A 55,654-nucleotide genomic window follows, 5' to 3' on the forward strand; every position below is an offset into this window, starting at 1 on the left:
GTGGACAGCACGGGCTGGACGCTGGAACCGGACATGCCGGTGCCGGACAACGTGGTGCCAATCGGCACAGCCTTGAGCAACACCCGCCTGTACGTGCTCGATGCTTACGGTCAACCGGTACCGCAAGGCGTCAGCGGCGAGTTGCACATCGGCGGCGTCGGCGTGGCGCGGGGTTATCACGGTTTGCCAGAGATGCAGGCCGAGCGTTTTATCGACAGCCCGTTTGTGCCGGGGGATCGGCTGTATCGCACCGGGGATCTGGCGCGCTACAACAATCATGGGGAACTGGAATTCCTTGGTCGCAACGACTTCCAGATCAAGCTGCGTGGTTTGCGTCTGGAGCCGGGAGAAATCGAGGCGCGATTGATCGAACATCCGGCGATTCGCGAGGCGGTGGTGATGGTGCGTGATGAACGTCTGGTGGCCTGGTACACCCTGCGCGCCGGCATCGACGCGCCGTCACTGGAAACCTTGCGCGCGCATGTGCTGGAAAGTTTGCCCGAGTACATGGTGCCCGGTGCGTTCGTAGTGCTCGACGCTTTGCCGCTGACACCGAACGACAAGATCGACCGCAAGGCCTTGCCGGAGCCGGGGGCCGATGCCGTCATCAATCGCCCATACGTGGCACCCCAGGGTGAAGTCGAAACCGCGCTGGCGCGGATCTGGGGCGAGGTGCTTGGCGTCGAACAGGTCGGACGGCACGACAACTTCTTTGANGCCTTGCCGGAGCCGGGGGCCGATGCCGTCATCAATCGCCCATACGTGGCACCCCAGGGTGAAGTCGAAACCGCGCTGGCGCGGATCTGGGGCGAGGTGCTTGGCGTCGAACAGGTCGGACGGCACGACAACTTCTTTGAACTGGGTGGGCATTCGTTGCTGGCGGTGAAGCTGGTCAATCTGCTGCAACGGGCCGGGCTGCCACTGTCGCTGGCCGAGCTGTTCCAGCATCCGAGTATCGAGTCTGCCGCCGCGCTGCTCAGTCAGGGCGAGGCACTCAGTCAGCCTGAAGGGCTGGTCGTGGTGCGCGCCGGGGAACACGGTACGCCGCTGTTCCTGTTGCACGAATTCAGCGGCAGGGACGTGTATTTCCCGACGCTGGCCCAGCACATCGGTGGCGAGTTCCCGATTTACGGCCTGCCCGGCGTGCCGCTGGGGCAAGCGCCATTGCGCACGCTGGAGTGCATGGCGCAGCGCATGGTCGGGATCATCCGTTCGGTGCAGCCACATGGGCCGTATCGTCTGGCGGGTTGGTCGTTCGGCGGGGTGCTGGCGCATGAGGTCGCCCAGCAATTGCTTGGCCTCGATGAACCGGTGGAGTTTATCGGCATGCTCGACAGCTATGCGCCAAATCCGCTCGCCCAGGACAAAACGATGTGGAGCGGCGAGGGCCTGGACAAGCGCCAGTTACTCGGCCATTGCCGTGGCCGTTCGCTGATGCTCGGTGCTGAAAGCGAGGCAGCGCTGGCGGCGGTGCAAACGCTGGAAGCGCAAGTCGAACAACTGGATTTCCCCGAGCTGTTCCAGCGCTGTCAGGCGCAGCAACTGACCGATCCGGAACTGGCGACGGTCAGCGCGGCGGACGCCTGGCATTACTTTGATCGCGAAGCCGCGCATCGCCTGGCGCTGGCACATTACCGGGTCAGCCCGGCGAGCCAGCCGATCCACTTGTTCCGTGCTCAGGAGCGGATGGACGGCCAGTCATTGCCGAGCCCGACGCGCGGCTGGGAAGAGCGCTTCGATATCGGCTTGCTGCGTTGCATCGACATCCCCGGCGATCACCGGACCATGATGAAGCCTCCGCACATTCAGGCACTCGGTCAGGCCATTACCGAAGCGCTGGAAACCCTGGTGACGCCGCAGCCGGCGCCGTATCAACCGCTGTTGACGATCCAGACCGGGTACGCCGGGCATGCGCCGATTTTCTGCGTGCCGGGGGCGGGTGACAGTGTCACCGGGTTCATTCACCTGACCGAGGCGATCGGCCCGGAGTGGCCGATCATCGGCCTGCAACCGCGCGGGCTGGACGGCGTCAGTGTGCCGCACAGCGCGGTCGAAGCCGCTGCCGCGTTCTACCTGCAAGCCATCGAGCAGATCCATCCGCAAGGGCCGCTGCACCTGATCGGTCATTCGTTCGGCGGTTGGGTGGCGCATGCCATGGCGGCGCAGTTGCAGGCGGCCGGGCGCGAGGTGGCGTCGTTGACCTTGATCGACAGCGAGGCGCCGGGCGCTGACGGCACGGCGGGCAAGCCGTACACCGCGACTGCGGTGCTGCAACGGCTGATCGACACCTTGCAGTTGTCCTGTGGCAAGTCGCTGGGCATCGATCCGGCGACCTTCGCCAACGCCGACGACACCACGCAGTTGCGTCTGCTGCACGCCGGCATGGTGCGCGCCGGGGTGCTGTCGGAGCGCGCGGCACCGGACGCGATGCACGGCCCGGTCCGCACGTTCGCCAGCGCCTTGCGCACGGTCTATCAGCCGCGTCTGGCCTACAGCGGGCCGGTGCGGCTGGTGCTGGTCGATGACCCGACGCTGGACGAGTGGGGCAATCAGCGCGAACAGGCGGCGATGCTCGAAGGCTGGCAGCGGCAGGTCAGTGATCTGGCGGTGTGGTACGGGCCGGGCAACCACTTCACGATTCTCAAGGCGCCCAACGTCTTCAGTTTCGCCGCGTGGTGGCATGACGGTCTGGCGCTGGCGGTCGGCGAAGCGCTGTCCTGAGTGTGGTTTTTCTATCAAGACCCGGCCGCTGGCCGGGTCCATCCCTGAACGGACTTGTGGTTATTTATGGAAAAGTCGAAGTTGCGCAAAGTCGGTATGGGGTTGGCGTTGGCGGCGGTGGCCGGGTTGGTGCTGTACACGGTGCAGGCCCCCGCCGAAGCGCCGAAATACCAGACAGCGCCGGTCGAACGCACGGACATCGAAAACACCGTGCTCGCCACCGGTTTGCTGGAAGGCGTCAAGCAAGTAGATGTCGGCGCGCAAGTGTCGGGGCAGTTGAAGTCGCTCAAGGTCAAGGTCGGCGACAAGGTGAAGAAGGGCCAGTGGCTGGCGGAAATCGATCCGTTGGTGCTGCAGAACACCCTGCGTCAGGCGCAGGTCGATGAGGAGAACCTGCAGGCGCAGAAGCGCGCAACGCAGGCGCAGCTCAAGCAGACCAAAGCGATATACCAGCGCTATCAGAACCTGCAGGAAGACGCCTCGATCTCGCGTCAGGATTTCGAAACCGCGCAATCGGACTACGAGGTGCAGCAGGCCAATCTGTTGTCGCTGGACGCGCAGATCAAGAGTGCGCACATCCAGATCGACACCGCCAAGGTCAACCTCGCGTATACGCGGATCGTCGCACCCATCGATGGCGACGTGGTCGGCATCGTCACCCAGGAAGGCCAGACCGTGATCGCTAACCAGTTGGCGCCGATCCTGCTGAAACTGGCGGATCTGGACACCATGACCATCAAGGCGCAGGTCTCGGAAGCGGACGTGATCCATATCGCGCCGGGACAGCAGGTGTACTTCACCATTCTCGGTGAGGACAAACGCTATTACGGCAAGCTGCGCGGTACTGAACCGGCGCCGCAGAACTTCCTCGAAACGCCGCCGGCCGGCACCCCGAAACAAAACACCGCGGTGTTTTACAACGCGCTGTTCGAGGTGCCCAATCCCGACCATCGCTTGCGTATCTCGATGACCGCGCAGGTGCGTATCGTCCTTGATACCGCGCAATCGGTGTTGACGGTGCCGGTGGCCGCGCTCGGCCCACGCAACGCCGATGGCAGCTTTCCGGTGCGGGTGCTGGACGCCAAGGGCCAGGCGCAGTCGCGCAACGTGCAGACCGGGATCAACAACAACGTCAAAGTGCAGATCAATCAGGGCCTGAATGAAGGCGAGCGGGTAGTGATCGGCGATCCACTGCCCGCCGTGGCGGGGGCTTGAGCATGACGCAGCCGTTACTGCAACTGACCGGCATCACCCGCAGTTTCACTGCCGGCGACCGCGAGTTTCTCGCGCTGAAGAACATCAACCTGACGATCAACGCCGGAGAAATGGTGGCGATCATCGGCGCATCCGGGTCCGGCAAATCAACCCTGATGAACATCCTCGGCTGCCTCGATTACGCCACCGCCGGCAGCTACAGGATCAACGGTCAGGAGACCCGCGACCTCGACGATCAGGCGCTGGCTGAGCTGCGCCGCGATTACTTCGGTTTCATCTTCCAGCGCTATCACTTGCTGCCGCACCTGAGCGCGATGCACAACGTCGAGATGCCGGCCATCTACGCCGGCATCCCGGCACCGCAACGCCACGCCCGCGCCCGTGAGTTGCTGGCGCGGCTGGGCCTCGACGGGCACCTGACGCATCGCCCGAGTCAGCTCTCCGGCGGTCAGCAGCAGCGGGTGAGTATCGCCCGGGCCTTGATGAATGGCGGTGAAGTGATCCTTGCCGACGAACCCACCGGCGCGCTCGACACCGCCAGTGGCAAGGAGGTGATGCGCATTCTGCTGGAGCTGCACGCAGCCGGGCACACGGTGATTCTGGTGACCCACGACCCGAAAGTCGCGGCCAATGCCGAGCGCATCATCGAAGTCAGCGACGGCGAAATCCTCAGCGACCGGCGCAACCAGCGCGACACCGGGCAACTGTCGGACGAAGAGCAGGTGCCGGCCAAACCACCGGCGACCCGCCGCCTGGTCGCCAGCCTCGGGCTGTTCAAGGAAGCCTTCAACATGGCCTGGGTGGCGCTGATTTCACACCGCATGCGCACCTTGCTGACCATGCTCGGGATCGTCATCGGCATCACCTCGGTGGTGTCGATTTCGGCGATCGGCGAGGGCGCGAAAAACTACGTGCTCAAGGACATCTCGGCGATTGGCAGCAACACCATCGACATCTATTCCGGCAGCAGTTTCGGTGACAAGCGCGCCGCATCGATCGAGACGCTGGTGCCGGCCGACGTTACCGCGCTGAATCAGCTGTATTACGTCGACAGCGCCACCCCGGTGGTCGGCCGCAGCATGCTCCTGCGTTACCGCAACATCGACCTCGACGCGCAGATCAACGGCGTCAGCGACCAGTACTTCCAGGTGCGCGGGATCAAACTGGAGGCGGGCATTACCTTCAGCGAAAGCGATGCGCGGCGCCAGGCGCAGGTGGTGGTGATCGACTACAACACCCGGCATCGGTTGTTCGGTGAGGGCGTCGATCCGCTGGGGCAGGTGATTCTGATCGGCAACCTGCCGTGCACGGTGATCGGCGTGGCAGCCGAGAACAAAAACCTGTTTGCCTCGGGCAAGACCCTCAACGTCTGGGTGCCCTACGAAACCGCCGCCGGCCGGATCCTGGGCCAACGCTTCCTCGACAGCATCAGCGTACGGATCAAGGACGGCCAATCGAGCAAAGTGGTGGAAAATCATGTCACCCAATTGCTGCTGCAACGCCACGGCATCAAGGATTTTTACACCAACAACCTCGACAGCGTGATGCAGACCGTACAGAAAACCAGCCGCTCGCTGGCCTTGCTGCTGTCGCTGATCGCGGTGATTTCGCTGGTGGTCGGCGGCATCGGGGTGATGAACATCATGCTGGTGTCGGTCACCGAGCGTACCCGCGAGATTGGCATTCGCATGGCGGTCGGCGCACGGCAGTCGGACATTCGTCAGCAGTTTCTGGTGGAGGCGGCGATGGTCTGCCTGCTCGGCGGGGCCATCGGCATTTCCCTGTCGTACGCCATCGGCCACCTGTTTTCGCTGTTCATCAAGGAATGGGAAATGGTGTTCTCCATGGCCTCGGTGTTGACGGCGGTGATTTGCTCGACGCTGATCGGCATCGTCTTCGGCTTCGTCCCCGCGCGTAATGCATCGCGCCTGGACCCGATCGAAGCGTTGGCACGGGACTGATTGCCGAAGCTGATTGGCCGGGCTCGTGCCTGAAGCGCACAAATCGAAAGGGACGGGTCACGAACCCGTCCCTGTTTTTCGCCCTCAATCCAACTGTGGCTGGCTTGCCAGCGATGACGGCCCACAAGCCGACCAACCTCTCAACTGAATGCCCTCAATCCAACTGTGGGAGCTGGCTTGCCAGCGATGACGGCCTACAAGCCGACCAACCTCCCAACTGAATGCACTCATTCCAACTGTGGGAGCGAGCCTGCTCGCGAAAGCGTCCTGCCAGACAAAATCAAAACAACAGAGCAAACGCCGCACATAAACATAACCCCGCAACCACGTTTAAAGTACACGAACCGTAACGCCATACCGGCTACAACGCCTTGCGCCGTTACCTACGCGTACGCCAGAATCCGCCGGCTTACACGGCTATGGGCGGGCTATATCGTTTCCCGGTCACTGAAAATCAGTGATCGGGTTTGGTAGCCCGTCTGTAATAGCTGTATGGCAACACCTATGCAGTCCCTTTGCGGGGCTCGGTTTTATGGTGGTCATGCGTGGGGCTCACTCGTGAGCGCCGGGTTCCTATTGCAGCCGGTCTACCAACCCGCGTATGGCCACCACCCCTCGTTTGGTAGCGAGAGTGATGGCTCCTGAATAACTGCAATAGGAGTACATCCATGTTCAAAGCCACACCCAACCCCCCAGACACCTCAATCCCGTACGACCCAGCCCTCGACCCGCAGAAGATAAAAGCGGCCACCGACCGCGCCATCAACTTCTACCTCAACCCCGGCGCCCTGAAGATCTCGATCCCTTCAACACCCTCAAGCAAATCCAACAGAATCTTCCTCATCGACCCCACCGTGGACGAGGAAACCTTGCTCGTCGAAGCCTGCGAATCGTTAGCCGCCGCCAGCGACATGGCCCGCGATATTGGCGACGTCATCGACCACCCACAGCGCCGGGCCATGCTGATGCTGCATCAGGTGATCATGCTCAGTGAACTGATGGTCAACCGAGTGCTGGACGGCCGCCGCGTGCCGAACTAACTGCCCGGTCCTCTGTAGGAGCTGCCGCAGGCTGCGATCTTTTAATCTTGCTTTTAAAAACAAGATCAAAAGATCGCAGCCTGCGGCAGCTCCTACAGGTCATCATTCATTCAAAATGCCTCGATCGGAGTTCCAGCTGATGTCCGAAACCCCACCCAATCCGCCGATTACAGACCCGGTATCGCCGTACGAATCCCTCAACTCCAGAAAACTCCACGAAGCCGCCGAACGCGCCCTGGACCACTNTCATCATTCATTCAAAATGCCTCGATCGGAGTTCCAGCTGATGTCCGAAACCCCACCCAATCCGCCGATTACAGACCCGGTATCGCCGTACGAATCCCTCAACTCCAGAAAACTCCACGAAGCCGCCGAACGCGCCCTGGACCACTACCTCGCGCCCGCGCACATCATGGCGACGCCGTACAGCCCCAGCAGCATGTTCTTGGTCAATCATGTAAAAAAACCGCCACCCGGGGAGGGCGGCGGTTTTTTTCTTCAGTGGCGGACTCAGGCCGCGCTGGTGGCGGTGGACGTGTCCTCCGGCGAGTACATCCAGCGCATCAACGAATGCCGGCCGCTGATTCCCAGCTTGATCGCGGCGCGCTTGAGATAGCTTTCCACCGTGTTGACCTTCAACTGCAATTGCTCGGCCAGCTCCGGCGCGGTACGCCCGGCGAGCAGGCCAATGCACACCTCGGTTTCGCGATTGGACAGGCTCAGGCCCAGTTGCTGCAAACGTTCGTTGAAGCGCAGTCGCAGGTTGTCCAGGCCCGGTTGCGCGCCGTCAGTGCCGGGCGACGGCTCTTCAGTGCCGGTTTGCAAGGGTTGCAGGGCGTGAATGTGTTTTTCCACCATCGGCAACAGCACCGGAGAGATGTCCTGCAACAAACTCTGTTCCTGGGCCGAGAACCGTTGCGACTGGTCATTGCGATACACCGAAATCACGTAGCGATAGCCGTCCTTGCGTCGGGTCAGGTGCAATTGTGAGGCGTCGGCGTCGGCGTCGGCGTCGGCGCTGGCGGAGGCGGGCGGGTCTATTGGCGCGCTCGAGCGTGCGGCAATGTGTTCGCAGAATACCGTTTCAGCCTGCTGGGCCGGGTCTTTGCCGGTTTCCGGCGGATTGCGATGGGCGGGGCGGCCCACCGGCTCAACGCGCATTTGCCGAATGTGCGTGGCGTCCACCGCCAGTTGCGTCTGGATCAGGTCATGCAGCATTCGCGGAAAGTGCCGGCTACCGGTGCTCGCAATGACTTTGCCGATATGGGGAAACAGGTGTGAGTTCATAAACATCATCCATGAGTTGCAGGTGAAACAGTCCCATTCCTGACCTGCGTCGAGCGTGTTCCCTGGTCGACGCAATGTCAGGATGTGGATCCTATCCTAGTACAACGTTTGAAAGACGGTTTAATGAAGGCGTTATCAGCTTATAACTTCACTCGATTTTTTCCGGCGCCACCACCCACACGCTGCATGGCATCTTGTACAGCAGGTGTTCGACGGTGCTGCCGATCAGACGGCCCACACCCCGGTGGGCGATGCGGCCCATGACGATCATGTCGATGTCATAAGCATCGGCGTAGCTGGCCAGTACCTTGGCCGGGTCGCCCAGGATCATGTGCTGGTTTTCTGCCGGAATATCGTTGCGTTCGGCCAGCTCACGGAACGCTTCGCCCTGGGCATCGAACAGCGCCTTGGCGGCACTGGAGGAAAAGAACGCGGAGGCGTGATCGAAACCGAATTCGGCGGCGCTGAGCGAGGTCAGGTCATGGGCGTAAATCACGTCGAGCTGCGCATTACACAGCGTCGCCAGTTTATCGGCCTCGTACAGAATCCGGTCGTTCAGACCTTGGTACTGACCATCGCGATGGAACGGGTCGACCGCCGCGACAATCCGCCGTGGCAGGGCGTGTTGCACATGGCTGACGAAATGCAGCGGCACCGGGCATTCGCGCAGCAGGTGCACATCCAGCGGGGTGAACATCAGGCGCGACAGCAGTGATTCGTGCTCCAGTGCCTTGATCAGCGCCGTCATCGGTTGTTCGCGCAGGTGAATGAGGATTTCCTGCAGCGGCCTTTCGACCCAGACCACCTCGGTGGTGACGTGCACCCCGAGTTTACGCAATGGCCGGGCCTGGTCCTCGAGCCATTGATGATGGCGTTCGATGTAGCCCAGGCGCATCTGTTCCAGCGCTTGTTCGTTGACCAGTCCGGCGGTCGCCAGGCCTTCCAGATAATCGAACGCAACGATGTGCAACGCCGCGTCGGAGGCCTTGGCCAGCGCGGCGGCGCGCTCGAAAGCCGGGCTGTTTTTCATCAGGGGCGAAACCACCAGCATGAAACGCGATTGTTCAGACATGACAAATCTCCCGTGGTTGATCGCACACACGACGCGAAAGGGCGGCGTTGTGTTCGGGCCGTGAGCCTTGAGTCCATCGTGGCCCGGGCGTGGCGGGCGGGATTGATATTTGTCAACGGGATGATTCACCCACACGGTTCATCGGACGCACGGTAGGGGGAGGCTGTCCGAGGTCCCGGGTGGGAGCGGGCGTGCTCGCGACAGCGGTGGGCTGATCCGCAGTTTGTTTGACCATTATCAACGTTGGCGCTGTGACGACGGCGCAGTCTTGAAGACATCTCAAGCTGCGACCCGCTCAGAGGATTTGATCATGACCATGATGAAAGCAGCGATCTTCGTCGAAAAGAACCGCATCGTGCTCGACGACAAGCCGATTCCGCAAGTTGGGCCGCTGGATGCGCTGGTGCGCGTCACCACCACGACTATTTGCGGCACCGACGTGCATATCCTGCGCGGCGAATACCCGGTGGCCAAAGGGCTGACCATCGGTCATGAGCCGGTGGGCGTCATCGAGCGGCTGGGTTCGCAGGTGCGTGGTTTCGTCGAGGGTCAACGGGTGATCGCCGGAGCTATCACGCCCAGCGGCCAAAGTTACGCCTGCCTGTGCGGTTGCGGCTCGCAGGACGGCCCGGACACCCGCCACGGCTTCAAGGCGATTGGCGGCTGGAAGTTCGGCAACACCATTGACGGCTGCCAGGCCGAATACGTGCTGGTGCCGGACGCCCTGGCCAATCTGTGCCCGATCCCCGACGGCCTCAGCGACGAACAAGTGCTGATGTGCCCGGACATCATGTCCACCGGTTTTTCCGGGGCGGAACGCGGGGAGATCAACATCGGCGACAGCGTCGCGGTCTTTGCCCTCGGGCCGATCGGCCTGTGTGCGGTAGCGGGGGCGCGCCTCAAGGGCGCCACCACGATCATCGGCGTCGATGCCGTGCCCGAACGCATGAGCGTCGCCCGCCGACTGGGCGCGACCCATGTGGTCAACTTCAAGGACGGCGACGTGGTCGAGCAGATCATGGCGTTGACCGATGGCCGTGGCGTCGACGTGTCCATCGAAGCGCTGGGCACCCAAGGTACGTTCGAATCGGCCTTGCGGGTGCTGCGTCCCGGTGGTCGCTTGTCGAGCCTGGGAGTGTACTCCAGCGACCTGCACATTCCGCTCAATGCCTTTGCCGCCGGGCTGGGCGATTACAGCATCGTCTCGACCCTGTGCCCCGGTGGCAAGGAACGCATGCGCCGCTTGATGGCGGTGGTGCAAAGCGGCGCGGTGGATCTGTCGCCGCTGGTGACCCATCGCTTCAAACTCGATGACATCGAGGCGGCGTATGAGCTGTTTGCGCATCAGCGCGACGGGGTCATGAAGGTGGCGATTACCCCTTGAACAAGGGCCTTTTCCGATTCGACGGAGGCTTTTCGATGAACATTGATATCAGTGCAACGGCGGCGCCGCATGGCTGGGTGGTGTCGCTGGATGATTGTCGCGTGTACTTCAATCAGTTGCAGGAGGCGCAGGCTTTTGTCTGCCGGCTCCAGGCCCGTATCGACGCGCCGCATCCCTGGCCACACGCAACTGAGCGTCAAACATTTACCCCACCCGCGCCGGTCAGAACCGTGAAGGCTGTTGCGGGCTGAATTCGATCCGCGCAGGGGTAAGGCAGGGCAAATCGACGATGAATGAATCCCTGGGCTTGACGGGGGCGGCGGCTGCCTTGGGCATCGGCATGCTCATCGGTCTTGAGCGCGAACGGCACAAGGGCACGGGTGAGCGTCGAGGCAGCGCTGGTTTGCGTACTTTCGCGATCAGCGCGTTGCTGGGCTACGCCGCGATGGTGGTGGGGGCGGCGCTGTTGGTGGGGATTGTCGCTATCGGTTTGACCTTGCTGATCACCGTCGCCTATTGGCGCGGGCGCGATGACGACCCCGGCGTGACCAGCGAAGTGGCGCTGCTCATTGTGCTCATATTAGGCGCGTTGTGCACACGCTCTCCCGAACTGGCGGTGGCGATAGGCGTGGTGGTGGCGGGTTTGCTGACGTATCGGGAAAAGCTGCATGACTTCGCGATCACGCAGTTGAGCGAAACCGAAATGCGCGATGGCCTGATCTTGCTGATAACCGCGCTGGTGGTGTTGCCGTTGACGCCGGATCGCTACATCGGGCCGTATGCCGCGCTCAATCTGCGCACTATTTGCACCTTGACGGTGTTGCTGATGCTGGTGGGCGCCGGCGGGCACATTGCCGTTCGTACGCTGGGCATTCGTTACGGCTACGTCCTCAGCGCCATCGCCTCCGGCTTCGCTTCCAGCACCGTGACCATTGCGACAATGGGCCATCGGCTCGCCCGGGAGCCGGCGAATCTGCGGATCCTCGGCGCGGCGGCGCTGCTGTCCAATCTGGCGACCATGGTTCAGACCGGGCTGATTCTCGCCACCGTCGATCCAGCCTTGTTGCGCACCATGTGGCTGCCGTTAGTCTGCGGCAGCGTGGCGGCGCTGATCTACAGTGCTTGTCTGATGTTTCCCCGACCCGCCAGAGGAACTGAAGAGACGCTGCCGGCAGGCGGTGCATTCAACCTGAAACTGGCCTTGATCGTCGCGTTGACCATGACTGCGATCACCCTGGTGTCATCGGCCATGCTCAGTCAATTCGGCCAGGTGGGCGTGATGCTCACCGCCACCTTCAGCGGGTTCGCCGATGCGCACGCGTCAACCGCCTCGATCGCCGGGTTGGCCAAGGCCGGTCTGTTACCGGTGGAGGCGATTGTCGCTCCGGCGCTGATCGCGATCAGCAGCAACTCGTTGAGCAAATGCGTGGTGGCCTGGGTCAGCGGCGGCAGGCGTTTCGCGGCGATTGTCATCCCCGGGCAAGTGTTACTGACACTGGCGATGTGGGCCGGCACTTTGTGGCACTGAAATCCGGCGACGCGGGTTTGAGGCAGAGCTGATCAAGATCAACTCGTCGGCAGCAGGAGCGGGCAATCTGGAGATCTGTTCACTCGATCCCGTTGGCCGCCGTGCCGAGGTGCCCCATGTCGCAGACCCAACGCTTGTTGTTGATTGCTCCCCCTACCATGAGCCACACCCCGGCGTTCGAGCGTGCCGCCGCGTTGGCCGTCGCCATGCAGTTACCGTTGCACATCGTCGCCTTCGATTACCTGCAGGCGCTGGCGGTGGCGGGCCTGTTCGCCCCTGAACAAATCCGTCTGGCCCGGGACGGTTATTTGCGCACGCATCGCCAGTGGCTGGCCGAGCAGGGCAAATTGCTCGAACGGCATGGCATCCAGGTCACCAGTGAGGTGGTCTGGGTGCAACATCCTTACGAAGAAGTCCTGCAGTTCGTCAACGAAATGCCGGTATCGCTGATCATCAAGGACGCGCAGCAGGAGTCAGCGTTGAAGCGGGTGTTTTATACCCCGCTGGATTGGCAGCTGCTGCGCGATTGCCCGGTGCCGGTGCATCTGGTCACCGATGACGTGCATCCAAGGCCACGCAGTGTGCTGGCGATCATTGACGTACTGCGCAGTGAAGATCAGGACTTGCTGTTCAACGATCAGATTGTCGACGCTGCGGTGCGCCTGGCCGAGCAGTGTGATGCCAGGCTTGAGTTGCTGCATGTCTACGACTGGGCGGCGGTGTATGCCACGGACATGGGCTACGGCGCCTTGCCGCTGGCCACCGGCATCTATGAGTCACTGGGCAGTGCGCAACAGGAGGCATTTGCCGCCCTGGCCGAACGCCACGGTGTGCCGCCGACCTGCCGACATTTTGTCGAGGGGCCACCGGTGCCGAGCATTTGCGAGTTTGCCGCCGAACATCACATTGAGGTGATCGTGTTGGGCACGGTGCAGCACCACGGCTTGAACAAGTTGTTGGGCACCACCGCCGAACAGATCCTGCATCGGGCGCCTTGCAGTGTGCTGGCGATCAAACCGGGACATACCTTGCAATCGTGAAGAATCGCCCGGTGCCGAGTCGTTTTGCAGACTCGGCACCGGGCGATTTTTTACAGGTGAAGACGGTGTATGACCTGACGGCTGTCTTCAGGATCGTGGTGAGTTTCGAACTTCAGCGCCCGCGCCAGTTCGCGCATCGGTTCGTTGCTGGCAACGTCGACCGAATACATCTGGCGGAAGCCGTTCTGGCGTGCAGCCTTGATCAGATGCTCCATCAACAGCGTCCCCAGGCCCAGGTGTTGCCATTCATCGGCAACGGTGACGGCACATTCGCATTCATGCTCGCCGGTGGCGGCATACCGGCTGATGCCGATTTCGATCAGTTGGCCGTTTTCATGCACCAGCGCGATGAACGCCGTGCGCTGCCGGTTATCGGTGTCCATCAGTTGGTCGAGCATTGCCGGGCCGGGCTCGCTGATCTGCGCCAGAAAACGCATGTGCCGGGACTCGGGCGACAGGCGCTTGATGAAGGCGTATTCACGCTCGCGATCCTTTTCCGCCAGCGGACGGATCAACACATGACGCCCATCCTTGACGGCCTCGATCCAGTGTTGCCCGGAGACTGCGGCGTAGGCCGCCACGGCTCGATCGTTGTGGTCTTTGACTGTAAGCATGGGGTAATCCTCCATCCGGTTTGAAAGGCTGACACGGGTTGAGCAACGGTTGTTTTTGATGGTTTTACGCCGTCGCCGAGGCCAGCATCTGATCTGGATCAGACACACGCGAACGCGTCACTCAATGGCCGTTGGTTGATGTAAATCAACGTCGGGCAGTGGGCCGCGAGCGCAGGCTGGAACCTTGCCGGTCGTGCAACGCCGGTGCCGAGCGGAGGTGTGTGATGGGGCAATATCAACGTGTGCTGCTGGTCGCCGACCAGACCCTGCATCAGTCACCCGCCATGCTGCGCGCCATGGCGCTGGCCAAGGCGAGCGGGGCGGCGCTGGACGTACGGGCCTTTGTCGAGCCGGTGCCGGTTGCGCATCTGTGGGAAGAAAGAATCGACGAAGTCGACGCTCAGCGCTATTTGCGGCGCTACCGCCGCTGGATCGCCGATGAAGTAGAACGGCTCAACGGCCATGGCCTGAAGGTCACCGTCGATGTGGTGTTCACCACGCACCCGTTGCTGGAGATTCTCAGGACCGTGCAGGCACTCAAGCCCGATCTGCTGATCAAGGATGTGGCGCTGGAGCCAGTGCTGAAACGGGTGTTCATCACGCCGCTCGATTGTCACTTGCTGCGTGAATGCCCGGTGCCGGTGCACCTGGTCAATCAGATTCGCTACGCATTACCGCATCGAGTGGTCGCGGCGGTGGATCCGTTCGATCCGGCCACGCAGATCAACGGTTTGAACGACACCATCATCCAGACGGCCAACGCCCTGGCCTTGCAATGTGACGCGCCGTTGCACTTGTTGTACGCCTATGACTTGTCGGCGGCATTCAACGGTGACGCACCGCTGGTGACCGGTGGCTGGAGCGGCAACTTTGTCGAGGAACTGCGTGAATCGCTGCATCAGGCTTTTGTGACGCTGGCCGATCGTCATGGCGTACCCCCGGAGCGTCGGCACTTCGCCATGGGCTTGCCGGTGCCGGTGATCAGTGAATTTGTCGAGCAGTACCTGGCTGACGTGGTGGTGATGGGCACGGTGCATCGGGTCGGCGTTGACCGGTTGATCGGCAGCAACACCGAGCGGGCACTGTACTCGGTGCCGGGCAGCATTCTGGCGGTCAGGCAACGGGCCCCTAGCGATTGACCGGCCGGGGCCGGCCTCAGTGCGGCGAGCGGTGGCAGCCGGCAACCAATTGCTTGAGGCCGTCCATGTTCTGGATTCGCACGTCGCGGCCGCTGATTTCCACCAGCCCCTGATCCCGCAGGTGAGCGATGCCCCGGCAGATGGTTTCCAGACGCAGCCCGAGAAAGGAGCCGATTTCCTCACGGCGCATTTTCAGCACGAAATCCTTCGCCGAGTAACCGCGCAGGCTCAAGCGTTGTGACAGGTTGAGCAGAAACGCCGCCAGCCGCTCATCCGAGTTCATGTTGCCCATGAGCATCAACATGCTGTGGTCGCGCACGATTTCACGGCTCAGCAACCGATTGAGGTTGTGCTGCAGTGACGGCAGGTTCTGCGCCAGTTTTTCCAGCTGCGCAAAGTGGATCGGACAGACCTCGCTGTCCTCCAGGGCAAAGGCATTGCAGGCATGCTCGTCGGCGCTGATGGCGTCCAGCCCGAGCATCTCGCCGGGGATGTGAAAACCGGTGACCTGTTCACGGCCGTCCACCGACAGCATGCTGGTCTTGAACGAGCCGATTCGCACGGCATACAACGAGCGCAGCGGATCGCCCGTGCGGTACAGCGCGGCCCCCTTTTTGACCTTGACCCGTTGCACGATCAGCGTGTCCAGGCGCTCGACTTCTGCACCGCTCATGCCGATCGGCAGACACAACTCCAGCACACTGCAGTTGGAGCACGCTGTTTTGAGGTGGTGCACAGGCAGAGCAAGTTTTTCGGACATGGGAGGGTTCACGCGGTTGGGGGTGGGTTAAGCATAGGTGCCCCGCATACGGACATCGATTTCATTTAACAACCGCCTGCGCCAGCTGACGAACGGACGAAAGTGCACTGCGGGGGAACGCAGCTGCGCCATTGCTTGATAAAAATCAGAACCCTCGCAAGGCACCGTCGGATACTGGCCGGGCAAGTGGTCACTACTCGATCGACAGGGATGTCAGGCTGGCCCTCAGGCCAGTACCGCACTGCCAGGATGAGGTTCGTATGCTCAGATTCAAGCGAATGCTGTTGATCGCGCCTGCCGAAATGGTTCGCACCCCGGCCTTTGATCGCGCGATGGCTCTGGCCCAGGCAACCGGTGCGGCGCTGCACATCGTGGCGTTCGATTATGTGCAGGCGCTGGCAGTGGCCGGTCTGTTTGATCACGATGCGATGGCCCAGGCACGCGAGGGTTATTTGCAAGTGCACCGGCACTGGCTGGAGCAACAGGCCCGGTTCCACACCCGCTGCGGCGTGCAGGTCAGCAGCGAAGTGGTCTGGGCCAGGGCCACGCCGGCGCATCTGCTGGAGTACATCAACGACTATCGGGCCGATCTGGTGATCAAGGATACCCATCATGTCCCGGCGCTGAATCGGGCATTCCATCGACCGCTGGACTGGCTGTTGCTGCGCGACTGTCCGGCCCCGGTGCATCTGGTGACCGAAGCCCGTCATCCTTTGCCGCGGAAAATGCTCGCCGCCGTCGATCTGTCGCATCTGGAGGCTCTGACCCGAGGCCTCAATGACCGCATCCTCGATCTGGCCGCCACGCTGGCAAGCGCTTGCGACGCCGAGTTGCACCTGCTCAACGTCAGCAACTGGTCGGTGCTGGGCGATGCGGCGATGAGCGTGCCGACCCTGAGTCTGGATCACAGCCTGTGCGAGGCGATCAACGACACCCAGCAAGAGGCATTTGATGCGCTGGCCGAGCGTTACACAATCGAAGCTCGACGCCGACACCAGATGAGCGGGATCCCGCACAAGGTGATCGAACAGTTCGCTCGCCAGAATGCGTTCGACCTGCTGGTGCTCGGAACCGCCTACCAGCAGGGCCTCGACGGCTTCATCGGCGCAACGGTCGAGAGTGTCCTCAACCGGGCGCCGTGCAGTTTGATGATCGCCAAACCTTTACCCGAGGTGAATTGAGACGGAAGCAGACAAGGCCGATCCGGGTCATGGGATTGTCCGTTATGAGTTGACAGTGAAACGCTTTTCAGCCGATTTATCGGTTTCGGTGGTGTCAGTAATCTGTGCCCATGTTCAACGCAACGCCAACCACCACAACCAAGAAAAGGGAATCAAACATGAGCACTGCAACCTACAACCGCCTGAACAAAGACGACGCCGTAGTCCTGCTGGTCGACCACCAGACCGGTCTGATTTCTCTGGTTCAGGATTTCTCGCCAAACGAATTCAAGAACAACGTGCTGGCGCTGGCCGACCTGGCGAAATTCTTCAACCTGCCTACCATCCTCACCACCAGTTTCGAACAAGGCCCCAACGGCCCGCTGGTTCCGGAACTGAAGGAAATGTTCCCGGACGCGCCATACATCGCCCGTCCAGGCCAGATCAACGCCTGGGATAACGAAGACTTCGTCAAGGCGATCAAGGCCACCGGCCGCAAGCAGATCATCATTGCCGGTGTCGTGACCGACGTCTGTGTCGCATTCCCGACCCTGTCGGCACTGGCCGAAGGCTTCGACGTATTCGTCGTCACCGACGCCTCCGGCACGTTCAACACCACCGTTCAGCAAGCCGCCTGGAACCGCATGACCCAGGCCGGCGCACAAATGATGAACTGGTTCTCGGTCGCCTGTGAGCTGCACCGCGACTGGCGCAACGACATCGAAGGACTGGGCAATCTGCTGTCGCAGCGGATTCCGAACTACCGGAACCTGATGAACAGTTACTCGGCGTTGACCGCGCAGCAAAAGTGACTGCAGCGTTGTGAATGTGAAAGCCTGCCCTGAAAAGCAGGCTTTTGTTTTTCGGTTTCAGTCTGCTGCAGGCGTGTCGAATCACTCAAACGTAATGAAAATTCGCAGGGAAAAGGGACGCTTCAAAACAGACACTCACTCAATGGGCTGCGCTCTATAAGTTTTATAGAGCCGCTGAACCTCAGGATCATCCAGGCTTTCATAGGTGATGCCCTCTTTATCCAGACCATCCAGTCCTTTTATGCCGCCAATCATTTCAGGCCACTCTTCACGGCTGGAGATGTCAATGATGAAAGGTGTCAGGTAACGATCCAGATGACCTTGGAAAGGATCTCGAATCTCGTCACTGAGGGCTCGCAGATATTCATCTTTGCTTGTCATTGCCCAGTTGATGGCGAATTTGGTCCGAAAGCACAGCTCCATGTATACGAGCAGGATCGTGCGTCCATTGCCGTCCAGAAAAGGGTGCGCAGAAGCCAACTGACCCATGACTTCCCCGGGCCGAGCACGGAAGCGCTTTTTGTTTGCCGCGAGTTCGAGGGCGTATTCGACGGAGCGTTTGATCAAGTCGGGACGCTCAAATATCGTGTGATGAGGATCATCTTTCGATCCCTTGAAAACTGCCAGATGGGGGACTAGCTCATTCCTGTCTTTCCCCGCCCAAGGGTAAAAACCTGCGAAAAGTATTTCGTGTGTTTTCAGGACTGCCTTGTAGTCAATGGGCTTTTTCTTGGCGAGGTAGGCGAGAGCGTCGTCGATACTGGCTTCAAATGAGAGGTGCTCGGACTCTTTGACTTCAATGGGATCTTTGAGTTTGAGCGAGTTCTGAAGATAACCTTCAGTCTCAAAATCGCCAAAGGGGTCGAAACTCATGCACTGAGTTGCTTTTTGCAACGCCTTTTTTCCTGCAGGTAGCGGCCTTGGAGGGCCATGATTTCTGTTTTGCTCAAAACGCCTTTTCTTTTCAGGTTGACGAGCAATTGCTCAACACCGTCCAGTTCCACGACATCACCGGCCAGGCGCGTGATGGTCACCGCCATGCAACTGAGGTTGTCACGATCGGCGGTAACCTTGTGGGCTTTGGCAAGCAGGCGAACTTCAGTCGCGACGCTCTGAGTGGCTGATCTGGTCATTTGGAACCCCCTCGTTTTCTCTGTCGGAGCATAGCACGGCGTCGTTTCTGTGAGCGTGCCGGCTAACGTTCGGCTATCTGGGAAGGTACGTAAAGAAAGCAGGCTCTATTCGTCTGCGCCGCTGCATTGATGCACGCTACCCTGCGCGATGAACCGAGCGCTGACATCTGCGGTTTTTTGATCAGACTCAGCTGGGTATTCCCAGTCGTTTACGGCTAATCTGCGCACTCGCTGACGACAACAAGACAACAACAGGAGTCACTGATGCAACCGATCCGTCTCGGTCTGGTGGGCTACGGCAAGATTGCCCAGGATCAACATGTTCCGGCGATCAACGCCGATCCCGGATTTCGTCTGGTGGCGGTCGCCACGCAAGGTAAACCCTGTGCCGGGGTGGAGAACTTTCACTCGTTGAGCGAGTTGCTGGAACATGGCCCGGAGGTGGATGCGATCGCGTTTTGTACGCCGCCGCAAGGACGATTCGCACTGGTGCAGCAGGCGCTGGCCGCCGGCAAACATGTGTTGGTGGAAAAACCGCCGTGCGCCACGCTGGGCGAGGCGATGGCTTTGGTCAATCAGGCCCGGCAGCAGGGCGTCAGTGCGTTGTTCGCCTGGCATTCGCGCTACGCCCCCGGTATTGAAGCTGCCCGTGACTGGCTCGCCAGTCGCACCTTGCAAAGCGTGCAGATCGACTGGAAGGAGGACGTGCGCAAGTGGCATCCCGGGCAGACCTGGATCTGGCAACCCGGTGGTCTGGGCGTTTTCGATCCGGGCATCAATGCCCTGTCGATTGTCACCCGTTTGCTCGCGCAGCCACTGTTTGTCGAGTCCGCCGAACTGCGGGTACCGGACAACTGCCAGTCGCCGATTGCCGCGTCGATCAAGATGTCCGATGCCAGCAGACTCGACGTGCAGGCCGAGTTCGATTTCGACCACGGTCACGACGAACTCTGGAGTATCGAGATTCGCTGCGCCGAAGGTGTGCTGCGTCTGGACAACGGCGGAGCGTTGCTGAGCATCGATGGCGTGCGCCAAGTGGTGTCGGAAGAGGGCGAGTACACGCCGGTGTATCGACACTTCCGGCAACTGATTGGTGATCGGGCCAGCGATGTGGATCTGCAGCCACTGCGGCTGGTGGCGGACAGTTTCGTTGTCGGCAGCCGGGTGGCAGTCGAGCCGTTTTATGATCCGGCACGCTGATCAGTTGAAGCGGGATAGCGGTTGTGCGATGACGGCGAACCTCAGCGTCAGGCCTAAGCTAATGCAAAAAGGGTATTTGTTTGTGGTTTTTAAGATCGTTTAGTTTTGTCTCACGACGAATCAAACGCATCAAACCGATAGACCCCCGATTGCCATGACGGCACACGCTGAATCGATCAAAGGCTCTTCAGGTTTGGTTCACACGGGAGTGAATCATGCCGCATACCCTCGATATCACCACGCTGCCGACGCTGGACCTGTCGTTGTTCGAAGGCACCGCGCAACAGCGTTATGAATTTCTTGAAAACCTGCGTCACGCCGCGCGTGACGTCGGCTTTTTCTATCTCACCGGCCATGGCATCGACAGCGACCTGCTCAAGCAGGTGCAGGATCACGCCCGGCAGTTCTTCGCCTTGTCCGAGCACGAAAAAACCGCCGTCGGCATGATCAATTCGCCGCACTTTCGCGGGTACAACCGTGCCGCTTCCGAGATCACCCGTGGTCAACCCGACTGGCGTGAGCAATTCGATCTCGGCGCCGAGCGTGAAGCGTTGCCGCTGGACGCGGACAGCCCGTTGTGGGCGCGCTTGCAGGGACCCAACCAATGGCCGGCGGCGCTGCCAGAACTGAAACCGCTGCTGCTCGAATGGCAACAGGCGATGACGCGCATGGCGTTGCGCCTGCTGCGTGCCTTTGCCCAGGCGCTGTCGCTGCGGGCGGACGCGTTCGATCAGTTGTACGGCGACAAGCCCAACGAACACATCAAGTTGATGCGCTACCCAGGCCAGGCCGCCAGCGCGAGCCAGCAGGGCGTCGGCGCGCACAAGGATTCCGGGTTTCTGAGCTTTCTGCTGCAGGACCAGCAGGCCGGTCTGCAAGTGGAGGTCGAAGAGGGGCGCTGGATCGATGCGTTGCCTCGCGACAACACGCTGGTGGTAAACATCGGCGAACTGCTGGAGCTGGCCACCAACGGTTATCTGCGCGCCACGGTGCATCGGGTGGTGTCGCCGCCCGCAGGCAGCGAGCGTTTGTCCATCGCCTTTTTCCTCGGCGCGCAACTCGATGCCGTGGTGCCGCTGTACCCGTTGCCCACCGCGCTGCTGCGCGAAGCGCGTGGCCCGGCGAGTGATCCGCTCAATCCGCTGTTTCGCGATGTCGGCTGGAACTACCTCAAGGGCCGGCTGCGTTCGCACCCCGACGTCGCCCGGCGCTTCTATGCCGATGCGCTGATGCCCGCCGCACCGGCTCGCAAGACCGTCAACGCCTGATTCATCACTCGCTCAAGGACTCCGCACATGTTGAAAAAAGCAGGTTTGACCCTGGCCGTGCTCGGCGCGCTGGTGACTTCGTTCGGTGCTCAGGCGCTGGAGCCGTTGCGGGTGGCCGCTGATCCGGTGCCCCACGCGCAGATTCTCGCGTATATCCAGACTATCGATCCGCAACTCAACCTCAAGGTCATCGAGATTCCCAACGGGGTGAACTCCAACGAGCTGTTGGTGCACGGCGATGTCGATGCCAATTACTTCCAGCATCTGCCGTACCTGAAATCCCAGGAACAAGCGCTGGGGCAGAAACTCGCGGTGGCTGCCACGGTGCATATCGAGCCGCTGGGCATCTATTCGCGCCGGCACAAAAGCTTCGCCGAGGTGCCGGAAAAAGGCACCGTCGCCGTGCCCAACAACGTCACCAACCTGAGCCGTGCGCTGTACCTGTTGCAGGACAACGGGTTGATCAAACTCAAGCCCGGCTTCAAGGATCCGGCGGCCGATCAGGCCACGCCCAAGGACATTGCCGAGAACCCGAAACAGCTGAAGATCCTGGAAATCGAATCGCCGCAGATCCCACGGGCGCTGGACGACGTCGACCTTGCGGTGATCAACGGCAATTACGCACTGGAAGCCGGACTGGTGCCGGCCCAGGATGCGCTGGGGCTGGAGAAGGCCGAGCACAATCCGTACGCCAACATTCTGGTGACCACGCCGAAACTGCAAAACGATCCGCGCATCGCACAACTGGCCAAAGACCTGACCTCGCCGCAAGTGGCGAAATACATCAGCGATAACTTCAAGGGTTCGGTGATTCCAGTGGAGGATGCCAAGCCATGATCGTCGTCGAGCAGTTGAGCAAGACCTACCCGTCGGCGCCGGCGCCGGCACTGGATCAGGTGTCACTGAGTATTCCCGACGGCGCGATCTACGGCATCCTCGGGCGCAGCGGCGCAGGCAAGTCGACCCTGTTGCGCTGTCTCAATCTGCTCGAACGCCCGGACAGCGGGCAAATTCTCATCGACGGCGTGGACCTGCTGACCTTGACGCCCAGCGACCTGCGTCGCCAGCGGCAGCGCATCGGCATGATTTTCCAGGGCTTCAATCTGCTGCATTCACGCACCGTGTTCGACAACATCGCCGTGCCGCTGGAGATCGCCAACGTCGGCAAACCGTGGCGCCATGTGCGGGTGCGCGAGCTGCTGGAACTGGTCGGTTTGACGGACAAGGCGCAAGCCTTTCCCTCGCAGTTGTCCGGTGGGCAAAAACAGCGGGTGGGGATTGCCCGCGCCCTGGCAGCGGAGCCTGCGTATCTGCTGTCGGACGAAGCCACCAGTGCACTGGACCCGGAAACCACCGCGTCGATTCTTGACCTGCTGCGCGATATCAATCGGCAACTGGGCGTGACCATTGTGCTGATCACCCATGAGCTGGACGTGGTCAAGTCGATCTGCGATCACGCAGCGTTGATGGCCGACGGGCGCCTGGTCGAGTCCGGCCCGGTGCCGCGTTTGCTTGCCGATCCGCAGTCGAGTCTCGGCACTTCGTTGCGTCCGACCTGCGGCCTGCCGCTGGGCCACGACATCCCCGGGCTCAGCTTCCTCAAGCAATACGGCGTGCGAGCGGCTCAGTCATGAACCGCGCGATCAACTGGGCTGAAATCCTGCAACTGCTGTTCAACGCCACCGGCGAAACCCTGTACATGGTCTTGCTTGCCGGGCTGTTCACGCTGCTGATCGGTTTGCCGCTCGGGGTGTTGCTGTTTGTCAGTCGCCGCGACGGACTGTGGCCGCTGCCACGGCTCAATGCCGCGCTGGGTTCGCTGGTCAATCTGGGGCGCTCGCTACCCTTTGTGGTGATGTTGATTGCGCTGATTCCGCTGACGCGTCTGCTGGTCGGCACCACCCTCGGCAGCACCGCGGCGGTGGTGCCGATCACCATCGGCGCGTTTCCGTTTTTCGCGCGGATCGTCGAGAACGCGCTGGACGAAGTCGACAAGGGCCGGATCGAAGCGATCCTCGCCATGGGCGGCGATATCCGCCATGTGATTTGCAAAGTGCTGCTGCCCGAAGCGCTGCCGGCCCTGCTGGCGGGGATCACCCTGACGCTGGTGATGCTGATCGGTTTTTCTTCCATGGCCGGGGTGATTGGCGGTGGCGGCCTCGGTGATCTGGCGATCCGTTACGGCTATCAGCGTTTCAACAACGAAGTGATGGTCGCCACCGTGGTGGTGCTGGTCATTCTGGTGCAGGGCGTGCAGAGCCTGGGCGACCGGCTGGTGCGTTCGCTGGCCCATCGACGTTAAGGAATATTATGAGTGTCGTCGTGGCCCGCGCGCCGCTGATTCAGGTGCGTGAACTGAGCAAGCGCTTCGGCTCGAGCAGCGCCCTGGATCGCGTCAGCCTGCAGATTCATCCCGCCGAAGTGGTGGCGTTGCTCGGTGCCAACGGTGCCGGCAAATCGACGCTGGTGAAGATTCTCGCCGGCAGCCAGCGCGCTGATAGCGGCGAGATTTACATCGACGGCCAGCCCCGGCAATTCAGTTCGCCGCTGTCGGCCCGTCGGGTCGGAATCGTTGCCGTGCATCAGCAGATCAATGAGGGCATTGCGCCCGGTTTGAGCGTGGCGGAAAACCTCCTGCTCGATGAGTTGTGCAGGCCCGACGCGGACTTCTGGCTCAACCGCCAGCGCCTGCTGGAGCGCGCCGCGAGTATCGCCGCCGGGCTGGGCCTGAAATTGCCGCTGGAGCAGCCGATTGAACACCTGGGCCAGGCCGAACGGCAGTTGGTGGTGCTGGCGCGGGCCTTTGCCCTGCAGCCGCGTCTGCTGATTCTTGATGAGCCGACCGCCGCGTTGTCGGATGCCGAGGCGCAGCGGCTGTTCGGGCTGATTGACACCCTGCGCAGCCGTGGCGTGGCGATTCTGTACATCTCCCATCGCTTGTCCGATCTGCAACGGGTGGCGGATCGCGCCATTGTCCTGCGCGATGGTCGACTGGCCGGGGAATTCAGCGCACGGCAGTTGCCGGAAGCGGTGCACGCCATGCTCGGGCAGGCGCTGGACGGGCATGTCTACACGCCCGGCAGCGTGGGCCGAAAAGTCATTGGTGTGCGCGGTTTGCAGATTTTGCCGCGCTCCAGGCGTTTCGATTTCGACCTGTACCAAGGCGAAGTGGTGGTGCTGACCGGGCTGCTCGGCGCCGGCAAAAGCGAGATGGCCGAAGTGCTGTTCGGTTTGCGCAAAGCCGTGGCCGGCAGCCTGCAACTCGATGGCATGGAGTGGCTGCCGGGTTCGCCAAGGGACGCGATCCACAGCGGTGTATTTCTCGCGGCGGAGGATCGCGCCAGTCAGTCGCTGGTGCCGGATTTCTCCCTGCGCCGCACCCTGACGCTGCCGTTTCTGCAGCGCTTCACCCGTGCCGGTTTCATTCGCAACCGCGCCGAAGCCGCAGCAGTCGAGGCGCAAGTCGCGGCGCTGGGGATCAAGACTGCCGGCATCGAGGTGCCGATGAGCGCGCTGTCCGGCGGCAATCAACAGAAAGTTGTGCTGGGTCGCTGGCTGCTCGGGGCAGGGCGGGTGTTGATTCTCGATGAGCCGTTTCAGGGCGTCGACGTGCGCGCCCGTCGCGAGATCGGCCAATTGTTGCGCGACACTGCCGGCGGCCGGGCAACCCTGGTGATTTGCGCCGATGTCGATGAAGCCCTGGAAATCGCCGACCGCATTCTGTTGGTGCGCGATCACGCGGTGGTCGGCGAATACCCACGTGCCGGTCTTGAGCGCGCGACCCTGGTCGCTGCGCTGGCCGGTAGCGACGCTAGCGAAAATCCCTTTCATGCCACGCCAAGGAGCAGAGCGAGTGCCTGATTCGAGTTCATTGTTGTCGTCCGCTACGGCACCCGCCGAGCGCCTGCTGCACGCGCTGATCCGCTACGGCCTGTTGTGGCTGTTGGCGCTGATCGTGGTGTTTTTCAGTGTCGCGGAGCCGGCGTTTTTGCGCGTCGGCAATCTGTTCAGCATCTTGCAGTCGGTGTCGATCGTTGCGCTGTTGGCCCTCGGTGTGACCCTGACCATGGCCGTCGGCGGACTTGATCTGTCGATCGGTGCGGTGGCGGCGATGAGCCTGATGATCGCCAGTTACGTGATGGTGGTGCTCGGCTGGGGCGCGGTGCCGGCGGTGCTGATCAGTCTGGGCGGTGGCGCACTGGTCGGGCTGCTCAATGGCTGGCTGATCGTCAAGCTGCGGGTGCCGGATATTCTCGCGACGCTGGGCAGCATGTTTCTGGTGATCGGCGTGCAACTGATTCCCACGGGTGGGCGCTCGATTGCGGTGGGCATGACCTTGCCCAGTGGTGTGGAAACCGAAGGCAGCTTCAGTGCGGCGTTTCTAGCGCTGGGACGTGGGCGTTTGTGGGAGGTGGTGCCGGTGCCGGTAGTGATCACCGCGCTGCTGGCGCTGGCGGTGTGGCTGTTTCTCGAGCGCACGCGCATTGGCCGATTGTTCTATGCGATTGGCGGTAACGAGCAGGCAGCGCGATTGTCAGGCGCGCCAGTGCAGCGCTTCAAGTTGCTCGCGTACGTGCTCTCGGCGTTGCTCGCCTCGCTCGGCGGGTTGATGTTGGCGGCGCGCCTGGGTCGGGGTGATGTCAGCTCCGGCAACGGTCTGGTGCTCGACGCCCTCGGCGCGGCGCTAATCGGTTTTGCCGTGCTCGGCGCGAAGAAGCCCAATGCGTTCGGCACGTTGGTCGGCGCACTGTTGGTGGCGTCGCTGCTCAATGGCCTGACCATGCTCAACGCGCCGTATTACGCGCAGGATTTCGTCAAGGGACTGGTGCTGGTGCTGGCCCTGATGTTCACCTTCGGCCTCGCGCATCGGGCGCGCTGAGCCGGTTCATTTGTCGCTGCAAGGAAGATGTATGCACGGTTCAATCAAGCAGTTCGCACGCCACTGCCTCGCCGGCGCGGTGCTCTCGGCGTTGGCTTTGAGCGCACAGGCCAAGGCATTGCCGGGTGCTCCGGCGCCGTTCGACAAGGGCCAGGTGCAGATCGCGCTGGTCGGTTATCTGTTTTCCGGGGACTTTCCCGAGGCGTACCTGCGCGGCGTGGAGAAACAGACCGAGGCGCTGGGGGCCAATCTGCGGGTGTTCGATGCGCGGCAGCAGGCGGCGAGTCAGGGCGAGATGATCGATCAGGCGATCGACCTCGGGGTCGACGGGATCATCGTGCAACTGGGCCTGGCGGAAACCCTCAAGGGACCGATTGACCGGGCGATCGCCAAAGGCATCAAGGTGGTAGCGTTCGACGTTGACCTGAACAGCCCGCAAGTGACTCAGGTCGAGCAGGATCACCATGCACTGGCGCGACTGGCGCTGGATCAGGCAGTGAAGGACAACGGCACGCGGTTCGATGCCGGTTACGTGTACATCAGCGGCTTCACGCCGATGGAGCGCCGCGACGAGATCTGGAGTGAGGTGAAAAAGACCAATCCGGGCATCATCGAGAAGGCGCGGTTCGGCACGCTCAATCCGCCGATTGCCAACTCGGTGGCGGATCAGGCCAGCGCAGTGCTGCGGGCCAACCCGGATATCAGCGTGATCTTCGCGCCGTTCGACGAGTTTGCCAAAGGCGCGAAAATCGCCGTCGACGAGGCCGGGTTGGGGCGCAAGGTGAAGATCTACAGCGCTGACATTTCCACCGCCGACATCCAGATCATGAAAGAACCGGACAGCGCCTGGGCGGCGACCGCAGCGGTCAATCCGCAAGTGGCAGGGGCGATCAGCGTGCGCAGTCTGGCAATGTTGATTGCCGGCGAAAATCCGGGGCATCAGGTGCTGGTGCCACCGACCCTGATCACCCGTCAGCAACTGCTCGATCTGGACGTGAAAAACGTTCGCGACCTAGCGCAGAAACTCCCGGCGTTCGGTGATACCGCCAACGTGGCGCGGGCGGAGTGGATTCCTGTGGCGAACTGAAAAATCTGTATTCATCCACCGATCCCTGTGGGAGCTGGCTTGCCAGCGATAAGGTCCGTTCAGCCACCTTATTTATTGACTGATACACCGCTTTCGCTGGCAAGCCAGCTCCCACAGGTTTTGTGGCGTGCACCAATCCGCTGATCGACACAATCCACTGTGGGAGCGGGCTTGCCCGCGAAGGCGCCGGTTCAGTCGAGAACGACGTTGGATGTGCCAACGCCATCGCTGGCAAGCCAGCTCCCACAGGTTTTGTGGCGTGCACCAATCCGCTGATCGACACAATCCTCTGTGGGAGCGGGCTTGCCCGCGAAGGCGCCGGTTCAGTCGATAAAGACGTTGGATGTGCCAACGCCATCGCTGGCAAGCCAGCTCCCACAGGGAAGTTGTCTACATTTTAGTTAGTTGATCTTTAGTTGGTTTAAGTGTTGATGGAACAACACTTGTGTTGCTCTAAATACAACTATTCAGCCGGATCTAACCTAAGTGTTATTGGTTCTTTTACGGCAAGCCTTCAGCCCGTCTAGCATCGGTGTTCAACGGAGAAACTGACTTTGGGGATTCTGCGCTTCAGTCACTAATCAGCCTTCCTGATTTCCAAAACTACAGCAGACATTGCCGTGCATTGATTGCCGACCCTTTATTGTCGGCAACGGCCGGGTATTAGCTGCGATAAAGGAGCTGTCACATGTATCAGCGTTCCCGTTCATTACTGGCCATCGCGGTGGTCGGTGCGATCTGGCAACTTCCGGCGCAAGCCGAAGACACTTCTACCCGCGTTGACGATGACACACGGCTGGGTACCGTGCTGGTCACCGGCACTCGGGGCACGGCACGTACGGTGCTCGACTCTCCAGTGCCGGTGGACGTGTTGACCGCCGCCGATCTCAAGTCCACGGGCGCGGCCGACGGTGAACTGGGCCAGGCGCTGCAGACGTTGCTGCCATCGTTCAGCATGCCGCGTCAGTCCAACTCCGGTGGCGCTGACCATGTGCGCGCCGCACAGCTGCGCGGCATGAGTCCGGACCAGGTGCTGGTGCTGGTCAACGGCAAGCGCCGTCACACCTCGGCGGTGGTCAACGACTCGTCGAAAATCGGTCGCGGCACGGCGCCGGTGGACTTCAACTCGATCCCCATCAGCGCGATCAAACGCATCGAAGTGCTGCGCGACGGCGCCGGGGCGCAGTACGGTTCCGACGCGATTGCCGGGGTGATCAACATCATCCTCGACGACGCCCCCGAGGGCGGTGAAGTGTCCACCAGCTATGGCGCGTTTCACACTCATCAGGACGCCATCGGCAGAACCACCACCGACGGCCAGAACAGCGTGACCACCGCCAAGATCGGCACGCGCTTGGGCGAAGAGGGCGGGTTCATTCGCGGCGGCACCGAGTACAAAAATCGCAACCCGACCAACCGCGCCGGTTTCGATGGCTTTGCCGATACCCCGGACCAGCGCAATTACGTGATGGGCGACGGCCTGGCGCGGGACGTCAACCTGTGGTTCAACAGCGAGCTGCCGCTGGCCGGCGGCAAAGCCTACAGCTTCGGCACTTACAACCAGCGCCACACCACCGGCGCCGAATTCTATCGCTACCCCTACGAGCAGCCGCAGTTTTATCCCAACGGCTACCTGCCGCAGTCGCTGGGCGACAACAAGGACGTCTCTGCCACCGCCGGTTTCAAAGGCATGATCGGCGAAGACTGGGACTTCGACAGCAGCGTTACCCATGGCCGTAACCGCTTCGACGGCTCCACCCGCCGCACCCTTAACGTCAGCCTCGGCGAGGACTCGCCGACGAAATTCGACACCGGCGATTACGAGCTGCGCCAGACCACCACCAACCTCGATTTCAGCCGCGAGCTGCGCCTCGGCGGACGCTCGTTCGTGCTGGCGCTGGGCGGTGAATACCGCTACGAAAACTACCTGACCTACGCCGGTGACGCGGCCTCGTACATCGGCTCCGGCGCTGACGGCGCCAACGGTCTGCGCCCAAGCGAAGAATCGGACCTGGACCGCAACGTGTTTGCCACCTACGCGGAAATTTCGGGCGATCTGACTGACCGCTTTTTCGTCGACGCCGCCACCCGCTGGGAACATTACGATGATGCCGGCAGCAAACTCACCGGCAAGCTCAGTGGTCGCTACAAACTGACCGAGCAGTGGGCGTTGCGCGGTGCGGTGTCGAACAACTTCCGCGCGCCGTCGCTGGCGCAGAGCGGCTTTCAGAACACCACCAGCAACTTCGGCGAAGGCGGCACGCTCACCGATATTCGCGTGCTCTCGGTCAACGACCCGATCGCCCGCGCGCTGGGGGCAGAGAAGCTCGATCCTGAAACCTCGAAGAACTTCAGCCTCGGCCTGACCTTCCAGTTCAACGAGCGCTTCGATGCCTCGCTCGATGTGTTCCGCATCGACGTCAAGGATCGCATCACCCTGTCGCAGCGCATCGGCAGCGATGCCATGGAGCAATACATCAACGATAACTTCGGTGTGGCCGGGGTACATGATGTCAACTTCTTCACCAATGCCGCCGACACCAGCACCCACGGTGCCGAACTGGTGCTCAACTACCACCAGCCGCTGTATGAAGGGCAACTGGGCCTGACCACCGCGTACACCTACAACCACACCAAAGTCACCAGCACCAAAGGCACGCCCGCGCAACTGACGGCGCTGGGTATCGGCAACGATGCGCTGGTCGGCGTTGAAGAAACCAACACCCTGACTGACGCGGCGCCCAAGGATCGTTTCGTGTTTTCCGCCAATTGGGCCAGCGAACACTGGGGCTTGCTCGGGCGTCTGACCCGGCAGGGCGAGACCACCCGCGTCTTCGACTTTGGCGACTCGCAACCGGAGCAGACCTACGGCGCGGTGTGGCAACTGGACGCCGAGGTGACCTACAAATTCACCCCGAAATTCAGCGTGGCCCTGGGCGGCAACAACCTCACCGACAACTACCCGGAACGCTCCGGCTCGGCGATCAACTACGGCGGCAACCTGCCGTATGACGTGCTGTCGCCGATTGGCACCAATGGCGCGTATTACTACGCCAGCGCCACTTACGGCTTCTAAGTCGAACCGCCACGGATGGCGGACTTTTTGCGGAACTCTGCATGAATCACTCCAACGGCCCCAAGCGCCATCTGCCGGTGCTGCAGGCGCTGCTGATCACGCTGGGCATGGTGATCACCACCGACATTCTCAAGACCGCGCCGACCGTGGCGCTGAACGTCGGGCCGGAATATTTCTACTGGGTGTGGGTGCTCGGCGGCCTGGCGTCGATGGCCGGGGCGTTGTGCTTTGCCGAAATGGCCACGGCATTCCCACATCCCGGTGGCGACTATCACTTTCTGCGCACCGCCTATGGCGAGCGCATGGGGTTCCTGTTTGCCTGGTCACGCTTCTCGGTGATGCACACGGGCTGGATCGCCTTGTCGGCGTTCATGTTTGCCGATTACGTCAACGCCGTGGTGCCGTTGGGGCGATACGGTTCGGGGCTGTTTGCCGGCGGGGTGATCGCTGCGCTGGTGCTGCTCAATCTCACGGGCAAGCACATCGGTTTCATCACTCAGACCTTGCTGGTGGGCTTGTTGGCGCTGGGCTTTCTGAGCATCGCCAGCGCCGGTGTGTGGCTGGCGTGGCAGGGGATCGAAGCCGCGCCAGCAAGCGTCTCGGTCACGCCGGAAAACACCGGTATGGCCGGGTTTTCCGCAGCGATGATTTTCGTGTTTCTGGCGTTCGGCGGCTGGAGCGATGCGGCGACCTTGTCGGCGGAAGTGCGCGACGGTCGACGTGGAATATTCATCGCCATGCTCGGTGCGCTGACGGTGTTGATGGCGATCTATCTGGCACTGAACTGGGCGTTTGTGCGAGGCCTGGGATTCGCTGGACTGGCGGCGAGCAATGCACCGGCGGTGGAGCTGTTGAACCGTGCATTTGGCGCGCCTGGCGTGCTGCTGATTCTGCTGATGGTGGGTATCGCGGCCATCGCCAGCATCAACTCGACCCTGCTGGTCGGCGCCCGCACCACCTATGCCGCTGCCCGCGATGTGCCGCAGTTGCGTCGTTTCGGCGAGTGGCACGAACGCGACGGCGTGCCGCGCAAAGCGTTGCTGGCGGAGGGCTCAGTGGCGTTGTTGCTGGTGCTGTTCGGCAGCTTCACCCAGAGCGGCTTCAACACCATGGTCGAGTACCTGACCCCGGTGTATTGGCTGTTTCTGAGCTTCAGCAGCCTGGCGTTGATCATCCTGCGCCGACGCTTTCCCGACGTGCCGAGGCCGGTGAGGGTGCCGTTGTATCCGCTGTTGCCGCTGCTGTTTTTCGGGCTGTGCCTGTACATGCTCTTTTCGAGCGTGACAGTGGTGGGATGGGGCGCTTTTCTGGGGATTGGCGTGTTGCTGGTGGGCGCGCTGCTGTTGGTGGGGTTGAGCCGCCTGGCGTCGACGCCTCGGCAAGCTCTGGGGCCGATCAGCGATTAAAACGAGACTTCGGCCGGTTGCGACAGACGCAGTACCGACAAGTCTCCGGTAATGCGTTTGTACGCCAGCCGAATCGCCTCGATATTGCCAGCGTTCTGTGGATTGTTCTCGTGCAGGATCACGATGACCTTGGTGCTCAGCCGCTCCGGCTCCTTCGCCCCATGATCGCGCCACTGTCCGTACGCATCGAACACGGTGAAACCGTCGGGAAACCGCGACGTCACTTCCTTGTCGAGAAACTCGCGCCAGCGCGCCGGGCTGACCGCGCCGTCCTTGCCATCCACGGTGCCCACCGAGAAGTACAGCTCGGTGCGGATCCATTGCGCCTGCGCCGGACGCGTGGCGTCACCTTGCAGGGTGGAGCTGGCGGGATCTTTGGTATGCACCGAAACAGCAGGAGGACTGGCGCACCCGGCGACAGCGACAAACAGTGCAGCCAGTAACAGGCGTCTTTGCATGGAACATTCCTTTTATGAGTCAAGTGCAGACGCGCAATGATAGAGGCTGAGGTTAATAGCGATAAAAGATTAAAAAATGATTTTCCGGTTGATTAATGGAATAAAAAATCATCGAGTCGTGGGTACCGGACGTGCCAACGCCATCGCTGGCAAGCCAGCTCCCACAGGTTTTGTGGCGTGCACAAAGCCGCTGATCGACACAATCCCCTGTGGGAGCGGGCTTGCCCGCGAAGGCGCCGGTTCAGTCGAGAAAGACGTTGGATGTACCAACGCCGTCGCTGGCACGCCAGCTTTCACAGGTTTTGTGGCGTGCACAAAGCCGCTGATCGACACAATCCCCTGTGGGAGCGGGCTTGCCCGCGAAGGCGCCGGTTCAGTCGATAAAGACGTTGGATGTACCAACGCCGTCGCTGGCACGCCAGCTTTCACAGGTTTTGTGGCGTGCACAAAGCCGTTGATCGACACAATCCCCTGTGGGAGCGGGCTTGCCCGCGAAAGCGGTGTGACATTCAGCGATGAGGTTGGCTGATCTGACGCTTTCGCGAGCAAGCTCAGCGCCCCTCATGCTGCTTGCGATAAGCCCCCGGTTGCACGCCCACCGACTTGGCAAATGCCCGGGTAAACGCGGCGATCGACTGATAGCCCACCGCCGCACACACCTGTTCCACCGTGTGGTTAGTCCGCAGTAACTGGCAGGCATGCCGAATGCGCAACGCCAGCAATACCTGCCCCGGCGATTGTCCGGCCAGTTCGTTGAAACGTTTGAAAAATGCCGAGCGCGACAGGCCGGTACTCGCCGCCATGCTCTCCAGCGACCACGGCAATTGCGGTTGTGCGATCAACTGGTCCAGCAACGGCGCGAACTGCGGATTGCGCGCCAATGCCACAAGGCCGCCGAGGCTCTGGTTGTCGGCCATCTGCTGGCGCAGCACATACAAAAACAGCAGATGACTCAAGCGTTCGAGCAGCGCCGAGGAGGGTGCCGGCAGGCGTTCGCACTCTTGCAGGATCAACTCGAACAAGGCTCGCGCCGCGCTGGAAGACGGATCGCCCGCGCGCAGGATGATCCAGTCTGGCAACCCCTCGATGATCAGCGATGACAATCCCGACTTGAAATGGAAGAACCCGCAAACCAGCCCGACACCGTCCTGCGCCTGGCTGTCGAGCGCGGTCATGGCCCTGCGCGGCAGCGTCTGGGCGAGGGCTGTCTCTTCGGCGCTGGAGAGGCGGTAATTCAGATCCCGCAGCAGAAACACCGCATCCCCGGCGTTCAACGGTATCGACCGTGGCTGCCCATCAATGTGCAGCCAGCAACGCCCCTGCACGATCAAGTGAAAACTGGCGCGCGCCAGCCCGTGCGTACTCGCGTGCCAGCCCCCGCAATAGCGCCCGACGTGGAACAGACTGGCGTCGAGTTCAAGGCTTTCTAATAACCAATCAACCAAAGGGCTGGACGAAATCATCTAATGGAAACACTCAGGAGCAAGTAATCGCTACTTTAGAATATGGATCGAAATTTTTATAACCAACAGACTGACCGGACACTCAACAGCAGGAGTCCACTCCATGTCGCGCGTCACTCTTCACACCGTGCAAAGCGCTCCCGAAGCCGCCAGACCGTTTCTGGAAAATGCGCAGAAAAACTCCGGAATCATTCCGAACCTGCTGGCCGTGCTGGCCAATGCCCCGGCCGCACTGGAAACCTACGTTACGGTATCGGCGCTCAATGGCAAGTCCGAACTCAGCCTCGCCGAGCGCGAAGTGGTGCAACTGATTGCCGCGACCAACCATGGTTGCGATTTCTGTGTCGCAGGTCATACCGCCGTGGCGCTGAATAAGGCCAAACTGCCGCCGGAAGTGGTCAGTGCGCTGCGTGAAAAAGCCACTGTGCCCGTGGCAAAACTGGAAACCCTGGCCGCATTTGCCCGCGAAGTGATTGCCACCCGGGGCAAGGTCAGCGATCAGACCTTCAACCAATTCAAGGCCGCCGGCTACACCGAAGGCAATGCGCTGGAAGTGATCCTCGGCATCAGCCTGGCGACCCTGTGCAACTTCGCCAACGTGTTCGCCGACACGCCGCTCAACCCTGAGCTGGCGGCGTATCGCGCGTAATCCGCCAGCGCTTCGGGCCGCATCGTCTATGGTTGATGCGGCTGCGTACAAGGAGAGAAACGACATGCTCAATCCGGCATTGATGCAATGGCTGGAACACAACGCCCAGGCCCTGGATGCGGGCGACGGCGATCCGCAACAGGTGCTGACACAACTGGCGCAGGCCGGGGTGCTACGGGTCGGCGTCAGCCCGGCGCTGGGCGGCAGCGGTGGTCACGTCAGCGATGCCGTGGAAACCCTGGCCGCCGTCGCCAGCCATTCATTGGCAGCGGCGTTCGTATTCTGGGGCCAAAGGGCCTTTATCGAATACTTGCTGCACAGTCCCAACGCTGCACTAAGGGAAAAGCTGCTGCCTTCACTGCTCAGCGCAGAACTGGCCGGCGCCACCGGTTTGTCCAACGCGATGAAGTACCTGTCAGGCATCGAGGCACTGCAAGTGCGCGCCGCCAGTGCCGCTGACGGCTGGGCCTTGAACGGGCGCCTGCATTGGGTGACCAACCTGCGCAAAAGCGGTTTTGTGGTGGCGGCGGCGATCGAGCATGAGGCGGGCGGTTCACCCTTCGTGCTAGCCATCCCGGATGGCGCGGCCGGCGTAACACGTTCAGCCGATCTGCAACTGATGGGGCTGCAATCGAGCAACACCGCAGCGATCGATTTCGCGCAAGTGGCGGTCGGACGCGAATGGCAGCTGCATGAAGATGCGCGCAAGTTTCTGCCAGCGGTGCGCCCGGCGTTCCTCGGCTTGCAGTGCGGCATGGCGATTGGTCTGGCGCGACGGGCGCTGGCCGAGGTCGAAGGACATTTGCAGGACGGCCGTTCGATTCTGCTGGAGCCGTTGCAGGAACAACGCGAGCAACTGGCGCAGACCGTCGACGCGCTCAAGCAGGGCCTGCACGACGGACGTTTCCTGTCCCAGCCGGGCGCGTTGTTCCAGATCCGCATCGCGCTGGCCGAATCCGCCGCCAACGCCGTGCAACTGGAATTGCAATCCAGCGGCGGCAAGGCCTATCTGACCGAGCACGGCAGTGGTTTCGCCCGGCGCTGGCGCGAGTCGGCGTTCGTGCCGATTGTCACCCCGAGCCTGGTGCAATTGCGCGCTGAATTGCAGCGGCAGAAACGGGAAGCGACGGCATGACCGCGCCGGTGCTGGAGGCGTACGGCATCAGCCTCGGCTACCCGCGAGAGCAGGGCTGGCACACCGTGCTGGAACATTTCGACCTGCAATTGCAGCCCGGCGAAGTGGTGACGATTCTCGGCGCCAGCGGTGTCGGCAAATCGAGTCTGCTGCGTGTCCTGGCGGGGTTGCAGGCACCGCAACAGGGGCGGGTGAGCCTGCTTGGCGAGCCGCTGACCGGCGCACATCCAAGGGTGGCGGTGGCGTTTCAGGACCCGAGCCTGTTGCCGTGGCTGACTTTGGAAAAGAACGTCGCCTTCGGTCTCGACTTCGCCCGCCAGCCGCATCTCACGGCCGAGCAGCGCAAGGCGCGGATCGACCACGCCATCGCTGCGGTCGGCCTCGAACACGCGCGGTTGCAGCACCCGGCGCAGTTGTCCGGCGGCATGGCCCAACGCACCGCGCTGGCGCGGTGTCTGGCGCGGCAGCCGCAGGTGCTGTTGCTCGATGAACCGTTCGGCGCGCTGGATGAAATCACCCGCGCCGACATGCAGCAGTTGCTCCTGCAACTGATTGCCGAGCACCACACCGCAGCCGTATTGATTACCCACGATATTGACGAAGCCCTGCTGCTCTCCGAGCGGATTCTGCTACTGGGTAACAGCCCGGCGCACATCCTCGGCGAGTGGCGCATCGACCTGCCTCAGCCGCGTGCCGAGCTGGTCGAGGAACTGGGCGCGCTGCGCATCGACATCCTCAAAACCCTTCGGCGGGCGAGCCGCAATCCCCTTACTCAACCTGTGCCCGCTACGTCGGAGATTGACCATGTGCCTGGACGACTTTACTCACACACGTCGTGACTTCCTCAAACTCAGCGCGTTGCTGACCGCTGGCGGCGCGTTGCCGCTGCTCAACAGCCTGAATGCCCGTGCCGCTGCCGAGCCGAACGCGCCGGTGCGCATCGGTTATCTGCCGATCACCGACGCCACGCCGTTGCTGGTGGCGCACAACAACGGGCTGTTCGAGGCCGAAGGCATTCAGGCCGAGCGCCCGGTGCTGCTGCGCAGTTGGGCGCAGGTGATCGAGGCGTTCATTTCCGGGCAGGTCAACGTGATTCATCTGCTGTCGCCGATGACCGTGTGGGCGCGTTACGGCAGCAAGGTGCCGGCCAAGGTCGTGGCGTGGAACCACGTCGGCGGCTCGGGCCTGACCGTGGCGCCGGGCATCACCGAGGTCAAGCAATTGGGTGGGCAATCGGTGGCGATTCCGTTCTGGTATTCGATTCATAACGTGGTGGTGCAGCAGCTGTTCCGCGATCATGGGCTGGTGCCGGTGAGCAAATCGGCGAGCGCCGCGTTGGCGCCGAACGAAGTCAATCTGCTGGTGCTGCCGCCGTCCGATATGCCGCCGGCCCTGGCGAGCAAACGCATCGCTGGCTACATCGTCGCCGAGCCGTTCAACGCGCTGGCCGAGGAACTCAAGGTTGGCCGCGTGCAGCGCTTTACCGGCGACGTCTGGCGCAATCACGCCTGCTGCGTGGTGTTCATGCATGAGCAGGATCTGAATCGCCGTCCCGAGTGGTCGCAGAAAGTGGTCAACGCGATCGTCAAGGCGCAGGTCTGGACCCGCGACAACCGCGCCGAGGCCGCAAAACTGCTGTCCAGGGACGGCGAAAATCGCTACACGCCGCACGCGCAACCCGTGCTCGACCGGGTGCTGTCGCCGGCCACCAGCGACCGCGAGCAATATCTGGCCAGCGGCGCGATTCAGCACAGCCATTGGGACGAGCAGCGCATCGATTTTCAGCCGTACCCGTTCCCCAGCTACACCGAAGAACTGGTCAAACGTCTGAAGGACACGTTGATCGAGGGCGACAAGGGGTTCCTTGCCAACCTCGATCCGCAGCAAACCGCCCGGGATCTGGTAGACGATCGCTTCGTGCGTAATGCCATTGCTACAGTCGGCGGGATGAAGGCATTCGGATTACCGGAAAGCTTTGATCGCAGCGAGGAGTTCGGCCTCTGATGCGTCAGCGATCTTCTTCGACCGTGCACGGTTTGCTGGGCGTCGCGGGGCTGTTGTGCCTGTTGCTGCTGTGGTGGCTGGGCGTACACGTGTTCGGCGGCAGCGACAGCCTGGCACTGCGTTTTTCACCCGAGGCAACCCTGGCCAGCCTCGGCGAACTGCTGCTGCGCCCGGAGCTGTACGAGCATGTGCTGGTCAGCCTGAAGCGGATTCTGGTCGGGCTGTTGCTGGCGCTGCTGATCGGTGTGCCGCTGGGCTTGATGATTGGCAGTTACCGGCATCTGGAAGCGGCGACCACGCCGGCGTTTCAGTTTCTGCGGATGATTTCGCCGCTGTCGTGGATGCCGGTGGTGGTGATGCTGATGGGTGTCGGTGATCAGCCGATCTACTTCCTGCTGACCTTCGCCGCCGTGTGGCCGATCCTGCTCAACACCGTGGCCGGCGTACGCCAGCTCGACCCGCGCTGGCTGCAACTCAGCCGCAGCCTCAGCGCCACCCGTTGGGAGACCCTGCGCAAGGTGATCCTGCCCGGCGTGCTCGGCCATGTGCTGACCGGGGTCCGGCTGTCGATCGGCATTCTGTGGATCGTGCTGGTGCCCTGCGAGATGCTCGGGGTCAGCGCCGGGTTGGGCTACTTCATCCTCGATACGCGTGATCGTCTGGCGTATTCGGAACTGATGGCGATGGTGCTGCTGATCGGCGTACTGGGTTTTGCGCTGGATGCGTTCGCGCGCTGGCTACACCGACGCTGGGCGCCGGCCTGAGCCTCTTCACCAGCTGGCTCGCCCCTGCCCGCAATCCTGCAATCACCACAAAGCCCTGTGGGAGCTGGCTTGCCAGCGATGGGGCCGTGTCAGCCACCACCCGTGCAGACTGACGCACCGCCATCGCTGGCAAGCCAGCTCCCACAGTAATCTCGGCCAGTAACCAAGTCCGTGTACACCGCAAAACCTTTTAGGGGTCACGGGCTCGACGCCGGTTTCGCCAGCGCAATCCCCGCATCCCCCAGCCGCTTGAGAATCTCGAACAGCAGATCACTCTTGGTCCCGCCGACGATCCGTGGGCTGCCGACATAGCCCGTCACCGTCAAGGTGATGCCATCGGGCGAGAGTTTGCTGAAGCGCACGTACGACGCCGGTTTGTCGAGGATGTTTTCGTTTTCGCGGTAGGTGTTCAGCAGCAGTTCCTTGACCTGTTCCGGGTCGATGTCCAGCGGGAACATCAGCTCCAGGCTCGCCACCCCCTGGGCGCTGCCGCCGAGGGTGACGTTGCGCAGGTTCTGCGAAATCAATTGTGAGTTGGGCACGATCACGATGGAGCGGTCGCTGAGCTGGATTTCCGTGGCGCGCACGTTGATCCGGCGGATATCGCCTTCGACGCCGCTGATGCTGATCAGGTCGCCAACCTTCACCGGGCGCTCGGTGAGCAGGATCAGCCCGGAGACGAAGTTCTTGACGATTTCCTGCAAGCCGAAACCGATCCCCACCGACAACGCACTGACGATCCACGCCAGATTGGTCCAGCGCACGCCCAGTGACGACAGCGTCAGGAGAATGACCGTGGCATAACCGATGTTGGAAAACAGCGTGCTCAGCGACGCGCACATGCCCGGATCCATGTCGGTCTTGGGCAGGAATTCGTTGTCGAGCCAGCGGCGCAGGGCGCGGATCAGGTAGATACCGATCAGCAGCGCCAGCACGGCATTGATCAGGTGCGCAGGGACGATGTTCAGCTTGCGCAAGCCGGCGCCACCGAGAATGCCCAGGACATTGCTGGTCAGTTGCCCGAACGTGGTGCCGATGCCGCCGACGAACAAGGTGATGACCGCCAGCAGCAACAGCCCGGCGCGGCTGGCACCGGACAGCACAATCGAGATCTGTTCCAGCCGCCGGTCGCCCAGGCCCAAAGTCTGCTTGAGCGTCTTGCCCGCCGAGTAGCGCGGCGAGAACAGGTACTCGCAGGCGTCCTTGACCACTTGCACCAGTAAATAGAACCCGGCCAGCACGATATAGGCCCATACCAGCTCAAAAGTGATGAAGCGGGCCAGCGACACGTAGCCGGTGAGCAAGGCCAGCGCCGACACGCCCATGCACACCGTGGCGATGCTGTAGATCGCTCCGGCAAACGTGCTGGCGGCCTCCGGTTCATTGGCGCTGATCAACGCCTTGCGCACTTTGCCGACGCGCAACAGCAACGGCACCAGAATCACGATCACCACGATGGCGATCACCCCGCGCTGGGCGATCACGATCTGGCTGCTCATGCCGGTGGCGTTGCTGACTTGCACCAGCGTCACCAGCACCAGCAGGGTGGCGGCGAGAATCCTCGGATAGGGGCGCAACGCCAGCGCCACCGAATCGGCCATCGACGGCAGCCGCCATGAAGGATGCTGGGTCGACAGCAGTGCGCGGCTCAACGCGGTGATCAGGACGCAGGCGTAAACGGCTTTTTCGAATTCTTCGGAAAAAGTCTGCAGCACTGGCGTCAGCGCTTCGTGGCGGGTGCAGGCATAGAACAGCAGATGCAGGGCGATGGCTGTGGTGCCCAGGGTCGCCAGCGCCGAGGCGAATGCCAGCGCGCTGCGACGCAGGCGACCTTCCGGCATGCGGTGGATGCACAGCCAGGTCAGGCCACGTTCGGCGAGTCGGCGGCCGACCGTCCAGAAAGCCAGCGCCAACAGCACCAGCACACAGGTGAAAAACCGTTCCCCCGGGGCCCAGACGGTGGCCCAGGTGAGGTTCACCTGATCGATGAAAAACTTCAGGCGCTGATGATCATCCGGTTCCGGCACCACCAGCGGCGACCAGAAGGCCGGGCTCAGAATGCTGTCGGTGCGCAGCGTCAGTTCGCTTTCGAGCAGTGTGCGGCGGATGCCGGCGATTTGTGTAATCAGCTCGGCTGCGCTTTGTTTGAGCGCGGCAAGGCTTTTGAGCGTGGCATCGACCTTGTTTTTCTGCTCGCTGAGCAACGCCCGTTGTGCGGCGATTTCCGCCTGTTCGGCGGCAATCTGCGTATCCGGTGCGGCGCCGAGTACCCCCAGTTGCACCGCCAGTTGCGCCTGCTGCGGCAACAACGATGCGGACAACCGATCGACATCCAGAATGAACGTCTGCACCCGGTCCTGCGGGCCTTCGAGCTGGTTGTAATTGTTGGCGGCGGAAATCTGCTGCTTCAGGCCGTCGAGACGAAGTTGCAAGGCTTGCAGATCACTTTGCGAGACCTCCACCAGCGGCGCCGCAGTGGTCGCCGAGGGCGCCGGCAAATCCGCCGCGCACAGCAGCGAACTGCCCGCAGCGAGCACGGTCAGCGCGACAAAAAACAATGACTTCAATGTGTTGCGCATCGGAGGGGCCGGTTCTCGTTGATCACACAATCTATGAGGTTAGGTGATCGAACCGGGCACGGCGGAAAATTTCCGGTTAGCAGGGCGGGGGTGCCGTAGGGCGTGCGTGTTTTGCTGTAGTTGTCCTCATAATGCCGCAGCCTGGCATCCATGGCTCATCAAAACACCACCCGGCCGGAAATGCAGTGCTGAACGGCACCGCCGACCCAGACGGTGCCGTCCACGTTCTGGATGTGCAATCGGCCGCGGCGGCCGATGGCGGTGCCTTGGCTCACGGTGTAGCGGTCGCCAAGGATGCCTGAGTCGATCAGCCACTGAGCCAGGCTTGCATTGAGGCTGCCGGTGACGGCGTCCTCGGCGCATTCCTCGCCCATGAAGGCTCTGACTTCCACGTCCGTTTCAGCGTCTGGACCCGCCCACGGCGCAATAACCCCGACATTCAGCCCCCGCAGCGCCGGGTAATCAGGCTTGATCGCCAACACGTCTTCGCGACTCGCCAACAACACGCCTGCCCAACCCGGGCCGTTATCGACCCATTGGCTCGCGCGGATCTGCCCGGTGGAGAGGCCGAGTCCTTGTTCGATCAGGTTGAGCGTCGTTGCCTCCAGCGGCCCGCTGCGCACCAATGGTGGCGCGGAGAACGCCAGTTGCGCACCTTGTTTGCGTACCCGAATCAAGCCCGCCGGGCACTCCTGAATAATCTCGACCTGCTCATGGTCGTTGTTCTGCGCGAGCCACACTTTGCAGCTGCCCAGGGTGGGATGCCCAGCGAAGGGCAACTCTCGCAACGGTGTAAAGATGCGGACACGGTAGTGCGCGTCCGGCGCCTCGGGCTTCAACAGAAAAGTGGTCTCACTGAGTTGCGTCCAGCGGGCGAACGCCTGCATCTGCTCGGTCGTCAGCCCATCTGCATCCACCACCACGGCCAGCGCATTACCTTCGTAGGGGCGATCGGCGAATACGTCGACTTGTTCGAACTGCAGCGAGCGTGTCATTGAATGTCCTTGCAGGTTGAGTCAGGGAAGGTCTTTTACGCCGAAGGATTCGGATCACGGCTGCTGACTGTCAGGCGCCGGTCCATGACATTTCGATATGCGTGTCGGTTGTGCCAGTCCGGCGAAAGCCCAGTCGTTCATAGAGCTTCTGCGCCAATGTGTTCGTGCGAAAAGCGCCCAACTGCAAAGGCACCTTGCGGGCAGCAGCTTGCAGCTGGAGGTTCCTCAGAATGCGCGAGCCAATGCCTTTGCCTTGGTACGCCTGCGAAATAGCGATGTTCTGAACATGGATTCGATCTTCCTTGTCCAGAATCTGCACATAGCCAACAATCTGGCCGTTTTGTTCAATAACCGAAGTGGCTGCGCAGGCGAATTCCGCTGTGAAATTTGCCCGTTGCCACTTTTCATCCCAGCCCCATATTTTTTCGATGTGCTCGCGAAAGACTGCTCGATGCAAGTCAAAGAGGGTTGTCTGGTCACCATCGGTGGCGGGGCGTAGCGTCATGCGGGTCTCTGATTTGTGCTTTTGGCTGTTGCCGAGGCTAGCGGCTGCAACAATAAACGGCAATTCGGATTGATCATGGCCGCAGCATCTGACTGCCCCCGGACAATCACAACGCCACCCGCTCCACAAGCCTGCTGAACTCCAGCGGATGACCGGGGAATTTCACCGGTTATAAGCTACAGCCGAGCCCTATTCCCGGCAGGAATGTGGCCTATGGAATGATTCGATTTTTCTTGTCTCGTTTCCCGGCGTAGCGTGCCCCACGACAAGGAGAATCATCGTGGCCTCATCCTCGACCAACCCTGCAGCAAAATTCGACACCTCGCGCGCCAGTGAGTACGCCACACAGAGCCGTATCGCACTGGCCGGTTACGACGCCTGTCACGATCTGGCGGCTTGCATGTTGGCGGCCACGCTCGGCCCGGCGCGGGCGGCAAACGTGCTGGTGGTGGGCGCGGGGGGTACGGCGCAGGAAATCATCGCAATGGCCGCGCTGGAGCCGGACTGGCGTTTCACCGCTGTCGATCCTTCGGCACCCATGCTGGACGCCGCGACGCAGCAATTGCAGGCCCATGAATTACTGCACAGAACGCAGCTGCATCTCGGGTATGTCGATGACTTGCCGGCCGCCCCATCCTTCGATGCGGCAACATTGATCGGTGTGCTTCATCACCTCAAGGGTGATGAACCCAAACACCACATCCTATGCTCGGTCCAGGCGCGGCTGAAACCGGGCGCACCGCTGATTGTGGCGGGCAATCATTACGCCTATGCCAGCCAACCGTTATTGCTGCAGGCGTGGGGGCAGAGATGGCGGCAGCAAGGCGCGAGTGCTGAGGAGGTGGCCGCCAAGCTCGGGAAAATCCTGCAGGGCGCGGATCCGCCGCATTCCGAAGCAGCGGTTCAGGCGTTGTTGCATAAGGCGGGATTCGGCCAGGCGACGCGCTTTTTCAGCAGTCTGTTCTGGGGCGCGTGGCTGGCGTGCCGACTGCCTGTCTCAGCCGACTGAGTGTGTTCGAAACCTGAATTGCAGAATCAGCTCTCGCTGCTCTCAACCGGCTCGGCCGCCGCTTCGGCCGCCATCTTTGCGCGCTCGGCCTTGCTGATGTATTTGGGCTTTTTCGGCGCCAGTTTGGCGCTGGCCTTTTTGGCCTTTTCCTTGAACAACTGCTGCAGTTTCTTTTGGCGGTTCATGTTTCTACTCGGTGAAGTGGAGCCGGGCATGTGCCCATCAAGCGCGCATTAAATCCGGGTCGCAGCCATTTGGCGAGCCTGTTGCAGCAATGCGGGATCAAACTGCTCACGGGTGTCCATTCGCACACCGCGCAAGCCCGCCGTTTCCAGCTGCGTCCTATACAACGCCTGCGCGCAATAGTTGATCAGAATTGAGCGCCGACGTGCGCCATTCACGTTGCGACTGCCCGCGTGGAGCAGATCGACGTCAAACAGCAAAATGTCCCCCGCCGTCCCTGAAAGCTGCACGACAGCAGTCTCGTCGTTGGGGTCGAATGGTGGCTGTTGTGGTGAAGGTCGGTGACTGCCCGGGACGATGCGCGTGGCGCCGTTGTCGGGGCCGTAGTCATCGAAAAAGGCGATGGCGTTGACCATGTCGCCGGGCCGCTGGATCGACAAGTCGCGGTGCAGTTGCTGATGGCCTCCGCCGGCAAGCGGTTCGCGACCCTCGACCTGGGACAGGAAGAAGCGTTCGCCGATCAACTCGCCTGCCACCGTCAGAACCTGCGGCAGGCGACACACCGCTTGCACCGTTGCATCCAGGTCCAGCAGCGAATGGCGCCAGTCCATGCCGCGCGGTACCGGCCAGTGTTCCGATGCTTGCACATTCGCATCGAATATCGCGCGCAGGTCGGCGAGCCAATTCCCCGGGATCGCATCGCGCAGCAGCGCGTAACCTTGCCGGTGAAGCTGCTCGCGCTCGATCATGGCTTCGGTAACGTCAGGAAATCGCTGGTCAGCAGCGCGTCGAGGGCTGTGTTCAAGATTGATCTTTTCCAAGAGTGCATGGGTTGGTTTGAGACAGGGCTGCGCGCAGATTCGTAGACCGGCTGCCATGAGGATAGCCGACGCATGCGCCTCTGCATCGAGGCTACGTCGGAACACCGGCGCGCGCGTCCGGATTTGAAATACCCGCCACCGCCCGCTAGAGTCGCGCCCCTTGTCCGGCCAGCAGCGCCGGCGATGGCTGGGGAAGAGGGCGGCAGTTGAACGAACACACATTGTCCATGCGACTGGAGCGGGTGGCGGCGCATGTACCGGCTGGCGCGCGGTTGGCGGATATCGGCTCGGATCACGGCTATCTGCCGGTGGCCCTGTTGCGCCGTGGCGCCATCGTTGCGGCGGTGGCCGGCGAGGTAGCGCAGACACCGTTCCATGCCGCGGTGCGCACGGTGCGCGACAACGATCTTCAGCCGTTCATCACTGTGCGTCTGGCCAGTGGCCTGGCGGCGATCGAGCCGTCCGACGGGATTACCGCGATCAGCCTGTGCGGCATGGGCGGCGAGACGATTCGTGACATTCTCGACAGCGGCAAGGCGCGTTTGCGCGGCCACGAACGGCTGATCCTGCAACCCAACGGCGGCGAGCAACCCCTGCGCCGGTGGCTGATGGATAACGGTTACCGCATCCTCGATGAGGAAGTGCTGCAGGAAAACCGTTTCTTCTACGAAATCATCGTCGCCGAGCGCGGTGCCCCGGTGAGCTACAGCGCCCGACAGTTGTACTTCGGCCCATTGCAGATGCAGGCGCGCAGTCCGACATTCCTCGCCAAATGGCAGCGTCTCTTACGGCAGAGACAGAAAACGCTGGCCAGTTTCAAACAGGCGCGCCAGGAAGTGCCCGGGGAGAAACTGGAAGAAATTTCGCGACAGATTCAGTGGATCACTGAGTTGCTGGCTTGATCTGCCGTGTTGGCGCTTGCGCTCCTTCAGGTTTAAAGTCAGCTTCAAGGTTAACGTGCTTGCGGAGTCGGACATGAGAATCGGTGAACTGGCAAAAATCAGCGGACTGGCGCCGTCGCGCATCCGCTTCTACGAAGCGAGCGGGTTGATCACTTCGGTCGCGCGCAAAGCCAATGGCTATCGCGATTACGCCCCCGACACACAGTGGGTGTTGCATATCATCACCGGCGCGCAGGCGGCAGGTTTTTCCCTGGAGGAAATCCGTCAGTTGATGCCGATGAATGCCAACGGTTGGCAGCACGACCAATTGCTCAGTGGCTTGAAGCAAAAGGTCGATGAAATCGAGGTGCTGCAGCAACGGCTGGCGCAGAACAAGGAACAACTGCTGCTGGTCATCAAAGGGATCGAGGGCAAACCTGCGGGGATGGCGTGTGCGGACAATGCGCAGAGGCTGATCCAACGGCTGTGCGAAGAAGGCGTGGCTTCTGCGCCCGACAAGCAGCCAGCAGCTGCGGCAAGAAAAACCAACGCCCGTCAGGCATCCAGAGCCTGACGGGCGTTACCGCTTTCAGCGCTTGCCAACCAGCGTGGCAAGCGGTTTTGGCGCATAGAGCGCACTCTGGAACTCAGGGACATATTCGTACTTGAGCATTTTCCCCAGCTTCAAATCGCGCAGATAATTAGAAAGGCTGCCATCGCCCAGCGTCAGCGTGGCGGCATCCGCGTCCCGGCTGGAACCGTGGCTGAGCTGGCGCGACACCGCGTAGCCATAGGCCAGTTGGCCCTGGTGATCGAGGTTGGTGAAACTGCTGGTGACGATATCCTCATCGCGCGACAGTTTGTCGAGCTTCTTCGCGGTGAAGGACACGTCCGGTTTGCCGGTCTGGCTGTCACTGATCTCATAGATCACGGATTGCCCGTTTTCTTTGCGATCAATGCCGGTCAGCCACTTCGGCAGGTTGTAACCGACCACTCCGCGCACCCGTGCCAGCTCGGTATTGACCGGCAACTTGAGCACATAACCCCAGAAATCTTCTGACATCGACTGGCCAATCAACGTGAGCGGTCCCAGGTTGGTTTTGCCGGGTTTGTTGGTGATGATCGACACGGCAACTTCGTTATAGGCGTCGTTATCGCAATGCTCGTAGGTGTAGGCGGTGAATGCGATCAAGCCACGTCCTGGCCAGACTTGCAGTGGCTGCACGGTGGCCAGTATTTCCGGCGGCATCAACGACCGGAGCCGATCGAGGTCGGCCGTGTAGATCGCCGTGACACGACTGTTCTGATAGTAGAAATTGGGCGAAAACGACTCAAAGCCAATGTCGACCTTGTTCTTCGCCAGGCCCTTGAACCAGCTCAAATCAACGCCCGGGACTTCGGCGGCAATCACCGACAACGGCGGATTGGAGCGAAAGCGGTCATACAGGCCACCCTTGACGACGGGTACTGAATGGCCGGCAATGTCGATGGTGGTGGTCTCGGTCAGATCGGGCATTTCAGGTGTCTCCGCCAACGCAGCGTTGGCAAAAGTGGTGATCAGCAATCCTGTTAAAACGGCGCTCGCGACTTTCAATCGGACTTTCTCCGGTGGGTAGGCACTACAAAAAGATTCAGCGCGTTCGTTCGCCGGCGCTGAGCACCGCCATCACGGCTTCAGCCACGGCCTTGGGCGATTGAGGGTTCTGGCCAGTCACCAGCCTTCCATCGGTAATGGCAAACGAAGTGAACGGCAGCCAGCCCTTGCGATAGCGCGCGCCTTGGCTCACCAAGCGGTCCTCAAGAAAGAACGGCACCTGATTTTTCATGCCCGAGAGCAGCTCTTCGCGGTCGGAGAACCCGGTGATGTTTCGACCCTTGATGATCAACTGGCCCTGGCTGTCTTTCAGATCCAGCAGACCCGCCACACCATGGCACACCGCCGATACGATGCCGCCCTGGTTGTAGATGGTTTCGGCGACACGGCGCAGGTCAGGATTGTCGGGAAAGTCCCACATGACGCCATGGCCCCCGGTGAAGTAGATGACGCCGAAGCGGGACGGATCGACCTCGGCGATCGGCAACGTATTGGCCAGGCGCGCGCGGAACGCAGGCGACTGCAAATGCTCCCGCGCAGCCTTGTCCATGTACAACCAGCCCAGACTGCGTTCGTCCAGAGGCACCGCGCCACCCTTGGGGCTGGCAAACACGGTGGTGTAGCCGGCAGCTTCCACCACATCGGTGAAGTGGGTCAGTTCGGTCAGCCACAAGCCGGTGGTATCGGATCGCGAGGGATAGCTGGCGTGATTGGTCATGATCACCAGGATCTGGCGATCCCTGGCAGCCGCCGACTCAGCATTTGCAAACGTCATGAAAGCACCACCTATCAATAACAGGGCAGAGGAAACAAGGGTCTTGAGCATCTTCCGGGGTCCATCGAGCAAGCAGGTCAGCGCATGCTCACCTTAAACCTCGCTTTAAGGTCAACCCCCGCTGCTGCGAATAATGTTTGCTGATGACATCGGACTTTTACTTGACCCTCAACCTCACGTTAACGCTAGCGTCTGAAGCTGATTGGGCAAGGCAATAACGCCGGTCATCAATCCACTCAGGAGCCAGACATGAGTCAGCAAGACCAACCGGATACACCGATGAAATGGATGATTTATGGCGCCAACGGCTATACCGGCGAACTGATCGCTCGCGATGCCGTCAGGCGTGGACTCAGGCCGGTGTTGGCCGGACGTAGCCGCGACAAGGTCGAAGCGTTGGCCCGGGAACTGGGTCTCGAAGCCCGGGTGTTCGGTCTGGACGACCCTGCGCGGTTGCTGGCGCAGATCAAGGGCCACGGTTTGATTCTGCATTGCGCGGGGCCGTTTTCCGCGACCGCCGCGCCGATGATCGAGGCCTGCCTGCGGGCCGGCGCGCACTATCTGGACATCACTGGCGAGATTGCCGTATTCGAACATGCGCAGTCCCTGAATGAGCGGGCGCGGGCAGCAGGGTCAGTCATTTGCCCCGGCGTCGGCTTCGATGTAGTCCCGACCGACTGCGTTGCCGCCGCCCTGAAAGACGCGCTGCCGGATGCGACGCATCTGGCGCTGGGCTTCGATTCACGTTCGAGCTTTTCACCCGGCACTGCCAAGACTTCAATCGAAGGCCTGGCGCAGGGTGGCAAGGTCCGACGTGACGGCAAGATTGTTTCCGTGCCGCTGGCCTATCGGGTACGGCGTATCGATTTCGGTGCCGGGGAGAAGCTGGCGATGACCATCCCGTGGGGCGATGTGTCCACCGCCTGGCACACCACCGGCATCGCCAATATCGAGGTGTTCATACCGGGATCGGCGGGGATGATTCGCGGCGCCAGGCTCGCCAACTGGATTCGTCCGTTGCTGGGACTGTCGTTTGTGCAGCGGCTGCTCAAGGCGCGCATCGGCAAGACAGTGACCGGTCCGGATCAGGCAAAACGTGCTGACCAAGGCACCTATGTGTGGGGCGAGGCCCGCAATGCGCGCGGTGAAAGCAAAGTCGCCCGCGTGCACACCGCGAACGTTTACAGCCTGACGATCGACGCTGCGTTGGCGGTGGTCGGCTATCTGTTGCGGACAACACCACCCGGCGGTGCCTACACACCTGCGCGGTTGTTGGGCGCGGATCTAGTGACGCACTTGCCAGGGTCGAGCGAAATCAACATTGAATGACCTTGAAAAAAGTCATTGACCTTAAAGTTGACTTCAATCTTATGGTGGCCTCATCTCCAGTTGAGGACTGCCCCATGAACGTGTTCGACGCCCTGACCTTACCCAACGGTTCGACCATCAAGAACCGCATCGCCAAAGCCGCCATGGAGGAAAACATGGCGGACGCCGACCAGGCGCCCTCTGCAGAACTGATGCGTCTGTATCAGGCATGGGCCGATGGCGGTGCCGGGCTGATCATCACCGGCAACGTGATGGTCGACGGCCGCGCCATGACCGGGCCGGGCGGCGTGGTGCTGCAAGATGATCAGCAACTCGACAAGTTCAAGCGCTGGGCGCGGATCGGCCGTTCTGCCGGTGCCCAGTTCTGGTTGCAGATCAATCACCCGGGGCGCCAGATGCAGTCCAACCTCGGGCAGAAAACCTGGGCGCCATCAGCGGTACCGCTGGACCTGGGCAAACTGTCCAAGCGTTTCGCCACGCCCCACGCCATGACCGCCAGTGTGATTGAGGACGTCATTCAGCGTTTTGCGCAAACCGCACGCCTCGGTGAACAGGCCGGCTTCACTGGGGTGGAAATCCACGCCGCCCACGGCTATCTGTTGAGCCAGTTTCTCTCGCCACTGACCAATCAAAGGACGGACGAGTGGGGCGGCTCTCTGCAGAACCGCGCGCGGTTGTTGGTCGAGATCGTCAAGGCAGTCAGGGCCGTGGTTTCTGCAGAGTTTGCCGTAGCGGTCAAACTCAATTCCGCCGATTTCCAGCGCGGTGGATTCACCGCTGACGACGCGAAAAAGGTCGTTGAGTTGCTCAACGATCTGGGCGTGGATCTGGTGGAACTGTCCGGTGGCAGCTACGAAGTCCCGGCCATGCAGGGTGAGGCGCGCGATGGTCGCACGTTGGCTCGTGAGGCCTATTTCGTCGAGTTTGCCCGGGATATCCAGACCGTTGCGAAAATGCCGGTAATGGTCACGGGGGGCATTCGTCGTCGCCCGGTAGCCGACAGTGTCGTGCACAGTGGTGTGGACATGGTCGGCATCGGCACCGCGTTGGCCATCGATCCGCACCTGCCGCGCGACTGGCAGCAGGGCAAGGACAACGCCCCGCAATTGCCGCCGATCACTTGGAAAAACAAGGCCGTTGCCGCCCTGGCGAATATGGCGGTGGTGAAGTTTCAGCTGGGCAAACTCAGTCGGGCAAAAAAGCCTGAGCCGAACGTGTCACCGTTGCGCGCGCTGATACTGCAGCAGATCGGTATGGCGTTTCGCACTCGGCAATATCGGCGCTGGGTGGAAAAGCGTTCGGCGTGAGTCGCAAGGCACTTCAATCGTGACGTTGGCGGACGCTCTGACGAGAGCCCGCCCACGTCAACCGGTCAGTTCGGCATCAGCACCGTGTCGACCACATGAATCACGCCATTGGATTGCATGACGTCCGCGATGGTAACGGCGGCCTTACCACCTTTGGCGTCCTGCACCCACAACTTGCCATCATGTAGCATGACAGTCAGCGATTCGTCCTCGACGGTTTTCAGCATCACTTTGCCGCCGTGCATTTTGGCGTCGTCCATCAGCTGTTTGGCAGTGTGAGTGCCGGCCACGACGTGGTAAGTCAGGATCTTCGTCAGGTCCGCCTTGTGTTCAGGCTTGACCAAGGTATCGACCGTGCCGGCGGGCAGTTTTGCGAAGGCTTCGTTGGTGGGGGCGAAGACCGTGAACGGTCCCTTGCTGTTGAGCGTATCCACCAGGCCGGCGGCCTTGACCGCAGCGACCAGGGTCGTGTGATCCTTGGAGTTGACTGCGTTCTCGACGATGGTCTTCGTTGGATACATGGCCGCTCCGCCAACCATCACGGTATCGGCGGCAAAGCTGGATCCAGCGCCGAGGCAGAGCAGAGTGAAGCAAGCGACAGTAAGGCGTTTGATGAGCATGTGCATGGTGCGTCTCCTTGATTCTTCGACCCTTCGAATGAGGGTGTTGAATGTACGGAGCAGGGGGTGAAACGGATGCAGCATGCAGCGAAAAACCTTTTGCGGTGCGCTGAAACGGATTACCGCTAATCACGCAGGGTGGCTTCACCTGTGCGCGGGTTGGTCAGGGTCACATTCTCCAGCGCTCTGATGCGCCAAGCCTCGTTCTGCCTGATCAGCACCGCGAGAATCAGCGTATCGACCACATGCGCTCCGGCCGGATGCGCAGCACCGGCCGACAAACGACTCCAGAAGTGAATGATCGCCACCCCGTCAGCAACAGGGTCGATATCGATCAGTTCATTCTCAAGAGTGGAGTCACGATAGATCGTCTGGTGAATGGGCACGTGCAGCGCAACGATCTGCTCGACGCCCCGAACAAAGTGGCCGAAACGATTGACGAACGTCGCTTGCGGATCGAACAGAGCTCCGAGTGCCGCCATGTCGTGAGCGTTCCAGACTGCCTGGAATGCGGCGGGAGCGTCTTCGGGTTTTTTTATCTGAGTCATGGCCGGGGCCTCGCAGATCGTTAGAATGCGCTTTTAAACATAAGAAGCTCAGTATGGATGTACAAGCGCTCGAAAGTAGCGACGTTTTATCGTTCACGTTGGATCAGGCACATCGCTGTTTCGAAATGGTCGTCAGCCTGAAGGACGGATGCCGATGCAAACTGACGGCGTGGAATATCGATGGCGCAGAGTTGCCCATCAGTCTCGGTGCTCTGCACATTCAAAATTCTCGCGTCCTCGGAGAGCTGGAAGGGATCAGCTTTGTTGAAAACGTTCTATCTCTCGAGGGCGATTTTGGCGATATGTCTATCAAGGCGGACACGGTTTTGGTCGAAAAGCTGATTTAGGCTTTGAGCGCAAAAGGAGGGATTGCCATCTCGATAGACGATTCCATTCAAATCTCTGTCAACGCTTGGCGCAATAAATTCTGTCTGTAACCTGAGGTTCTGCCGGCGCGCTTGTTTCTAAACCTGACGCCAGCGCCTGATCAATCGTTTTTCCAAGGAGGTCCCCATGACAACAGGGCAGTGTCTTTGCGCGGCAGTACGCTTTTCCCTCTCAGTGGAACCGCGCTTTTTCTATCGCTGCCACTGCTCGTTGTGTCGCAAGCAAACCGGTGTCGGGTTCAACCTCGCCACTCTGGTCAACGCTCGGGACTTTCGCTGGGATGCAGGGCAGGACTTGATTAACAGTTGGGTCAAACCCAGCGGCTACAGAAACGACTTCTGCGCACAATGCGGCTCGACCGTGCCCAACCCGCTTCGCGAATCGCCTTACGTGTGGATTCCGCTCGGACTGCTCGAGGAGGATCTGAGCATGGAATGCGTTGGCGATTTCTGTGTGGACGATGCCATGTCATGGGATGCGCAGCGATCAACGCGGAGTTATCACGGGGCGGTGGAGTCACTGGCGTTTCTTCTGCAAAAACTCCGGCTCAATCCTGATTGACCCGAAGCTCTCGCTGCAATTACTTCCTTAAATACGCAAACATGTGCTGCACATAATCCGCCTTGCCCAGCGGCACACCGTTGTGGCGCAGGATGTTGCAGGCAGAACACTTTGCGCAGGAGTCTCCCCACGGCATTTGCCGTAGGTTCAATGATTGGCAGCGTCGCTCAGCTGTTGAAGCTCAAGTTGCCTGGCAGCACTCGCTTCGAGGGCCGCACGCTCTACATCCAGGTACCGATGAATGCTTTGGAGGTTGGCAATTTTCTGTTTGATTTCGGCCATCTTCTTTTCAATCAGCTTCGCGCCGTCAGCACAATCGATTAGCTTGTTGCGCTGCGCATCCAGAATCTCGCCTATTTCTCCCAGGGAAAATCCCATGCTTTGCGCGCGCTGGATAAAGTCCAGATCCTGCAGGGTTTGCTCGGTGTAGACACGATAGTTGTTGGTTTGCCGCAGCGGTGAGATCAGGCCGATCTGCTCGTAGTAACGCAAGGTATGACGGCTGGCGCCGCTGCGAGCCCCGAGTTCGCCGATTTTCATGAAAACACCGCTTGACTGTAGAGTTGGGTCGATACTTTACGCTGGATTTCTCACCTTCAACAAGGAGCAGGGAAATGAGCGTGGAGTGCTTTGTCACGGGGGGTACCGGCTTTATCGGTCAACATTTGCTGGCGAAACTGAGTGCAAAAGGTCACACCCTTCGGGTGCTGATGCGTCGCCCGGAGCGGCTGGCTGCGTTGCGCGAGCAAGTTGATAGTTTAGGCGGGTGCGCGACACGGGTATTTGCCGTGGCTGGCGATCTGGAACAGGACAATCTCGGGCTGAGCCTGGCTGATCAGGAGGTGATGAGGGGCGCCAGCGTCATATTCCATCTGGGCGCCCACTTCGCATGGGGTCTTTCGGTGGAGCGTTCTCGCGCGGTGAATGTGCAGGGGGCAAAGCGTGTGGCGCTGTTGGCGGCTGAGCAAAAAAGCCGTTTAGTGATGATCGGCGGCTACATGCTGAACAATCATGAACATCTGCAACGCATCGGCATTGATCCTCGTCAGCCGGAGTTGACGAACTGGCCCGCCGTCTACCGGCGTGTCGGTGGTTACGAGGCAAGCAAGCTCGAAGCGCATTTTGCGACCCAGCAGGTCATGTCCGCCAAGGGTGGTGAGATGACCGTTGTCCACCCTGCGACGGTCTGTGGCCATAGCCTCACAGGGCATATCCTTGACGGTCAGCCGCTGGTGGCGCTGATACGCAACCTGGTGCAGGGCAAGCTGACTGCAGTGCCCGGTTCAGCCGAGCACTGGCTGCCACTGGTCACCGTGGATTATCTGGTCGAACTGGTGGCCGTTTGTGCTTTTGATCCTGCCATGGTGGGCGAGGAACTGCTGGCGCTGGATGATCAAACGCCAAACTTGCGAGAACTCCTGGCACAGGTGGCTAAACCTTTGGGCTTGAAGTCTCCCAAACATCACATTTCACTTCGACTGCTGAAGTGGCTACTGAGTATTCCTCCGGTCGCGTGGTTTTTGAATACAAAACCCGAAGCCTTGGACTTTATCCAGACCAATCGTTTCAACACAGCGGCGGTCGAGCGGTTTGCCAACAGGCATGGAATAGTTAAACCGGATATACGTCAGGCCTTGCAGCACACGGCAACGTTCGTCAACGCGTATTACATAGCCAAGGGCCAGGCACTCTGACGTCTCCCTTGGGCGGCGCCGTCGATACAGGGCGGCATTCTATCGAACGACCATTCAGCGACAAGGATCGTCACCGCGCAGCCTCGGATGCGCGGCAGGATCTTGTTTCAATATTCAAGGACCATCGCTAGACCGGCGTCGTTTTTACAACGCAAACGTAGTCCCACGTGTATTTACAAACAACGAGTAGATCGAGTGACTGCTGGCCATGAACAGTCGATTGCCTTCGCGTCCGCCGAAGCACAGGTTCGGGCAGCGCTCTGGCAGCGAAATGTGCCCGATGGCCTTGCCCTGCAAATTGAAAACGCGCACACCGTCGAGTTTTTCCAGGTCGGCCTTGGGATCACCATTGCCGCCCCAGCCACACCACAGGTTGCCCGCTTCGTCGCATTTGATGCCGTCAATCGCGGCATAGTCCAAGCCTTCGATGTGCTTGCGGCGTTCGCCCAGGGTGCCGTCGTCTTTCACCGCAATCGCCCAGATCAGGCGATTGGGCTTGGCGCGACCTTCGACGACATACAGGGTCTTTTCATCGGGAGAAAAGCACAGGCCGTTGGGACCGTTGAGGTCGTCGATTACCCGAGTGACTTTTTGGCTCTCACCGTCGATGCGGTACACGGCGTGGGATTGGGTCGGGGTGACTTTGTGGCCTTCGTAGTTATTGCCGGTCTGGAATGGCGGGTCGGTGAACCAGATCGAGCCGTCACTTTTGCAGACGATGTCGTTGGGCGAGTTGAAGGGCTTGCCGTCGAAACTGTCAGCCAGCACGGTGCTCGTGCCATTGTGTTCGGTGCGCGTGATGCGGCGCCCTTCGCTAGTGGTGGTGGAGCCTTCGCAAACGATCAGTCGCCCTTGGCGATCCCGGCACATGCCGTTGGAGAAGTTTGAATGTTCGCGGTACACCGTGAAGGAGTCGGTGATTTCGTCCCAGCGCATGATGCGATTATTGGGGATGTCACTGACCAACAGATACCGGCCATCACCGACCCACACCGGTCCTTCGGCCCAGCGCATGCCGGTGGCGAGTTTTTCAACACTGGCGTTGAAAATACGCAGATCCAGGAAGCTGTCGTCGAGGATGTGAATCAGTGGATCAGGGTAGCGCTGACTCAAAGGTTCGGCGGCATCGGAGAAGCGGGGCAGTGCGGCGCTGCCGACGGTGGCGAGCGTGGCGGAAACAGCGAGCGACTTTTTCAGGAAACTGCGGCGGGTATTGCCTTTCGTTTGATCAAGGCTTTCAGGCTTGGCGGACAGGAATGAGTCCATGTAGCGATCTCCGTGGTTTTATTTTTGTTGAGGAGACGTAGTAATACCCTGTGATAAGACATCGTACAAGTCGATATGGCATCGCCAGTGCTGCATGTTATCCCGGTGACTGGAATCGATCTGGACGATACGGCGCTGACTCTACCGACGCTGTCTTGCCTGGCCCGTGATATCAGGGAAGCTGCGCCGAACCCGGTTACGGGGCAGTTGTTGAATTGTTCAGGGAAGCGTTGATGGCACTCAGGGTGTTGGTGGTTGGCGGGTATGGAAACTTTGGCAGCATCGTTTGTCGGCATCTGGTCGACATGCCGGGCATCGAACTGGCGATCTCGGGGCGCGATCCGC

Annotated in this window: 54 protein-coding genes and 2 pseudogenes (1 of these 56 running past the window's edge); 36 read left to right on the forward strand and 20 right to left on the reverse strand. The window is 61.1% G+C overall.

All coding sequences use genetic code 11. From position 1 onward, the window contains the following. From HXW87_RS15445 to HXW87_RS15460, 4 genes are all read left to right on the forward strand, one after another. Window positions 1–2,721: non-ribosomal peptide synthetase (locus tag HXW87_RS15445; protein ID WP_239776500.1), on the forward strand; the 2,721-nt coding region annotated here is incomplete at its 5' end. A gap of 66 nt (window positions 2,722–2,787) precedes the next feature. Then, window positions 2,788–3,936, forward strand: coding sequence for a macrolide transporter subunit MacA (gene macA, locus HXW87_RS15450; RefSeq protein WP_239776501.1), 1,149 nt, complete (start codon window positions 2,788–2,790; stop codon window positions 3,934–3,936). Between the two features lie 2 nt (window positions 3,937–3,938). After that, complete coding sequence (locus tag HXW87_RS15455; protein ID WP_239776502.1) at window positions 3,939–5,897, forward strand: MacB family efflux pump subunit; 1,959 nt, start codon at window positions 3,939–3,941, stop codon at window positions 5,895–5,897. A 668-nt stretch (window positions 5,898–6,565) separates the two neighbouring features. Continuing rightward, a complete protein-coding gene (locus tag HXW87_RS15460) occupies window positions 6,566–6,937 on the forward strand; it encodes a hypothetical protein (protein WP_086792787.1) in 372 nt (123 codons plus the stop codon). A 510-nt stretch (window positions 6,938–7,447) separates the two neighbouring features. On the opposite strand, the gene HXW87_RS15465 is transcribed toward HXW87_RS15460, so the two are convergent. Together HXW87_RS15465 and HXW87_RS15470 are read right to left on the reverse strand one after the other, a co-directional pair. Continuing rightward, complete coding sequence (locus tag HXW87_RS15465; RefSeq protein WP_239776503.1) at window positions 7,448–8,224, reverse strand: helix-turn-helix transcriptional regulator; 777 nt, start codon at window positions 8,222–8,224, stop codon at window positions 7,448–7,450. 148 nt (window positions 8,225–8,372) lie between these two features. Continuing rightward, window positions 8,373–9,296, reverse strand: coding sequence for a universal stress protein (locus HXW87_RS15470; protein ID WP_047293754.1), 924 nt, complete (start codon window positions 9,294–9,296; stop codon window positions 8,373–8,375). Window positions 9,297–9,606: 310 nt separating this feature from the next. Between HXW87_RS15470 and HXW87_RS15475 the strand changes: the two genes are divergently transcribed. From HXW87_RS15475 to HXW87_RS15490, 4 genes are all read left to right on the forward strand, one after another. Then, a complete protein-coding gene (locus tag HXW87_RS15475; RefSeq protein ID WP_095668999.1) occupies window positions 9,607–10,680 on the forward strand; it encodes an NAD(P)-dependent alcohol dehydrogenase in 1,074 nt (357 codons plus the stop codon). A 35-nt stretch (window positions 10,681–10,715) separates the two neighbouring features. Then, window positions 10,716–10,931, forward strand: a complete 216-nt coding sequence (locus tag HXW87_RS15480) for a hypothetical protein (RefSeq protein WP_239776504.1) — start codon at window positions 10,716–10,718, stop codon at window positions 10,929–10,931. A gap of 38 nt (window positions 10,932–10,969) precedes the next feature. Further along, complete coding sequence (locus HXW87_RS15485) at window positions 10,970–12,208, forward strand: DUF4010 domain-containing protein (RefSeq protein ID WP_239776505.1); 1,239 nt, start codon at window positions 10,970–10,972, stop codon at window positions 12,206–12,208. A gap of 116 nt (window positions 12,209–12,324) precedes the next feature. Further along, the gene (locus tag HXW87_RS15490) at window positions 12,325–13,248 is read left to right on the forward strand and encodes a universal stress protein (protein WP_182404380.1); all 924 of its coding nucleotides are present in this window, start codon (window positions 12,325–12,327) and stop codon (window positions 13,246–13,248) included. 50 nt (window positions 13,249–13,298) lie between these two features. Here HXW87_RS15490 and HXW87_RS15495 read toward each other — a convergent pair whose 3' ends face one another. Further along, the gene (locus HXW87_RS15495) at window positions 13,299–13,862 is read right to left on the reverse strand and encodes a GNAT family N-acetyltransferase (RefSeq protein WP_041074987.1); all 564 of its coding nucleotides are present in this window, start codon (window positions 13,860–13,862) and stop codon (window positions 13,299–13,301) included. 224 nt (window positions 13,863–14,086) lie between these two features. Here HXW87_RS15495 and HXW87_RS15500 point away from each other — a divergent pair, with 224 nt between their 5' ends. After that, entirely contained in the window at window positions 14,087–15,001 is a 915-nt protein-coding gene (locus tag HXW87_RS15500) for a universal stress protein (protein ID WP_239776506.1), read from the forward strand. A 16-nt stretch (window positions 15,002–15,017) separates the two neighbouring features. On the opposite strand, the gene fnr is transcribed toward HXW87_RS15500, so the two are convergent. After that, window positions 15,018–15,761 (reverse strand): fumarate/nitrate reduction transcriptional regulator Fnr, encoded by a 744-nt coding sequence (gene fnr, locus HXW87_RS15505; RefSeq protein WP_182404381.1) that lies wholly within the window; start codon window positions 15,759–15,761, stop codon window positions 15,018–15,020. Between the two features lie 260 nt (window positions 15,762–16,021). Between fnr and HXW87_RS15510 the strand changes: the two genes are divergently transcribed. Together HXW87_RS15510 and ycaC are read left to right on the forward strand one after the other, a co-directional pair. After that, window positions 16,022–16,942: a universal stress protein gene (locus HXW87_RS15510; protein ID WP_239776507.1), complete on the forward strand. Its 921-nt coding sequence runs from the start codon at window positions 16,022–16,024 to the stop codon at window positions 16,940–16,942. 158 nt (window positions 16,943–17,100) lie between these two features. Then, window positions 17,101–17,733, forward strand: a complete 633-nt coding sequence (gene ycaC, locus HXW87_RS15515; protein WP_041074995.1) for an isochorismate family cysteine hydrolase YcaC — start codon at window positions 17,101–17,103, stop codon at window positions 17,731–17,733. Between the two features lie 135 nt (window positions 17,734–17,868). Here the strand turns inward: ycaC and HXW87_RS15520 are convergent, their stop codons facing one another. Further along, window positions 17,869–18,606, reverse strand: coding sequence for a Fic family protein (locus tag HXW87_RS15520; RefSeq protein ID WP_239776508.1), 738 nt, complete (start codon window positions 18,604–18,606; stop codon window positions 17,869–17,871). Further along, window positions 18,603–18,866 carry a hypothetical protein gene (locus tag HXW87_RS15525; protein WP_041074997.1) on the reverse strand — a complete coding sequence of 88 codons (264 nt, stop codon included), beginning with the start codon at window positions 18,864–18,866 and terminating at the stop codon, window positions 18,603–18,605. The genes HXW87_RS15520 and HXW87_RS15525 overlap by 4 nt, the downstream gene beginning before the upstream one ends. Before the next feature lie 264 nt (window positions 18,867–19,130). Between HXW87_RS15525 and HXW87_RS15530 the strand changes: the two genes are divergently transcribed. From HXW87_RS15530 to HXW87_RS15575, 10 genes are all read left to right on the forward strand, one after another. Continuing rightward, complete coding sequence (locus HXW87_RS15530) at window positions 19,131–20,066, forward strand: Gfo/Idh/MocA family oxidoreductase (RefSeq protein ID WP_239776509.1); 936 nt, start codon at window positions 19,131–19,133, stop codon at window positions 20,064–20,066. Window positions 20,067–20,281: 215 nt separating this feature from the next. Further along, window positions 20,282–21,334 carry an isopenicillin N synthase family oxygenase gene (locus HXW87_RS15535; protein WP_182404383.1) on the forward strand — a complete coding sequence of 351 codons (1,053 nt, stop codon included), beginning with the start codon at window positions 20,282–20,284 and terminating at the stop codon, window positions 21,332–21,334. A gap of 27 nt (window positions 21,335–21,361) precedes the next feature. Then, window positions 21,362–22,171 (forward strand): MetQ/NlpA family ABC transporter substrate-binding protein, encoded by an 810-nt coding sequence (locus HXW87_RS15540; protein WP_182404384.1) that lies wholly within the window; start codon window positions 21,362–21,364, stop codon window positions 22,169–22,171. Further along, window positions 22,168–22,968, forward strand: a complete 801-nt coding sequence (locus HXW87_RS15545; protein WP_182404385.1) for a methionine ABC transporter ATP-binding protein — start codon at window positions 22,168–22,170, stop codon at window positions 22,966–22,968. The genes HXW87_RS15540 and HXW87_RS15545 overlap by 4 nt, the downstream gene beginning before the upstream one ends. Continuing rightward, complete coding sequence (locus tag HXW87_RS15550) at window positions 22,965–23,636, forward strand: methionine ABC transporter permease (RefSeq protein WP_145595627.1); 672 nt, start codon at window positions 22,965–22,967, stop codon at window positions 23,634–23,636. Before HXW87_RS15545 ends, HXW87_RS15550 begins: the two co-directional genes overlap by 4 nt. Window positions 23,637–23,644: 8 nt before the next feature. Beyond that, a complete protein-coding gene (locus HXW87_RS15555) occupies window positions 23,645–25,195 on the forward strand; it encodes a sugar ABC transporter ATP-binding protein (protein WP_239776510.1) in 1,551 nt (516 codons plus the stop codon). After that, complete coding sequence (locus HXW87_RS15560) at window positions 25,188–26,213, forward strand: ABC transporter permease (protein WP_182404386.1); 1,026 nt, start codon at window positions 25,188–25,190, stop codon at window positions 26,211–26,213. Before HXW87_RS15555 ends, HXW87_RS15560 begins: the two co-directional genes overlap by 8 nt. Before the next feature lie 31 nt (window positions 26,214–26,244). Beyond that, window positions 26,245–27,300 (forward strand): substrate-binding domain-containing protein, encoded by a 1,056-nt coding sequence (locus tag HXW87_RS15565; protein WP_182404387.1) that lies wholly within the window; start codon window positions 26,245–26,247, stop codon window positions 27,298–27,300. Window positions 27,301–27,988: 688 nt separating this feature from the next. Beyond that, complete coding sequence (locus HXW87_RS15570) at window positions 27,989–30,376, forward strand: TonB-dependent receptor (protein ID WP_182404388.1); 2,388 nt, start codon at window positions 27,989–27,991, stop codon at window positions 30,374–30,376. 41 nt (window positions 30,377–30,417) lie between these two features. Further along, a complete protein-coding gene (locus HXW87_RS15575; RefSeq protein WP_239776511.1) occupies window positions 30,418–31,782 on the forward strand; it encodes an APC family permease in 1,365 nt (454 codons plus the stop codon). On the opposite strand, the gene HXW87_RS15580 is transcribed toward HXW87_RS15575, so the two are convergent. Continuing rightward, window positions 31,779–32,240, reverse strand: a complete 462-nt coding sequence (locus HXW87_RS15580; protein WP_182404390.1) for a DUF3574 domain-containing protein — start codon at window positions 32,238–32,240, stop codon at window positions 31,779–31,781. The two genes, HXW87_RS15575 and HXW87_RS15580, sit on opposite strands and share 4 nt — an antisense overlap. Window positions 32,241–32,316: 76 nt before the next feature. Between HXW87_RS15580 and HXW87_RS15585 the strand changes: the two genes are divergently transcribed. Next, the gene (locus HXW87_RS15585; RefSeq protein WP_239776512.1) at window positions 32,317–32,769 is read left to right on the forward strand and encodes a hypothetical protein; all 453 of its coding nucleotides are present in this window, start codon (window positions 32,317–32,319) and stop codon (window positions 32,767–32,769) included. A 22-nt stretch (window positions 32,770–32,791) separates the two neighbouring features. Here the strand turns inward: HXW87_RS15585 and HXW87_RS15590 are convergent, their stop codons facing one another. Further along, window positions 32,792–33,703 (reverse strand): AraC family transcriptional regulator, encoded by a 912-nt coding sequence (locus tag HXW87_RS15590; protein ID WP_182404391.1) that lies wholly within the window; start codon window positions 33,701–33,703, stop codon window positions 32,792–32,794. 103 nt (window positions 33,704–33,806) lie between these two features. Here HXW87_RS15590 and HXW87_RS15595 point away from each other — a divergent pair, with 103 nt between their 5' ends. The 5 genes from HXW87_RS15595 to HXW87_RS15615 all read left to right on the forward strand — a co-directional run bounded on the left by HXW87_RS15595 (window position 33,807) and on the right by HXW87_RS15615 (window position 38,255). After that, a complete protein-coding gene (locus HXW87_RS15595) occupies window positions 33,807–34,352 on the forward strand; it encodes a carboxymuconolactone decarboxylase family protein (protein WP_182404392.1) in 546 nt (181 codons plus the stop codon). Between the two features lie 64 nt (window positions 34,353–34,416). After that, a complete protein-coding gene (locus HXW87_RS15600; protein ID WP_182404393.1) occupies window positions 34,417–35,487 on the forward strand; it encodes an acyl-CoA dehydrogenase family protein in 1,071 nt (356 codons plus the stop codon). Then, window positions 35,484–36,326 (forward strand): ABC transporter ATP-binding protein, encoded by an 843-nt coding sequence (locus HXW87_RS15605; protein ID WP_239776513.1) that lies wholly within the window; start codon window positions 35,484–35,486, stop codon window positions 36,324–36,326. The genes HXW87_RS15600 and HXW87_RS15605 overlap by 4 nt, the downstream gene beginning before the upstream one ends. Next, complete coding sequence (locus HXW87_RS15610; protein ID WP_182404394.1) at window positions 36,292–37,491, forward strand: ABC transporter substrate-binding protein; 1,200 nt, start codon at window positions 36,292–36,294, stop codon at window positions 37,489–37,491. The genes HXW87_RS15605 and HXW87_RS15610 overlap by 35 nt, the downstream gene beginning before the upstream one ends. Then, entirely contained in the window at window positions 37,491–38,255 is a 765-nt protein-coding gene (locus tag HXW87_RS15615; protein ID WP_182404395.1) for an ABC transporter permease, read from the forward strand. The genes HXW87_RS15610 and HXW87_RS15615 overlap by 1 nt, the downstream gene beginning before the upstream one ends. A gap of 197 nt (window positions 38,256–38,452) precedes the next feature. Here the strand turns inward: HXW87_RS15615 and HXW87_RS15620 are convergent, their stop codons facing one another. The 3 genes from HXW87_RS15620 to HXW87_RS15630 form a co-directional block, all read right to left on the reverse strand. Further along, window positions 38,453–40,834: a DUF3772 domain-containing protein gene (locus HXW87_RS15620; protein ID WP_239776514.1), complete on the reverse strand. Its 2,382-nt coding sequence runs from the start codon at window positions 40,832–40,834 to the stop codon at window positions 38,453–38,455. A gap of 158 nt (window positions 40,835–40,992) precedes the next feature. Then, a complete protein-coding gene (locus tag HXW87_RS15625) occupies window positions 40,993–41,829 on the reverse strand; it encodes a PhzF family phenazine biosynthesis protein (RefSeq protein ID WP_239776515.1) in 837 nt (278 codons plus the stop codon). A gap of 70 nt (window positions 41,830–41,899) precedes the next feature. Beyond that, a complete protein-coding gene (locus tag HXW87_RS15630; protein ID WP_239776516.1) occupies window positions 41,900–42,334 on the reverse strand; it encodes an N-acetyltransferase in 435 nt (144 codons plus the stop codon). Between the two features lie 280 nt (window positions 42,335–42,614). Here HXW87_RS15630 and HXW87_RS15635 point away from each other — a divergent pair, with 280 nt between their 5' ends. Next, window positions 42,615–43,343, forward strand: coding sequence for a class I SAM-dependent methyltransferase (locus HXW87_RS15635; protein ID WP_239776517.1), 729 nt, complete (start codon window positions 42,615–42,617; stop codon window positions 43,341–43,343). Window positions 43,344–43,369: 26 nt separating this feature from the next. On the opposite strand, the gene HXW87_RS15640 is transcribed toward HXW87_RS15635, so the two are convergent. Together HXW87_RS15640 and HXW87_RS15645 are read right to left on the reverse strand one after the other, a co-directional pair. Next, entirely contained in the window at window positions 43,370–43,528 is a 159-nt protein-coding gene (locus tag HXW87_RS15640; protein ID WP_080963266.1) for a DUF2986 domain-containing protein, read from the reverse strand. Between the two features lie 48 nt (window positions 43,529–43,576). Further along, window positions 43,577–44,275, reverse strand: a complete 699-nt coding sequence (locus HXW87_RS15645) for a phytanoyl-CoA dioxygenase family protein (protein WP_047293778.1) — start codon at window positions 44,273–44,275, stop codon at window positions 43,577–43,579. A 278-nt stretch (window positions 44,276–44,553) separates the two neighbouring features. Here HXW87_RS15645 and HXW87_RS15650 point away from each other — a divergent pair, with 278 nt between their 5' ends. Together HXW87_RS15650 and HXW87_RS15655 are read left to right on the forward strand one after the other, a co-directional pair. Then, entirely contained in the window at window positions 44,554–45,249 is a 696-nt protein-coding gene (locus HXW87_RS15650; RefSeq protein WP_239776518.1) for a tRNA (adenine(22)-N(1))-methyltransferase TrmK, read from the forward strand. Between the two features lie 73 nt (window positions 45,250–45,322). After that, complete coding sequence (locus tag HXW87_RS15655; protein ID WP_047293783.1) at window positions 45,323–45,802, forward strand: MerR family transcriptional regulator; 480 nt, start codon at window positions 45,323–45,325, stop codon at window positions 45,800–45,802. Window positions 45,803–45,817: 15 nt separating this feature from the next. Here the strand turns inward: HXW87_RS15655 and HXW87_RS15660 are convergent, their stop codons facing one another. Both HXW87_RS15660 and HXW87_RS15665 read right to left on the reverse strand, forming a co-directional pair. Then, on the reverse strand, window positions 45,818–46,822 hold the full coding sequence (locus tag HXW87_RS15660; protein ID WP_239776519.1) for an acetoacetate decarboxylase (ADC): 1,005 nt from the start codon (window positions 46,820–46,822) through the stop codon (window positions 45,818–45,820). 37 nt (window positions 46,823–46,859) lie between these two features. Beyond that, window positions 46,860–47,597 carry a type 1 glutamine amidotransferase domain-containing protein gene (locus tag HXW87_RS15665; RefSeq protein ID WP_239776520.1) on the reverse strand — a complete coding sequence of 246 codons (738 nt, stop codon included), beginning with the start codon at window positions 47,595–47,597 and terminating at the stop codon, window positions 46,860–46,862. A 249-nt stretch (window positions 47,598–47,846) separates the two neighbouring features. Here HXW87_RS15665 and HXW87_RS15670 point away from each other — a divergent pair, with 249 nt between their 5' ends. Beyond that, complete coding sequence (locus tag HXW87_RS15670) at window positions 47,847–48,926, forward strand: saccharopine dehydrogenase NADP-binding domain-containing protein (RefSeq protein ID WP_239776521.1); 1,080 nt, start codon at window positions 47,847–47,849, stop codon at window positions 48,924–48,926. 74 nt (window positions 48,927–49,000) lie between these two features. Further along, the gene (locus HXW87_RS15675; protein WP_239776522.1) at window positions 49,001–50,233 is read left to right on the forward strand and encodes an NADH:flavin oxidoreductase/NADH oxidase family protein; all 1,233 of its coding nucleotides are present in this window, start codon (window positions 49,001–49,003) and stop codon (window positions 50,231–50,233) included. Window positions 50,234–50,298: 65 nt separating this feature from the next. Here HXW87_RS15675 and HXW87_RS15680 read toward each other — a convergent pair whose 3' ends face one another. Together HXW87_RS15680 and HXW87_RS15685 are read right to left on the reverse strand one after the other, a co-directional pair. Next, entirely contained in the window at window positions 50,299–50,859 is a 561-nt protein-coding gene (locus tag HXW87_RS15680; RefSeq protein ID WP_239776523.1) for a fasciclin domain-containing protein, read from the reverse strand. 119 nt (window positions 50,860–50,978) lie between these two features. After that, the gene (locus HXW87_RS15685) at window positions 50,979–51,401 is read right to left on the reverse strand and encodes an SgcJ/EcaC family oxidoreductase (protein ID WP_239776524.1); all 423 of its coding nucleotides are present in this window, start codon (window positions 51,399–51,401) and stop codon (window positions 50,979–50,981) included. A 53-nt stretch (window positions 51,402–51,454) separates the two neighbouring features. On the opposite strand from HXW87_RS15685, the gene HXW87_RS15690 reads away from it, so the two are divergent. Together HXW87_RS15690 and HXW87_RS15695 are read left to right on the forward strand one after the other, a co-directional pair. Next, window positions 51,455–51,748, forward strand: coding sequence for a hypothetical protein (locus HXW87_RS15690; protein WP_182404408.1), 294 nt, complete (start codon window positions 51,455–51,457; stop codon window positions 51,746–51,748). Window positions 51,749–51,914: 166 nt separating this feature from the next. Continuing rightward, on the forward strand, window positions 51,915–52,349 hold the full coding sequence (locus HXW87_RS15695) for a GFA family protein (protein WP_182404409.1): 435 nt from the start codon (window positions 51,915–51,917) through the stop codon (window positions 52,347–52,349). Between the two features lie 19 nt (window positions 52,350–52,368). Here the strand turns inward: HXW87_RS15695 and HXW87_RS15700 are convergent. Together HXW87_RS15700 and HXW87_RS15705 are read right to left on the reverse strand one after the other, a co-directional pair. Beyond that, a pseudogene (locus HXW87_RS15700) lies at window positions 52,369–52,455 on the reverse strand (DUF1993 family protein); the annotation flags it as partial. A 41-nt stretch (window positions 52,456–52,496) separates the two neighbouring features. After that, a complete protein-coding gene (locus HXW87_RS15705; protein ID WP_239776525.1) occupies window positions 52,497–52,889 on the reverse strand; it encodes a MerR family transcriptional regulator in 393 nt (130 codons plus the stop codon). A gap of 74 nt (window positions 52,890–52,963) precedes the next feature. Here HXW87_RS15705 and HXW87_RS15710 point away from each other — a divergent pair, with 74 nt between their 5' ends. Further along, window positions 52,964–54,043, forward strand: coding sequence for an SDR family oxidoreductase (locus HXW87_RS15710; protein ID WP_239776526.1), 1,080 nt, complete (start codon window positions 52,964–52,966; stop codon window positions 54,041–54,043). A 144-nt stretch (window positions 54,044–54,187) separates the two neighbouring features. Here the strand turns inward: HXW87_RS15710 and HXW87_RS15715 are convergent, their stop codons facing one another. After that, window positions 54,188–55,309, reverse strand: a complete 1,122-nt coding sequence (locus HXW87_RS15715) for an SMP-30/gluconolactonase/LRE family protein (RefSeq protein WP_182404412.1) — start codon at window positions 55,307–55,309, stop codon at window positions 54,188–54,190. Between the two features lie 233 nt (window positions 55,310–55,542). On the opposite strand from HXW87_RS15715, the pseudogene HXW87_RS15720 reads away from it, so the two are divergent. Continuing rightward, window positions 55,543–55,654, forward strand: a pseudogene (locus tag HXW87_RS15720) (saccharopine dehydrogenase NADP-binding domain-containing protein); its annotated part runs 563 nt beyond the window's last position; the annotation flags it as partial.

The organism is Pseudomonas sp. Y5-11, assembly GCF_022368695.1.
In the GTDB taxonomy this organism is placed as follows: Bacteria; Pseudomonadota; Gammaproteobacteria; order Pseudomonadales; family Pseudomonadaceae; genus Aquipseudomonas; species Aquipseudomonas parakoreensis.

What these genes read in the sequence shown, in the direction of transcription:
- HXW87_RS15610 (WP_182404394.1), top strand. Translation starts at nt 36,292, where the DNA reads ATGTGCCTGGACGACTTTACTCACACACGTCGTGACTTCCTCAAACTC.
- HXW87_RS15545 (WP_182404385.1), top strand. Translation starts at nt 22,168, where the DNA reads ATGATCGTCGTCGAGCAGTTGAGCAAGACCTACCCGTCGGCGCCGGCG.
- HXW87_RS15580 (WP_182404390.1), bottom strand. Translation starts at nt 32,240, where the DNA reads ATGCAAAGACGCCTGTTACTGGCTGCACTGTTTGTCGCTGTCGCCGGG.
- HXW87_RS15585 (WP_239776512.1), top strand. Translation starts at nt 32,317, where the DNA reads ATGATTTTCCGGTTGATTAATGGAATAAAAAATCATCGAGTCGTGGGT.
- HXW87_RS15465 (WP_239776503.1), bottom strand. Translation starts at nt 8,224, where the DNA reads ATGAACTCACACCTGTTTCCCCATATCGGCAAAGTCATTGCGAGCACC.
- HXW87_RS15705 (WP_239776525.1), bottom strand. Translation starts at nt 52,889, where the DNA reads ATGAAAATCGGCGAACTCGGGGCTCGCAGCGGCGCCAGCCGTCATACC.
- HXW87_RS15540 (WP_182404384.1), top strand. Translation starts at nt 21,362, where the DNA reads ATGTTGAAAAAAGCAGGTTTGACCCTGGCCGTGCTCGGCGCGCTGGTG.
- HXW87_RS15525 (WP_041074997.1), bottom strand. Translation starts at nt 18,866, where the DNA reads ATGACCAGATCAGCCACTCAGAGCGTCGCGACTGAAGTTCGCCTGCTT.
- HXW87_RS15470 (WP_047293754.1), bottom strand. Translation starts at nt 9,296, where the DNA reads ATGTCTGAACAATCGCGTTTCATGCTGGTGGTTTCGCCCCTGATGAAA.
- HXW87_RS15550 (WP_145595627.1), top strand. Translation starts at nt 22,965, where the DNA reads ATGAACCGCGCGATCAACTGGGCTGAAATCCTGCAACTGCTGTTCAAC.
- HXW87_RS15695 (WP_182404409.1), top strand. Translation starts at nt 51,915, where the DNA reads ATGACAACAGGGCAGTGTCTTTGCGCGGCAGTACGCTTTTCCCTCTCA.
- HXW87_RS15480 (WP_239776504.1), top strand. Translation starts at nt 10,716, where the DNA reads ATGAACATTGATATCAGTGCAACGGCGGCGCCGCATGGCTGGGTGGTG.
- HXW87_RS15490 (WP_182404380.1), top strand. Translation starts at nt 12,325, where the DNA reads ATGTCGCAGACCCAACGCTTGTTGTTGATTGCTCCCCCTACCATGAGC.
- HXW87_RS15485 (WP_239776505.1), top strand. Translation starts at nt 10,970, where the DNA reads ATGAATGAATCCCTGGGCTTGACGGGGGCGGCGGCTGCCTTGGGCATC.
- HXW87_RS15510 (WP_239776507.1), top strand. Translation starts at nt 16,022, where the DNA reads ATGCTCAGATTCAAGCGAATGCTGTTGATCGCGCCTGCCGAAATGGTT.
- HXW87_RS15460 (WP_086792787.1), top strand. Translation starts at nt 6,566, where the DNA reads ATGTTCAAAGCCACACCCAACCCCCCAGACACCTCAATCCCGTACGAC.
- HXW87_RS15670 (WP_239776521.1), top strand. Translation starts at nt 47,847, where the DNA reads ATGAGTCAGCAAGACCAACCGGATACACCGATGAAATGGATGATTTAT.
- HXW87_RS15600 (WP_182404393.1), top strand. Translation starts at nt 34,417, where the DNA reads ATGCTCAATCCGGCATTGATGCAATGGCTGGAACACAACGCCCAGGCC.
- HXW87_RS15530 (WP_239776509.1), top strand. Translation starts at nt 19,131, where the DNA reads ATGCAACCGATCCGTCTCGGTCTGGTGGGCTACGGCAAGATTGCCCAG.
- HXW87_RS15645 (WP_047293778.1), bottom strand. Translation starts at nt 44,275, where the DNA reads ATGATCGAGCGCGAGCAGCTTCACCGGCAAGGTTACGCGCTGCTGCGC.
- HXW87_RS15590 (WP_182404391.1), bottom strand. Translation starts at nt 33,703, where the DNA reads ATGATTTCGTCCAGCCCTTTGGTTGATTGGTTATTAGAAAGCCTTGAA.
- HXW87_RS15620 (WP_239776514.1), bottom strand. Translation starts at nt 40,834, where the DNA reads ATGCGCAACACATTGAAGTCATTGTTTTTTGTCGCGCTGACCGTGCTC.
- HXW87_RS15570 (WP_182404388.1), top strand. Translation starts at nt 27,989, where the DNA reads ATGTATCAGCGTTCCCGTTCATTACTGGCCATCGCGGTGGTCGGTGCG.
- macA (WP_239776501.1), top strand. Translation starts at nt 2,788, where the DNA reads ATGGAAAAGTCGAAGTTGCGCAAAGTCGGTATGGGGTTGGCGTTGGCG.
- HXW87_RS15710 (WP_239776526.1), top strand. Translation starts at nt 52,964, where the DNA reads ATGAGCGTGGAGTGCTTTGTCACGGGGGGTACCGGCTTTATCGGTCAA.
- HXW87_RS15535 (WP_182404383.1), top strand. Translation starts at nt 20,282, where the DNA reads ATGCCGCATACCCTCGATATCACCACGCTGCCGACGCTGGACCTGTCG.
- HXW87_RS15615 (WP_182404395.1), top strand. Translation starts at nt 37,491, where the DNA reads ATGCGTCAGCGATCTTCTTCGACCGTGCACGGTTTGCTGGGCGTCGCG.
- HXW87_RS15500 (WP_239776506.1), top strand. Translation starts at nt 14,087, where the DNA reads ATGGGGCAATATCAACGTGTGCTGCTGGTCGCCGACCAGACCCTGCAT.
- ycaC (WP_041074995.1), top strand. Translation starts at nt 17,101, where the DNA reads ATGAGCACTGCAACCTACAACCGCCTGAACAAAGACGACGCCGTAGTC.
- HXW87_RS15640 (WP_080963266.1), bottom strand. Translation starts at nt 43,528, where the DNA reads ATGAACCGCCAAAAGAAACTGCAGCAGTTGTTCAAGGAAAAGGCCAAA.
- HXW87_RS15475 (WP_095668999.1), top strand. Translation starts at nt 9,607, where the DNA reads ATGACCATGATGAAAGCAGCGATCTTCGTCGAAAAGAACCGCATCGTG.
- HXW87_RS15565 (WP_182404387.1), top strand. Translation starts at nt 26,245, where the DNA reads ATGCACGGTTCAATCAAGCAGTTCGCACGCCACTGCCTCGCCGGCGCG.
- HXW87_RS15665 (WP_239776520.1), bottom strand. Translation starts at nt 47,597, where the DNA reads ATGACGTTTGCAAATGCTGAGTCGGCGGCTGCCAGGGATCGCCAGATC.
- HXW87_RS15680 (WP_239776523.1), bottom strand. Translation starts at nt 50,859, where the DNA reads ATGCACATGCTCATCAAACGCCTTACTGTCGCTTGCTTCACTCTGCTC.
- HXW87_RS15675 (WP_239776522.1), top strand. Translation starts at nt 49,001, where the DNA reads ATGAACGTGTTCGACGCCCTGACCTTACCCAACGGTTCGACCATCAAG.
- HXW87_RS15605 (WP_239776513.1), top strand. Translation starts at nt 35,484, where the DNA reads ATGACCGCGCCGGTGCTGGAGGCGTACGGCATCAGCCTCGGCTACCCG.
- HXW87_RS15655 (WP_047293783.1), top strand. Translation starts at nt 45,323, where the DNA reads ATGAGAATCGGTGAACTGGCAAAAATCAGCGGACTGGCGCCGTCGCGC.
- HXW87_RS15685 (WP_239776524.1), bottom strand. Translation starts at nt 51,401, where the DNA reads ATGACTCAGATAAAAAAACCCGAAGACGCTCCCGCCGCATTCCAGGCA.
- HXW87_RS15455 (WP_239776502.1), top strand. Translation starts at nt 3,939, where the DNA reads ATGACGCAGCCGTTACTGCAACTGACCGGCATCACCCGCAGTTTCACT.
- fnr (WP_182404381.1), bottom strand. Translation starts at nt 15,761, where the DNA reads ATGTCCGAAAAACTTGCTCTGCCTGTGCACCACCTCAAAACAGCGTGC.
- HXW87_RS15575 (WP_239776511.1), top strand. Translation starts at nt 30,418, where the DNA reads ATGAATCACTCCAACGGCCCCAAGCGCCATCTGCCGGTGCTGCAGGCG.
- HXW87_RS15715 (WP_182404412.1), bottom strand. Translation starts at nt 55,309, where the DNA reads ATGGACTCATTCCTGTCCGCCAAGCCTGAAAGCCTTGATCAAACGAAA.
- HXW87_RS15495 (WP_041074987.1), bottom strand. Translation starts at nt 13,862, where the DNA reads ATGCTTACAGTCAAAGACCACAACGATCGAGCCGTGGCGGCCTACGCC.
- HXW87_RS15630 (WP_239776516.1), bottom strand. Translation starts at nt 42,334, where the DNA reads ATGACGCTACGCCCCGCCACCGATGGTGACCAGACAACCCTCTTTGAC.
- HXW87_RS15555 (WP_239776510.1), top strand. Translation starts at nt 23,645, where the DNA reads ATGAGTGTCGTCGTGGCCCGCGCGCCGCTGATTCAGGTGCGTGAACTG.
- HXW87_RS15625 (WP_239776515.1), bottom strand. Translation starts at nt 41,829, where the DNA reads ATGACACGCTCGCTGCAGTTCGAACAAGTCGACGTATTCGCCGATCGC.
- HXW87_RS15520 (WP_239776508.1), bottom strand. Translation starts at nt 18,606, where the DNA reads ATGAGTTTCGACCCCTTTGGCGATTTTGAGACTGAAGGTTATCTTCAG.
- HXW87_RS15595 (WP_182404392.1), top strand. Translation starts at nt 33,807, where the DNA reads ATGTCGCGCGTCACTCTTCACACCGTGCAAAGCGCTCCCGAAGCCGCC.
- HXW87_RS15690 (WP_182404408.1), top strand. Translation starts at nt 51,455, where the DNA reads ATGGATGTACAAGCGCTCGAAAGTAGCGACGTTTTATCGTTCACGTTG.